Annotated in this window: 37 protein-coding genes and 2 tRNA genes; 28 read left to right on the top strand and 11 right to left on the bottom strand. The window is 54.2% G+C overall.

Translation table 11 applies throughout. The features are described 5' to 3' along the window. A partial coding sequence (locus ACQY36_RS04025; protein WP_428077907.1) for a hypothetical protein occupies nt 1-261 on the top strand: 261 nt, incomplete at its 5' end. Nucleotides 262-382: 121 nt separating this feature from the next. Then, a complete protein-coding gene (locus ACQY36_RS04020) occupies nt 383-739 on the top strand; it encodes an MGMT family protein (protein ID WP_428077905.1) in 357 nt (118 codons plus the stop codon). A gap of 72 nt (nt 740-811) precedes the next feature. On the opposite strand, the gene alaS is transcribed toward ACQY36_RS04020, so the two are convergent. Further along, nucleotides 812-3,424, bottom strand: coding sequence for an alanine--tRNA ligase (gene alaS, locus ACQY36_RS04015; RefSeq protein ID WP_428077903.1), 2,613 nt, complete (start codon nt 3,422-3,424; stop codon nt 812-814). 85 nt (nt 3,425-3,509) lie between these two features. Here alaS and ACQY36_RS04010 point away from each other — a divergent pair, with 85 nt between their 5' ends. The 4 genes from ACQY36_RS04010 to ACQY36_RS03995 are packed head-to-tail and all read left to right on the top strand — an operon-like array spanning nt 3,510 to nt 5,971. Then, nucleotides 3,510-4,211 carry an HAD family hydrolase gene (locus ACQY36_RS04010; RefSeq protein ID WP_428077901.1) on the top strand — a complete coding sequence of 234 codons (702 nt, stop codon included), beginning with the start codon at nt 3,510-3,512 and terminating at the stop codon, nt 4,209-4,211. Between the two features lie 17 nt (nt 4,212-4,228). Further along, nucleotides 4,229-4,576 carry a hypothetical protein gene (locus tag ACQY36_RS04005; protein WP_428077900.1) on the top strand — a complete coding sequence of 116 codons (348 nt, stop codon included), beginning with the start codon at nt 4,229-4,231 and terminating at the stop codon, nt 4,574-4,576. Then, entirely contained in the window at nt 4,573-5,460 is an 888-nt protein-coding gene (locus ACQY36_RS04000) for a diacylglycerol/lipid kinase family protein (RefSeq protein WP_428077898.1), read from the top strand. Before ACQY36_RS04005 ends, ACQY36_RS04000 begins: the two co-directional genes overlap by 4 nt. 1 nt (nt 5,461) lies before the next feature. Further along, nucleotides 5,462-5,971, top strand: coding sequence for a thermonuclease family protein (locus ACQY36_RS03995; protein WP_428077896.1), 510 nt, complete (start codon nt 5,462-5,464; stop codon nt 5,969-5,971). Nucleotides 5,972-5,985: 14 nt separating this feature from the next. On the opposite strand, the gene ACQY36_RS03990 is transcribed toward ACQY36_RS03995, so the two are convergent. Together ACQY36_RS03990 and ACQY36_RS03985 are read right to left on the bottom strand one after the other, a co-directional pair. Beyond that, a complete protein-coding gene (locus ACQY36_RS03990) occupies nt 5,986-6,522 on the bottom strand; it encodes a type IV pilin protein (protein ID WP_428071735.1) in 537 nt (178 codons plus the stop codon). Between the two features lie 336 nt (nt 6,523-6,858). Next, nucleotides 6,859-7,398: an NUDIX domain-containing protein gene (locus ACQY36_RS03985; protein WP_428055951.1), complete on the bottom strand. Its 540-nt coding sequence runs from the start codon at nt 7,396-7,398 to the stop codon at nt 6,859-6,861. A 92-nt stretch (nt 7,399-7,490) separates the two neighbouring features. Between ACQY36_RS03985 and dnaE the strand changes: the two genes are divergently transcribed. The 5 genes from dnaE to ACQY36_RS03960 all read left to right on the top strand — a co-directional run bounded on the left by dnaE (nt 7,491) and on the right by ACQY36_RS03960 (nt 13,956). Next, nucleotides 7,491-10,982 carry a DNA polymerase III subunit alpha gene (gene dnaE / locus ACQY36_RS03980; RefSeq protein ID WP_428077894.1) on the top strand — a complete coding sequence of 1,164 codons (3,492 nt, stop codon included), beginning with the start codon at nt 7,491-7,493 and terminating at the stop codon, nt 10,980-10,982. Between the two features lie 294 nt (nt 10,983-11,276). Continuing rightward, a tRNA-Val gene (locus ACQY36_RS03975) sits at nt 11,277-11,351 on the top strand. A gap of 321 nt (nt 11,352-11,672) precedes the next feature. Continuing rightward, the gene (locus ACQY36_RS03970) at nt 11,673-11,984 is read left to right on the top strand and encodes a hypothetical protein (protein ID WP_428057312.1); all 312 of its coding nucleotides are present in this window, start codon (nt 11,673-11,675) and stop codon (nt 11,982-11,984) included. 95 nt (nt 11,985-12,079) lie between these two features. Beyond that, a complete protein-coding gene (locus tag ACQY36_RS03965; protein ID WP_428077892.1) occupies nt 12,080-13,123 on the top strand; it encodes a threonine aldolase family protein in 1,044 nt (347 codons plus the stop codon). 2 nt (nt 13,124-13,125) lie between these two features. Beyond that, nucleotides 13,126-13,956: a deoxyribonuclease IV gene (locus ACQY36_RS03960; protein WP_428077890.1), complete on the top strand. Its 831-nt coding sequence runs from the start codon at nt 13,126-13,128 to the stop codon at nt 13,954-13,956. 2 nt (nt 13,957-13,958) lie between these two features. Here ACQY36_RS03960 and ACQY36_RS03955 read toward each other — a convergent pair whose 3' ends face one another. Continuing rightward, nucleotides 13,959-14,672, bottom strand: coding sequence for a class I SAM-dependent methyltransferase (locus tag ACQY36_RS03955; RefSeq protein ID WP_428071143.1), 714 nt, complete (start codon nt 14,670-14,672; stop codon nt 13,959-13,961). Nucleotides 14,673-14,766: 94 nt separating this feature from the next. Here ACQY36_RS03955 and ACQY36_RS03950 point away from each other — a divergent pair, with 94 nt between their 5' ends. From ACQY36_RS03950 to ACQY36_RS03935, 4 genes are all read left to right on the top strand, one after another. Continuing rightward, nucleotides 14,767-15,465 (top strand): hypothetical protein, encoded by a 699-nt coding sequence (locus tag ACQY36_RS03950; RefSeq protein ID WP_428071145.1) that lies wholly within the window; start codon nt 14,767-14,769, stop codon nt 15,463-15,465. A 200-nt stretch (nt 15,466-15,665) separates the two neighbouring features. Then, on the top strand, nt 15,666-18,626 hold the full coding sequence (locus ACQY36_RS03945) for an autotransporter domain-containing protein (RefSeq protein ID WP_428077888.1): 2,961 nt from the start codon (nt 15,666-15,668) through the stop codon (nt 18,624-18,626). Nucleotides 18,627-18,761: 135 nt separating this feature from the next. Beyond that, nucleotides 18,762-18,837, top strand: a tRNA-Ala gene (locus ACQY36_RS03940). Nucleotides 18,838-19,082: 245 nt separating this feature from the next. Further along, nucleotides 19,083-20,423: an ArnT family glycosyltransferase gene (locus ACQY36_RS03935; protein WP_428077886.1), complete on the top strand. Its 1,341-nt coding sequence runs from the start codon at nt 19,083-19,085 to the stop codon at nt 20,421-20,423. A 63-nt stretch (nt 20,424-20,486) separates the two neighbouring features. On the opposite strand, the gene ACQY36_RS03930 is transcribed toward ACQY36_RS03935, so the two are convergent. Both ACQY36_RS03930 and smc read right to left on the bottom strand, forming a co-directional pair. Then, complete coding sequence (locus ACQY36_RS03930) at nt 20,487-21,224, bottom strand: metallophosphoesterase family protein (protein ID WP_428071149.1); 738 nt, start codon at nt 21,222-21,224, stop codon at nt 20,487-20,489. Next, entirely contained in the window at nt 21,224-24,706 is a 3,483-nt protein-coding gene (gene smc / locus ACQY36_RS03925) for a chromosome segregation protein SMC (RefSeq protein WP_428077884.1), read from the bottom strand. The genes ACQY36_RS03930 and smc overlap by 1 nt, the downstream gene beginning before the upstream one ends. Nucleotides 24,707-24,916: 210 nt before the next feature. On the opposite strand from smc, the gene ACQY36_RS03920 reads away from it, so the two are divergent. Beyond that, entirely contained in the window at nt 24,917-25,141 is a 225-nt protein-coding gene (locus ACQY36_RS03920) for a hypothetical protein (protein WP_428077882.1), read from the top strand. A 178-nt stretch (nt 25,142-25,319) separates the two neighbouring features. Here ACQY36_RS03920 and ACQY36_RS03915 read toward each other — a convergent pair whose 3' ends face one another. Both ACQY36_RS03915 and ACQY36_RS03910 read right to left on the bottom strand, forming a co-directional pair. Continuing rightward, entirely contained in the window at nt 25,320-26,162 is an 843-nt protein-coding gene (locus ACQY36_RS03915; RefSeq protein WP_428077880.1) for a hypothetical protein, read from the bottom strand. 282 nt (nt 26,163-26,444) lie between these two features. Beyond that, nucleotides 26,445-27,401 (bottom strand): glycosyltransferase family 8 protein, encoded by a 957-nt coding sequence (locus ACQY36_RS03910; RefSeq protein ID WP_428077878.1) that lies wholly within the window; start codon nt 27,399-27,401, stop codon nt 26,445-26,447. A 1,075-nt stretch (nt 27,402-28,476) separates the two neighbouring features. Here ACQY36_RS03910 and hpf point away from each other — a divergent pair. From hpf to lepA, 10 genes are read left to right on the top strand one after another with little or no spacing between them, the layout of a single operon-like run. Further along, nucleotides 28,477-29,028: a ribosome hibernation-promoting factor, HPF/YfiA family gene (gene hpf / locus ACQY36_RS03905; protein ID WP_428077876.1), complete on the top strand. Its 552-nt coding sequence runs from the start codon at nt 28,477-28,479 to the stop codon at nt 29,026-29,028. 17 nt (nt 29,029-29,045) lie between these two features. Further along, a complete protein-coding gene (gene hprK, locus ACQY36_RS03900; protein WP_428077875.1) occupies nt 29,046-29,996 on the top strand; it encodes an HPr(Ser) kinase/phosphatase in 951 nt (316 codons plus the stop codon). Then, a complete protein-coding gene (rapZ, locus tag ACQY36_RS03895; RefSeq protein ID WP_428057286.1) occupies nt 29,983-30,840 on the top strand; it encodes an RNase adapter RapZ in 858 nt (285 codons plus the stop codon). The genes hprK and rapZ overlap by 14 nt, the downstream gene beginning before the upstream one ends. 2 nt (nt 30,841-30,842) lie before the next feature. Continuing rightward, the gene (locus tag ACQY36_RS03890; protein WP_428071157.1) at nt 30,843-31,250 is read left to right on the top strand and encodes a PTS sugar transporter subunit IIA; all 408 of its coding nucleotides are present in this window, start codon (nt 30,843-30,845) and stop codon (nt 31,248-31,250) included. Next, on the top strand, nt 31,250-31,717 hold the full coding sequence (locus ACQY36_RS03885) for a PTS system mannose/fructose/N-acetylgalactosamine-transporter subunit IIB (protein WP_428057282.1): 468 nt from the start codon (nt 31,250-31,252) through the stop codon (nt 31,715-31,717). Before ACQY36_RS03890 ends, ACQY36_RS03885 begins: the two co-directional genes overlap by 1 nt. After that, nucleotides 31,714-32,319, top strand: coding sequence for a PTS sugar transporter subunit IIC (locus tag ACQY36_RS03880; protein WP_428071159.1), 606 nt, complete (start codon nt 31,714-31,716; stop codon nt 32,317-32,319). The genes ACQY36_RS03885 and ACQY36_RS03880 overlap by 4 nt, the downstream gene beginning before the upstream one ends. A gap of 3 nt (nt 32,320-32,322) precedes the next feature. After that, entirely contained in the window at nt 32,323-33,144 is an 822-nt protein-coding gene (locus ACQY36_RS03875; protein WP_428071161.1) for a PTS system mannose/fructose/sorbose family transporter subunit IID, read from the top strand. 12 nt (nt 33,145-33,156) lie between these two features. Then, nucleotides 33,157-33,426, top strand: coding sequence for an HPr family phosphocarrier protein (locus tag ACQY36_RS03870; RefSeq protein WP_428057276.1), 270 nt, complete (start codon nt 33,157-33,159; stop codon nt 33,424-33,426). Next, on the top strand, nt 33,401-35,182 hold the full coding sequence (ptsP, locus tag ACQY36_RS03865; RefSeq protein ID WP_428072719.1) for a phosphoenolpyruvate--protein phosphotransferase: 1,782 nt from the start codon (nt 33,401-33,403) through the stop codon (nt 35,180-35,182). The genes ACQY36_RS03870 and ptsP overlap by 26 nt, the downstream gene beginning before the upstream one ends. Next, entirely contained in the window at nt 35,169-36,998 is a 1,830-nt protein-coding gene (gene lepA, locus ACQY36_RS03860; RefSeq protein ID WP_428077873.1) for a translation elongation factor 4, read from the top strand. Before ptsP ends, lepA begins: the two co-directional genes overlap by 14 nt. A gap of 447 nt (nt 36,999-37,445) precedes the next feature. On the opposite strand, the gene ACQY36_RS03855 is transcribed toward lepA, so the two are convergent. Further along, nucleotides 37,446-37,925: a type IV pilin protein gene (locus ACQY36_RS03855; protein WP_428077872.1), complete on the bottom strand. Its 480-nt coding sequence runs from the start codon at nt 37,923-37,925 to the stop codon at nt 37,446-37,448. A 199-nt stretch (nt 37,926-38,124) separates the two neighbouring features. On the opposite strand from ACQY36_RS03855, the gene ACQY36_RS03850 reads away from it, so the two are divergent. After that, nucleotides 38,125-38,997, top strand: a complete 873-nt coding sequence (locus tag ACQY36_RS03850) for a bifunctional 5,10-methylenetetrahydrofolate dehydrogenase/5,10-methenyltetrahydrofolate cyclohydrolase (protein ID WP_428077870.1) — start codon at nt 38,125-38,127, stop codon at nt 38,995-38,997. Then, a complete protein-coding gene (locus tag ACQY36_RS03845) occupies nt 38,994-39,419 on the top strand; it encodes a hypothetical protein (RefSeq protein ID WP_428057266.1) in 426 nt (141 codons plus the stop codon). The genes ACQY36_RS03850 and ACQY36_RS03845 overlap by 4 nt, the downstream gene beginning before the upstream one ends. A gap of 59 nt (nt 39,420-39,478) precedes the next feature. On the opposite strand, the gene ACQY36_RS03840 is transcribed toward ACQY36_RS03845, so the two are convergent. Continuing rightward, on the bottom strand, nt 39,479-40,180 hold the full coding sequence (locus ACQY36_RS03840; protein WP_428077868.1) for a glycerophosphodiester phosphodiesterase: 702 nt from the start codon (nt 40,178-40,180) through the stop codon (nt 39,479-39,481). Between the two features lie 64 nt (nt 40,181-40,244). Further along, the coding region (locus ACQY36_RS03835) for a type IV pilin protein (RefSeq protein ID WP_428077866.1) at nt 40,245-40,741 on the bottom strand (497 nt) is incomplete at its 5' end.

Genomic DNA, 40,741 nt, shown 5'->3' with positions numbered 1-40,741 from the left:
AGATTTTACTTCCTTTTTCTGACAGCAGAAAAAGGAACAAAAAGACTGCCGGCCAGTGCCCATAAATCCAGTTTTACGCGGCGCGTTTTACAACTCGCTATCGCTCAAACAAATAAAACGCTTCTCCCGCGTAAAACGGATTTTATAGACGGGCTAAAGGCCGGAGCAACAACGGCAACAACACAGCCCAATAAGCCGCCCGCAGAGTGCGGGGGCAGGGCCCGGAGCCGGAGCCCCCTTCTCTGGCCTGACCAGGGCTAAAGCAATAAACGGTGCTATTAGTTAGATGGGAACAACAAGGGAGGTATGCGCCGCGGCAAACTTCAAATCCCCCGATATGAACAGTTGTTCCGCCGGGAGCAAAACGAAGTATAATACAATTATGGCGCCAAAAACTCCCACCTTTAATGCCCGCGTATACGATATTGTGCGGCTGATTCCGCGCGGCAAAGTGCTCAGTTACGGCAAAATTGCGCGGCTGACGGGCAATCCGCGCGCTTCGCGCGCCGTGGGGTACGCGGTGGCTTCGCCCTACGCGCCGAAACTGCCGTATCACCGCGTAGTATATAAGGACGGATCGCTCAGCCCGGCGTTTATCGTAAAAGGCCAAAACCGCCAGTATACGCTCCTGAAACAGGAAAATGTTTCTTTTACTAAAGACCGGCGCGTACAAATGAAAAAACACGAATGGCGCGCCGACGGCGTAAGCCTGAAACTTTTTAATAAATACGGTTTGTAACAATCACCCGATTCACCAAATGAAAAACCCCGGGACGGGAAACGTTCCGGGGTTTTGCAAAATACGTAAGCGTTACAGCGTATCTTTCAGGCCGCCAATCAGTTCCTGCCACGGACGTTTGGCCTCGCCGCCGCCCTGCGCAAAATCCGCGCGGCCTCCGGCACGGCCGTTTAAGTCCGCCGCGATTTGCTTGGCTACGGTTACCGCGTCCACATTGGGCAGTTTGCCCGCCATCTTGACGACGAACGAGCGTTTGCCGTCTTTGTCGCACGCCACAATAACCAGCGCCTGCTGGTGTTTTTGGGCCACGGTGTCGGCGATGGCGCGCAGTTCTTTGGGTTCCGCGCCGTCCGCATTGCGCAAGACCAGCGATACGCCGTTTTTCATCGTAAAAGTCATCTCGTCCATACCGCCCGCCGCCAGTGTTTTCTCGCGGAATTGGGTATAGCGTTTTTTGACTTCTTTGAGTTCGTCCATCACCGCGTTAACGCGGGCGAACACGTCTTTAGACGGCACTTCCAGCCGTTCGGCCAGCGCGTCCGCCTGGCGGTTCACGTCTTTTAAATAGTCCACCGCCGCGTAGCCCGCCACGCCTTCAATGCGGCGCACGCCGGCGGAAACGGAGCCTTCTTTCAGCACCAAAACGGTAATTACGTCCGCCGTGTTCTTGACATGCGTGCCGGCGCAAAGCTCCAGGCTGTATTTTTCTTCGGGGCGCTCAAAGCTCCCGCCCATCATCACAAAGCGGGCCGGGTCGGCGTACGTTTCGCCCAAAAGCGTTACCGCGCCGAGTTTTTCCGCATCCGCCAGCGGGCGGACTTCGCACGAAACGGGCAGTGCGGCTTCGGCCGCCTGATTGGCGATTTGCCAGGCCTTGTTTAATTCTTCGGCCGACGGGGTTTTGGAAAGCGTATAGTCAAAGCGGAAGCGGTCCGCCGACACGTAAGACCCGCTCTGATGCACGGACGGCCCAAACACCCGGCGCAGGGCCGCGTTGACCAGGTGAATCGCGCTGTGGTTGGCCATCAGGCGTTTGCGAAGCCCGGCGTCCACCGTCAGCGTTACCTTGTCGCCTTTTTTAAGCGTACCGCTGATTTTATGCAAATACACTTTGCCCAGCGGTTTTTGCACATCTTCCACGCGGGCGGTTTCTTGGCCGGCCAGCAAAATAAGGCCCTTGTCCCCCACCTGTCCGCCGGATTCGGCGTAGAAAGGGGTGCGGTTAAATACGGCAAAGCCGCCGCCGGACAGTTCGTCCGTCAGTTCAAATTTTTCGTTTAACAGCGCCAGCGTTTCGGCTTCGTCCGTCAGCGTTTCGTAGCCGGTAAATTCGGTGGCCGGATAGCCGTTTTCAATTTTCTGCATCATTACGGCTTTGCCTTTGGTAAATTCGTCCGCGTACGAGCGGCTCTTTTCCTGTGCGGCTTCTTTGGCTTTTTCGTAACCTTTTTCGTCCACCGTTACGCCTTTGGCGGCGGCGATTTCTTTGGTCAGCTCCAGCGGGAAACCAAATGTTTCGTGCAGGTGGAACGCCTCTTCGCCCGGCAGGGTTTTTCCGCACGAAGCCAGCAGGGCGGCCAGCTTTTCTTCGCCGGTTACCAGGGTTTTTAAGAAGGTGGTTTCTTCCAGCTTCAGCACGTCCTGGATGTGGGAAAGGTTCTTGTCAATTTCCGGGTACAGACCCGCAAAAATGGACTGCACCACCGGCGCCAGCGTATACAAATACGGTTTTTCGTTGCCCATCAGCTTGGCGTAGCGCGCGGCGCGGCGGATTAAGCGGCGCAGGATGTAACCGCGCCCTTCGTTGGAAGGCAAAATGCCTTCTGCAATCAAAAAGCTGGAGCTGCGCACATGGTCCGCAATAATGCGAAGGGCGGAAATTTCTTCTTTCGTGTCGCCCTTAATGCCCAGATCCCGTTTGGCGCGGGCGGTAAGCGGGGTGAACAAATCGGTTTCAAATACGTTTTTGGCGTTTTGCATCGCCATGCACAGGCGTTCAAGGCCCATGCCCGTATCAATGTTTTTATGCGGCAGAGGTTTAAAGGAGCCGTCTTCCTGGCGGTCAAACTGCGTAAACACCAGGTTCCAGATTTCCACATAGCGGCCGCAGTCGCACGTAATGTCGCAATGCGGGTTTTTGCATCCTTTATCGCCGAAATCGTAATAAATTTCCGAACACGGGCCGCACGGGCCGGTGGGGCCCATGGTCCAAAAATTGTCGGCTTCGCCCAGTTCAAAAATACGTTCTTTGGGCACATAGTTCAGCCACTCGTTATAGGCCTCTTCGTCGCGCGGCGCGAGGCCGCCTTTGTAGATGCTGACGGAGAGTTTTTCGGCCGGGATTTCCAGCGTTTTGGTCAGGTACTCCCACGCCCAGGCGATGGCCTGTTTTTTAAAATAATCGCCGAACGAAAAATTGCCCAGCATTTCAAAAAACGTCAGGTGGCGTTCGGTAAAGCCCACGCTGTCAATATCCGTGGTGCGCACGCATTTCTGGCAGGTAACGGCGTTTTTGAGGGATTTATCAATGCCCAAAAAATTGGCTTTAAACTGCACCATCCCGGCGGAGGTGAACATAAGGGTGGGGTCCGACTGGGGAATAAGCGAGCTTGACGCCACAACCGGAAGCCCTTTGGAGTGGAAAAATTGCAAATAACCGTTTCTGATTTCTGTGCTTGTTTTCATAAAACCTTCTTTATCTGACTTATAAAACATATATAATAAAGTATATCAAATACGGGGGACGCTCCGCGCGCCGCCCGCAGGGGAAATGATGACTTTACACACCGAACCCATCCGCTTCGTCTGCTTTGACGCGGACGATACGCTTTGGAAAAACGAAGAGTTTTACCGCGCCGCCGAACAGCGGTTTTACGCGTTGCTTTCTTCCAAACTGACCGAAGAACAGGCCGCCGACGCGCTGTTTCATACCGAAATGGCCAACCTCCGGGCCTTTGGCTACGGGGCCAAGAGTTTTACGCTGTCCATGATAGAGACGGCTCTTAACGCACTGGAAGGCGAAGCCGCCGCCCAAGCCGCGCGCGAAATTCTGCAAACCGGCAAAGAGCTTATCCTGCGCCCCGTGGAATTACTGCCGGGCGTAAAAGAAACGCTGGAAAAATTAAGCGGGAAATATCACCTGTCCGTCGTTACCAAAGGCGATTTATTGGACCAGGAACGCAAAATAAAAAATTCCGGGCTCCTGCCGCTTTTTGACAATGTGGAAATTTTAAGCGACAAAAATCCCGCCGTATACGCGGACCTGTTCACCCGCCTGGGCGCGCGCCCGGACGAAGTGCTGATGGTGGGCAATTCCCTGAAATCGGACGTATTCCCCGCGTTGGAAGCCAGCGCGCAGGCGGCCTATGTTCCGTGCCCGTTCACCTGGCGGCACGAAGCGCGCGAAGAGCCCGAAAACCCGCCGTATCTGCCAATCTCCGGCCTGCCGGATCTGCTGGACGTTTTGTTATAATTTTGAAAGGAGAAACCATGAACAAAATTTTTGGTTATTTGCTTATTTGCGCGGGACTGCTGTTTGTTTTCTTCTCGCTTATCGGGATGTATAAGGTGTTTGCCAGCGGCGGCTCCGTCGTTGCCGTGGTGCAGCTGGCGGACGTACAGCTAAACACGCAGTACGGCCCGGTGCAGATGCCGATGAAGGGCATTAACGCCATAGCCAACCTGGGGCTGTTTGCGGTGTTTATGTTCTTTGTGCTTTCGGCGGGCTCCAAGCTGGCGGGAATCGGCAGCGGAATGCTGAAAAACGAGCGGATTTACGACGCGCTCGCAGAAAACCCGCAGGCCTTGCAAAATCCGGACGGGGTAAAAAAATTATGAACATCCGTTTTATCTTAAATCCGCACAGCGGTAAATTAAAAGGCGATGCGGACAAAATCGCCTCTATGGCTTCCGCCATACAGCTCAATTTTCCGGGCGCCGATATGCGCCTGACCAAGGCCCCCGGCCACGCCACGGAGCTCGCGCAGGAGGCCGCCCGCGCGGGGTTTGACGCGGCGGTTGCCATCGGCGGGGACGGAACCATTAACGAAACGGCCCGCGGCCTGGCGGGGACGGACACCGCTTTGGGCGTTATTCCCAACGGCTCCGGCAACGGCTTTGCGCGCGAGCTGGGCATGCCGCTTTTGTTTGAAGAAGCCGTCGCGCGGCTCCAGCGCGCGCAAAAAATGAAATGCGACGCGGGACGCGCCAACGGCGAACTCTTTTTAAACCTGGCCGGCGTGGGCATTGAGGCGGACATCGCCTGGCAATTTATGGAACAGGGCAAAACCGGCCGGCGCGGGATGTGGCCGTACTTTAAAATCGGCGCGAAAACCGCTTTTACCTATAAACCGCACACGCTGGACGTGGACTTTGACGGCAGACGCGAAACCGTCGCCCCGCTGACGCTGGTGTTTGCCAACGGCCGCCAGTACGGAAGCAATTTTAAAATCGCGCCCGGAGCCAGCCTGACGGACGGCGAACTGGATATGGTGGCGGTGCAGGACGCACCCAAGTGGAAGCTGGCCCTGGCCGCGCCCGCCTTTTTTACGGATAACTGGCGCCCGTTCGGCATTACGCAAACCACGCGCGTCAAACACGCGCTCATCCGCCAGCCCGGGGAAATCGTCTACCACGTAGACGGCGAACCGCGCAAAACGCGGGATACGCTGGAAATCGCCGTAGAACCCGGCGCGCTGAACGTACTGCTTCCCTCCCGCTGATATGGCCAAACGAAAACGCTCTTCCGCCCGCCGCAAAAGTTCCTCCAACAAACAGATTAAGTTCTGGGCGTCCGTGCTGACGGCGGCGTTTTTGGCCATCGTCCAACAGCAGGGCAAACCGCTTACCAAGACCGGCCCGGCGGAAGACGGAGCGCTTTTCAGAAACGTGTCCGTGGCGTCGGTTTACGACGGGGACACGTTTAAAATCAACCTGAACTGTTCGCTGGCCGTGTATTGCGAAAAGGTCCCCGTGCGCGTGCGCGGGGTGGACTGCCCGGAAATAAAAGGCAAAACCGAAAAAGAAAAACGCCTGGCCCAACAGGCCAAGGCGTTTACCAAAGAATTTTTAGCCAAAAAGCCCGTTACGCTTACGGATTGCGGGCGGGACAAATACTTCCGCCTGCTCTGCGACGTGATGAACGGACAGGACGAAGACCTGGCCCAAGAACTCATCCGCCATAAGCTGGGCTACGCTTACGACGGCGGCAAAAAATCCAATCAATACCGCTAAATTCCCGCCGGCCGTTACGGCAGGACAAAACGCGTATGCAGGCCGGAATACCCCGGTATTGCCGGAGCGGGCGTACCGCCTAACCCTTTACAAAAACCTGTCGCCGCCGCCTTTTTAGCAGCCGTCGTTACACCATAAAAGCCGCAGTAACGCTCCCCGGCATACTGGGAATGGTCCAACATCATATAATACTGCAGCTCGCCAAAGGTCGGGTCCTCGGAAAAAAACATCTCCAGCATACCGCCTCCGGAACTGAAATACCACATCCCGCCAATTTGCTTGCCGCCTTCGTATATGTCAAAAATAGCGTGTCCTTTGCGCGGTTTTAAAGTAGGCACGTCTACATCCAAATCGTCAAAATTGGCCGGATAAGACCCATTGGCCAGATAGTACATTTCCAGCGCGTCTTTGACCGCCTTAGTCCATATCATTGCCTTGGTATAGCGTGCCTTCATCACCGCCCGCTCATACTGCGGCAAAGCCACCGCCGCCAAAATGCCGATAATCAGCACCACCACCAGTAATTCTATTAAAGTAAAACCTTTTTTCATAAAAACTCCTTAGCAAGTTGATTTAAAGGCTTATTGATAAGTATATGCCCAGTCAGCCAAAAATCAACCGCTCCCCCACTGTATCAAAAAAAAAAAACGAGTCAAGGCCCTCCGGGCCTTGGGGCTCTGGCCTGGCCAGGGCTAAAGCAATAAACGGTGCTTTTAGATACTTGGGAGAGAAACGTGCGGGGACGCAAAAGTTTTCCGGGGGGCGGTTCTTTATGCGGGCACATCCGACTAATGGAGCCACACCCGCAGGCAATTCCGTAACCTAACTAGACAAAAAACAACGGGCAAAAACGCTTGCCCGTTGTTCCAATCCATAACCCGCCGGATTTATTTGTGGTGCAACCGATACCATTGCAGGGTAATAATGGTTTTGGCGTCCGTGATTTCCCCTTTTTCCATCATTTTGTACGCTTTTTCCAGCGGAAATTTCTGCAGGTTCAAAAACTCGTCTTCGTCCGGCTGGTCTTTGCCGCGCGTCAGCCCCGTGGCCAGATACAAATGCTGTTCTTCGTTGGAAAACGCGTTGCACGGGTGAAACACCATAATTTCTTTAAGCGACTTGGCCGTCAGCCCCGTTTCCTGTTTAAGCTCGGCCCTGGCGCAGGCCGGAAAGCTTTGGCCCTTTTCGCGCTTGCCGGCCGGGATTTCCCAGGTGGCCCGGCGGATGGGGTAACGGTACTGCTGCACCAGGTACACGCAGCCGTCTTCCACCGGCAGAATGCCGCTGGCGCCGTGATGGTCAAAATACAGGCGCGTGGACGTGCGGCCGTTAAGCAGTTTCACTTCGTCCAGCTTCACGCCCAGGACCCCTTTGTAAAGCGTTTTGGAAGAGATTTTTGTCTCTTTTAATTTACTATAATGTTTCATATACATATCTTATAACATTTGGACCCGCCCGGTCCCGCGCGCAAGCTGACACCTTCGCCCGTCCGTCGTTTTTAGAAAGGAACTTCAATTTTATGGCCGAATTCGTACAACTGCACAACCACACGGAATACTCCCTTTTGGACGGTATGCTCCGCGTATCCGAAAACCACAAGCCCTCCCGCTTTTTGCAGGGGCTTGCGGCGCAGGGCATTCCCGCCATGGCCATTACGGACCACGGGAATATGTACGGCGCGCTGGATTTTTACGAATCGGCCAAAGCCGCGGGCATTAAACCCATCGTCGGGTGCGAGTTCTATATCACCGAAGGCAAATATAACGAAAAAGACAAATCCCGCACCGGCCACCTCACGCTTCTGGCGCGTAACCACGAAGGCTATTTAAACCTGATGAAACTCAATTCCATGGCCTGGGTGGACGGATTTTATTATCATCCCCGCATTGATAAAGAAATTTTAGCCAAACACAGCGGCGGCCTGTTGTGCCTGTCGGGCTGTTTAAAAGGCTTTATTTCCCAATACGTGCGTATGGAAGGCGGGTTTGAAAAAGCCTGCGCGCTGGCCAAAGAATACGAGGACATCTTCGGCAAAGGCAACTATTATATAGAGCTGATGGACCACGGCATCCGCGAAGAAGTGGAAGCCCTGCCGCTGTTAAAAGACCTGGCCAAAATGACGGGAATCCCCGTCGTGGCCACCAACGACTGCCACTACGAGAAAAAAGAAGACTGGGAAGCGCACGACATCCACGTCTGCATCGCCACGGGCAAAACCTTAAACGACCCGCACCGGATGCAAATGTCGCACGAACTGTATTTTAAATCGCCCGAAGAAATGTGCGAGCTCTTTTCCCACACGCCCGAAGCCTGCGCCAATACGCTCGCCATTGCGGAAAAATGCAACCTGGAGTTCCCCAAACACGGGTTCATCCTGCCCAATTTTGATATTCCGCCCGAATTTAAAAGCTCGGCCGAATACTTTAAAGATTTATGCCGCAAAGGCCTCACCAAAAAGATGGACGGCCACGTGCCCGACGAGTATTGGAAACAGCTGGAATTTGAATTTAACGTCATCATCACCATGGGGTTTGACTGCTACTTCCTCATCGTGCAGGATTTTATCAACTGGGCGCGCGCCAACGATATCCCGATAGGCCCCGGCCGCGGCTCGGGCGCCGGCTCGCTGGTGGCGTACAGCCTGGACATTACGCGCGTGGACCCCATCCAAAACAAACTGCTGTTTGAACGCTTTTTAAATCCGGACCGCGTCAGCATGCCCGACTTGGATATTGATATGTCCGACGCGGGACGCGAACGCGTGATTGACTATGTGCGCCAAAAATACGGGCACGACAAAGTGTCCCAAATCATCACGTTCGGAACGATGAAGGCCAAACTGGCGCTTAAAGACGTGGCGCGCGCCATGGAAATCCCGGTGGCCGAAGCCAACCGCATCGCCAAAATGATTCCCAACGACCCGAAGATGACGCTTGAAAAAGCGTTGGAAATCAACGAACTGCGAAACGAAATTGACAGAAATCCGCAAAGCAAACGCCTGTTTGAAATGGCGCGCAAAATTGAGGGCTTAAAACGCCATACGGGTATTCACGCGGCGGGCGTGCTGATTACCAAAGAAGCCGTATCCGAATACGTGCCGCTGGCGCGCGGCTCGCGCGAAGCCATCACCACCCAGTTTGAAGGAGAGCCCTGCTCCAACCTTGGCCTGTTAAAGATGGACTTTTTGGGCCTGCGCACGCTGACGGTTATTGATAACGCCGAAAAAATGATACGCGCCCGGCACGACCCCCATTTTGACATCAACAAAATCCCGTTGGACGACAAAAAAACCTACGATTTGCTCAGCGCCTGCAAAACGTTGGGCATCTTCCAGCTGGAAAGCGGCGGGATGAGAGACCTGATTAAAAAACTGCAGCCTTCCCAGTTCAGCGACGTATCCGCTTTGGTGGCGCTGTACCGCCCGGGCCCGATGGAGTCGGGCATGATGGATATGTTCGTGCGCCGCAAAAACGGTCAGGAAAAAATCGTTTACGAAACGCCTTTGTTGGAAGAAACCCTTAAAGACACTTACGGGTGTATGGTCTATCAGGAACAGATCATGCAAATCTCCAAAACGCTGGGCGGATTCACCCCCGGCGAAGCCGACACCCTGCGCAAAGCCATGGGTAAGAAAAAACTGGATGTAATGGAAAAGTTCGGTAAAAAATTTGTGGAAGGCTGCCGCGAAAAACATATTTCCGAAAAAGTGGCCACGCACATTTACGAACAGATGAAAGCGTTTGCCGGGTACGGTTTTAACAAATCCCACTCGTTTGCGTACGGTTTGGTGTCTTACCAAACGGCTTATTTAAAGGCCAACTATCCCATTGAATTTATGTGCGCCGCACTGACCAACGAAATCGGCCACAACGCCATCGGCGCGGACGACAAAGAAAACAAAATCGTTACGTATCTGGAAGAAGCGCGCAGCATGGGCTTTGAAATTCTGCCGCCGGACGTAAATAAATCCCAGCCGGAATTTTCCGTGGAAACGGTGGACGGCAAGGAATGCATCCGCTACGCGCTGGAAGCCATCAAAAACGCCGGGGCGGAAGGCTGTATTTCCATCGTTAAAGAACGCGAAAAAGACGGCCCTTATAAATCGCTGGAAGATTTATGCAGCCGGGTGGATTTGTTTCAGGTCAACAAAAAAACGATTGAAAGCTTAACCAAGGCCGGCGCGTTTGACAGCACGGCCCCGGGCCAGGACCCCAAAACTACCCGCGCCAACATTCTGGCCGGCATTGACAACGCCGTTGACCTGGCCCACATGGTAGCCAAAGAAAAAGAAAAGAATACGGGCAATTTGTTCGGGGATGATTTTTCCGCCGTGCTCAGCGTCAAACAAAAAGCGCCCGTGGACGCCAAACCGCTGACGCAAAATGAGCTGTTAAGCTATGAAAAAGAAGTATTGGGGCTGTATTTCAGCGGGCATCCGATGGCGCGCTACCAAAACAATTTAAAACAGCTGCACTGTACGCCGATTGCGGATATTTTGGAAGGGCGCGCCAGCGGCCGTTTAAGCGTGCTGGGCATTATCACCCTGTTTAAAAAACGCCAAAACAAACGCAAAGAAGAATGGGCGCAGATGATGATTGAGGACTGCACGGGTTCCATTTTGGTCAACGCGTTTTCGCGCGCGTATGCGAATATGTCGCACAAGCTGGCGCCCAACGCGATTCTGCACTTCTCGGGAGACATCCGCGTAGACGACGAAAGCGCGCGCACCGAACTGAACCTGCAGGACGTAAGCAACGTAACGGATTTAATCGCCGGAGTGGCGAAAGAATTTACCGTGCGCCTTCCCGCGGATTACCCGAAAAACAGCCTGCAGAAACTGAAAACCTATTTGGATATGACCCGCGGCACGACGACGGTGTACCTGGAAGTGCCGTCTAAAGAAAACCCGGGGAAAATACACCGCATCCGCACCAATAAACGGATTTTACTGCACAAAGGACTGCTGGAATATATTGAAAATACAATCGGCAACGCCTGGAGCTTTAAATAAATTCCGCGGATGTTGCGGCCCGACGGAGCGGCGGGCGGCTCTTTCCCAACGCCGCACGATTATGCTATAATAGAAAAGTAGTAATTAGTCATCCAGATAAATGATTTTTAGCCCAGTTGGCGCAGCGCTAGTAACATAAAGTCCGTTCCCGCTCAAGGGAACGCGCCCGCTGGAAATAAGCAGTAACAGTAAACAAATTTAAGCCCAGTTGGCGCAGCGCTGGTAACATAAAGTCCGTTCCCGCTCAAGGGAACGCGCCCGCTGGAAATAAGCAGTAACAGTAAACAAATTTAAGCCCAGTTGGCGCAGCGGTAGCGCGTTCCCTTGACATGGGAAAGGTCATAGGTTCAATCCCTATACTGGGCACCATTTTACGACGATAGCGTAGTAAAAACCGTAGTAAAAATAAAAATCCTCAGCCCACAAGCTGGGGATTTTTATTGTCTAAATTCTTGCACAATTTACACATACTACCCGGCACGGCAATCTAGTTTTGCGGCAAATTACCTCCCCAAAATAGCTGGATAAATTCCGCGCCCTGCGCGCCCAGGCGCGCCAAAAACGCTTCCAACAGCAAATCCCCCAAAAAACCGCCTGACCGCCTTTTCCGCCCGGCGCCAAAAGAGGTAAAATATAAGTAACGGCGCCCAGAACCGCTGGCCGGCTCCGCCGCCGCGCGGGAGGAAATATATGAGTATTTTTGAGGCTCTTATGATGTTGGGTTTCGGGCTGGCCTGGCCGTTTAACATCAGCCGTTCGCTGCGCACCAAAACCGCCGCAGGAAAAAGCTTCCTGTTTATGATTACCATAGAGTTCGCCTACGTCTGCGGGATGATTCACAAAATCCTGCATAATTTTGACTGGGTTTTCTGGCTCTATGTGCTCAACTTTGTAATGGTGCTGATTGATACGGTATTAATGATCCGCTATACAAAACTGGACATTTTCCGCAAACGCCGCGCCGAACTGCGCGCCCGGAAGCACCGCCAAGCCGCCCATTAAGCCGATTCTCCCAACGCCCCATTGTGCGCGGGCGCGGGATTTGCTAAAAATATAATAAGAGCACCTTATTTTCGGCACTTTTATACGAGGCCCCTATGATCAGATTTAACTGCGACTACAGCGAAGGCGCCCACCCGGGCATTTTGGAAAAACTCACGCTGACCAATTTGGAACAGCTGCCCGGCTACGGGCAGGATATTTACTGCCGCCAGGCGGCCGATTTAATCAAATCCCTGTGCAACACGCCGGAGGCGGACGTCCACTTTTTAGCCGGCGGAACGCAAACCAATTTAACCGTCATCGCCGCGTGCCTGCGCCCGTACCAGGGCGTGATATCGGCGGATTCGGGCCACATCAACGTACACGAAACGGGCGCGATTGAAGCCACCGGGCACCGCGTAATTACCGCCGCGGAAAAAGACGGCAAAATCACCGCCGAACAAATCTCCCGCTGCTGCAAAGAACACTGGCAGGACGACAACCCGGAGTTCGCCCCCCAGCCCAAGCTGGTATACATTTCCTTCCCCACCGAATACGGCACCTTATATTCCAAAGAGGAACTCTCCGCCATCCGCCGCGCGTGCGACGAAAACAATCTGTACCTGTTTATGGACGGCGCCCGCCTGGGCTACGGCCTGGAAGCCCCGGGCAACGACCTGACGCTTGCGGACATCGCCGCCTGCTGCGACGTGTTCTATATCGGCGGCACGAAAGTGGGCGCTCTGCTGGGCGAAGCGGTGGTAATCGTGAACCCGAAACTCCAAAAAGATTTCCGCTATTTTATGAAGCAAAAAGGCGCTATGCTCGCCAAAGGACGCATTCTGGGCCTGCAGTTTTTGGCCTTGTTTGAAAACGGCCTGTATTTTAAACTCGCCAAGCATGCCGACGATATGGCCCAAATCATCCGCCGGGCGTGCGCGGACGCGGGATATACGTTTCTCTACGATTCGCCCACCAACCAGCAATTTCCCGTTATGCCCAACGATATAGTCAAACGCCTGGAAGAAGACTACGCCTTCGCCCACATCAAACGCCTGGACCGCAGCCGCACCGCCATCCGCATTTGCACCAGCTGGGCCACGCGCGAAGAAGACGTACGCCAGCTCGCGGCGGATATCCGCAAATACGCGGCCAAATAACCATGCTGCATATCGGCTGTCATCTCTCGTCCTCCAAAGGCTTTGAAGCCATGGGAAAAACCGCTTTGTCCATCGGCGCGGACACCTTCCAGTTCTTCACGCGCAACCCGCGCGGCAGCCGCGCCAAGGAGATAGACCCGCAGGACGCGCAGCGTTTGCGGGAACTGCTTGCCGAACACGGTTTTGCGCCCGTTATCGCCCATGCGCCGTACACGCTGAACCCCGCCTCCGCCGACCCCAAAACGCGCGAGTTCGCCCTGCAAACCCTGGCGGACGACCTTGAGCGCATGGAATACCTGCCCGGCAACCTGTATAATTTTCATCCCGGGAGCCACGTGGGGCAGGGGGAAGAAGCCGGCATCCGGCTGATTATCCAAACGCTGAACGAAATTTTAACGCCCGGCCTGCACACGACCGTCCTGTTGGAAACGATGGCCGGAAAAGGAAGCGAAATCGGGCGGAGTTTTGACGAGCTTAAACGGATTTTGGACGGGGTGAAATTAAACGGGCAGACGGGCGTCTGTCTGGACACGTGCCATGTGCACGACGCGGGCTATTCGCTGGCGGCGCTGGACGGCACTTTAAACGAGTTTGACAAACAAATCGGCCTCCAACACCTAAAAGCCGTGCATTTAAACGACAGTTTAAACCCGCGTGGCGCCCATAAAGACCGCCACGCCCCCATCGGGGCCGGCGAAATCGGAACGGACACATTCGCGCGCCTCATCAATCATCCGGCGTTAAAACAACTGCCTTTCTGCTTAGAAACGCCAAACGACCTCGCGGGCTACGCACGGGAAATCAAACTGCTTCGCCAACTGTATCGGGAATAAGTTTAGGACTTGCGCGGCCGCGCCACCAGCATCACGCTGTACCCGCCCACGAGAAACGCCGCCCAGGCGCGCGGCATACAATAGTGCGCCGCCCGGCGGATACACATCCCCAGACGGCTCCTGGCGGAGGCCAGCTCCGGCGGGCGTTCCACATATTTATTGGTATAGTGCCAGCTGAGCAGTTCGTAACCGCGCGCGGCCAGCAAACGTTTTAAATAAGCGGCCGTATAAAAATGGATGTGCCCCACGGTGCGGCGTTCTTCTTCCAAAATTTCGGGTTTTACCACGCTGCGAAAAGACAAGTCCAGCGGCACGTGCAGCACCAGCAAATCGGCATACGCTTCCAGCGTGCTTAAAAAAGAATCCGTATCCGGCACATGCTCCAGCACGTCTACGGCTAAAATAGCGTCAAAATGTTCGCCCTGTACCTGGCCGCCGTGCACAAAATGCGCGTTTTCCGGCGCGTCTTTTAAACACAGCGCGTGCGCCTGGGGCGAAATATCACACCCCGTAAAACGCATATCCGGCCTAAGGCGCGCCCATTCTTTAACCAGCTCCCCCGCGCCGCAGCCTACGTCGCACACGGTTTTTACACGGTCCGCCGCGCCCGCGCGTTCCAACGCCAGCAAGACGTGCATCAGTTTCCAATGCGCGTCCTGCCCGTGCCAGCCGGGATTGCTTTGCAAATACGAACCGTCGGTATATATGGATTCCATACGCCTATTATACTTAAATTTTCCAATAAGGCCCAAGTTTCGCTGGGCCTTTTGGCCCTTGCGGCGTATGCCCGTAAACCGCTACAGTACATATATGAAGAAAACCACTCTTTTTATCTGGCTGGCGTTTATGCTGGCCGCCGGCAGCTGTCCTTTGCGGGCGGAGCCTTTTTTTACAGGACGGTTTGAACGCCCCGTCACCCAGGCCGCGCTGGCGGCCCAAACGCCGCTTTTTTCCCTGCACTTTAACGACACCTCCCGCCAGGACGCGTTCAACACCGCGCTGGGCCTGGCCGCACTGGTGCCGCCGCCCGGGCAAAAATCGTTCGCCCAAATCCGCAAGGCCGAATATCCGGGCGTGCGGGACGTACACGTCATTGTGGCCGTCCGGGCCGATGTGGCGCGCCAGCTGCAGGCCAACGGCATACCGGTCTCGTCTCTTCGGAATGCGGATGCGTACACCACTTCTTTCGTGGGAAAAGACGGCAAACGCGTCATTCACATTTTTTTAATCAGCGACGTACTGGCCGCCGGCCGCACATCCGAACAGCTGCTGGCCGCCGCCGCGGTAGCCGCCGCGCATGAAATTTACGGGCACGCTTATTATAAAATGACGCACCCCATAGACACTTCGGATATGCAGAAGGAAGAACCCCTGGCCTATGGCCGCAGTGTGGCGTTTGTGGAAAATCTGCTGGCCTCCCATCTGGCCGAAAAACTCTCCCCCGCCCAAAAGAAAGCGTTTGAAGAGGCGCTGGCGCGGGAGAAAAAGCTGCAATCCCGCTATAAATAACCGCTTTTGTTCGGCCGGGCCGGGTTCGCCCGGCCTTTTTTATTCCCCAAGCGGAGCCGGTTTTTATTCCGCTGTTCAGTTTAAAGCCGGCTTACGCGTTGCGGCGCCCCGGAAAACAACGCCGAAAAGTGCTTTCCTTTTCTCATAAATTCTGTATAATAGGATTATATTGATTTTTTAATTATACAATCGGAGGATAAATGAAGAAATTTCTGACGGCTTTATGCTGCCTGGGATTGTTTGGCAGTGCGTCCGCCCAGTTTAACATTGACGGGCGGGTGCGGACCATCAATAACCCGAGTAATTTATCGGGCAGCAGAGACAACTCTTCCCCGAACGGATCGGTTACCAACAGTTCGGTCAATATCAACGGCGGAAGCCTGAACAATTTTTCCGCTACCGGCGGAGCCACCATCGGCCAAAACGCCACGGGCAACTCCGTCAGCGTAACGGGCACTACGGGAACGAACGTTTCCCTCGTCGGCGGAGACAGCGACTCGCCGGACACCATCCTTCCCTCCGGCGTGGCCTCCAACAACTCCGTAAATATCACGGACGCCACGATTACCAACCTGACTTCCGGCAGCAACACCAAAGACATCATCGGCGGACGCGCGGACGGCAACCAGGCCAACGGCAACTCGGTCAACATTCACAACAGCAGCGTTACCTCCGGCACCGTTTACGGCGCTTATTCCGAACTGGGCAAAAACTTCGGCTTCCCGGCCGACGAAGAAGACCCCCTTGCCGAAACGTTTGACAGCACCTATAACTACAACGCCGCCAGCAACAACAGCATTAACGTAACGGACTCCACCGTCAACGCGCAGTTAATCGGCGGCTTTGCCACCGACCAAAGCGAAGTGAAGACCGAAGGCGTAGCGAATGCGGTCGTGTCCACGGCGGAAAACAACCGCGTCAGCCTGATTAACTCCACCGTTGCCAGCACCAGCAAGATTCCGTTTTATAACAGCGCGTCGGACTCGGCCGACGCGGTGGCCGCCATCGGCGGCAACGGCGGCGTATACTCCAACAACAACAGCGTATACGTGGAAAACTCTTCCGTTACCGGCCAGCTTATCGGCGCCACGACGCGCAGCGGCTGGGTGCGCTCCGAAAATTCGGACACCATTAAATCCACCGCCAACAACAACTCCGTTACGGTAAAAGGTGCCTCTTCCGCCGTAAACGGCAGCGTGTTCGGCGCAAATTCTTTCCGCACCAACGCCAGCCAGAACCAGGTGGTTATTACCGACGGCGCGCAAGTGACGGGCAATATCGCCGGCGCGAAAAGTGTCTACGACGTCATTTTGGACGGCACCAGCACCGAAGACCCCAAACCCGAAGTACTGCGCGGCGTGGCCACGAGCCACTCCAACAACACCGTTATCATCAGCGGTACGGCGGACCAGAAGGTTACCGTTACCACCGCCACCAATACGGAGCCGACCTATCAGCTTACCAACGGCTTTATTGCGGGTTCGTGGAACGAAGCGGGCAACACCGAAGGCAACAAAGTTGCCATTTCCAACGCCGTCATTAACGGCAGCGGCCACATTATGGGCGGATTTGTGGTAAACGAAGCCCAGTCCCCGGCCGAGGGTGATACCGACAGCGAAGTCGCCCTGAAATCCATCGGTCATACGGCGCAGAACAATACCGTCGCAATCGCCGACTCCACCGTCAACGCCAGCATCTACGGCGGCTATGTGATGTTCAAAGCCGACGCAAACCCGGATCCGGAAAACGGCCCGGCGGAAGAAGAACGCGGCGTGGACCGCGCCTCCGGCAATACCATTGCCCTGCACAACACGCAGGTTACCGGCGACATTTACGGCGGCTATACCGAACGCCCCCAAGTGTATACGGATGCGGACGGCAACAAAACCTTTGAATCCTGGGCCAACAACAACACGGTTATTTTAAGCGGCAACACCACCGTAACCGGCACGATTTACGGCGGTTATGTGGGCGATAATAATGACGAAACCATCTACCGCGGCAACAAGCTGGTCCTGAGCCATTACCAGGGCACGCTGGGCGAGTACAAAAACTTCCAGGAAACGTCCATCATCGGCAATGATTCCAATATCACTTTTGCCCCTTCCCAGCAGGTATTTGCCACCTTTGAACTTAACGGCAAGCCGCAGGTGGAAACGACCGTCATCGCCAATACTTCGGCCGATTCCCAGATTGTAATGGAACAGAGTTCTTTGGGCGCCTACGAATATACGCTTAAAGAAGAAGTGAACGGCTCCGGATTGGACTGGGTGCTGACGGGCGGTTTCTCGCAGACCAACGCCAAACCCTATGCGCAGGCCGCGCTGGCGGGCCTGGCGCTCACCACGGCGGGCGATGACAGTCTGTCCGAAGTGATCTCCACCGCGTTTGAAGCAAACGACGAAAACAACACCTTCCTCACCGGTGAATACGGAGACACGAAATACAAAACCGGCAGCGGGTTTAATATGTACACCGCCGTCGCTCAGGCAGGTATGTACCATAAATTTACCGACTCCACCCTCGCGGGTTTCTTCGGCCAATACGCCTACGGCGATTACGACACCTTCCCCAAACGCGCGGACGGTAAAGTAAACTCTTACGCCGGCGGCCTGTTTGCGGCGTGGAACTACAGCGAAACCGGCCGCCTGGAAGTGCAGGGCCGCTTCGGTACGCAGGAAACGAAGTTTAATTCCAGCGCGCTGCAGTCCAACTTTAAATATGATGCGCTGTACTGGGGCATCGGCGGCGGATTCGTGGAAGATTTCGGCTGGCTGGACGTCTACGGCAGACTTTCTTACGCCCGCAAAGACAAAGAAAGCAAAACCGACAACCTCGGCCAGGACCTGACCTTTGACGCGATGCAAAGCCTCGTGGGCAAATTCGGCGCCGACTACGAGCTGCCTTTTATGCTCTGGCACTTCCAGCCCATCGTGGGTGCGGCCGGCATTTATGAATTTGACGGCGAGAGCAAAACCTCGCTGGACGGCCACAAGATTGACGATGCATCCTTAAAAGGGCTGACGGGCGAAGGGAAAATATCCTTCACCTACGACGCGTCGGACTCTATGGTCCCGGTAAAAACCGCCCTGTCCGTATTCGGCCTGGTAGGCCAGATGCAGGGCTGGGGAGCGAGCGTAAAAATTATGGGCCGCTTCTAAGCGTTTTAAATAAAAAGCCCCGCTCTTAACCGGGCGGGGTTTTTACGCCCGGGCCGCACGGGGCGGAGCAAAAAAATCAGTTGCGGCAGTTGCAGATTTTTAGAAAAACTGTTATAATATTGATGTAGCAATTAAGGGCCTGTAGCTCAGCTGGGAGAGCGCCTGCATGGCATGCAGGAGGTCGCAAGTTCGATCCTTGTCAGGTCCACCATTTTAAAAATATAGAACCCGCCGAAAGGCGGGTTTTTTGATGGCAGAAAAATGTCGCAGGCGCGTTTCGCTCCGATAAAGCGCGGAGGGCGCACCAAGCCGAAACGAAACAGCAAATTATTCCCCGCCTTTCGGCGGGTTTTTTGATGGCGGAAAAATGCTGCGGGCGCATTTTATTTCCCCGCACAATTCCCGCTCCCCGCATTCGGGATAGCGGCGCGCACGGGCATTTCATATAATAAACATATGCCTTTTTATAAAGACCGTGTTTTCTGGTACATTTTTTCCGCGCTCGCTTTTGTCAAAGCCGCGGCATTTATATGCATTTGTTTCTTCCACCCGCTGGGCGAAGCCGTGCTGGCGTTTCCCGACTCGCTGACGTATGTCTACCCCGCGCAGACTTTTCTGCAGTACGGCTCTATGTGGGAGGCGGTCTCCGCCGCGCCCATGCTCCTGCGCACGCCCGGATATCCGTTCTTTTTGGCCCTCATACAGCTGGTATTTCATAACCTTACCTGGGCGGTTGCGCTGGCGCAGAACCTGCTGTCGCTCGCGCTTCTTATTCCGGTCTATTTGACGGCCCGCCAGCTTTCCGGCCGCACCGCCGCGCGCTGGGCCGCCGGATTTTGCGCCGTCAGCGTACTGTATTTTTCCCTTTCGTTTGCGGTATTGACCGAAGTCTTATGCGCGTTTTTGCTCGCGTGGTTTGTGTATTTTATCATCCGTTTTTTTGCCGCGCCGCGCACGCAGGACCTTTTCTGCTCCGCTTTGTTTTTAGCGGCCGCGGTATATGTGCGCCCGGCGGCGTATTATTTTATGTTTGCGGCCGTCATCACGCTGGCGTGTTTCTGCGCTTCGGGGATGGTCCGTTTTTCCGCCAAAAAACTGCTGTTGGCGTTTGTTCTGCCGCTTGCCGTACTCGCGGGAGCCTGGCAGGCACGCAACGCGCTTACAACCGGTTTCAGCGGTTTTACCACGGTGGGAGCGTACAACCTGTATATTTGGAACGAAGATTACCTGGCCCGGAAATTCAACCTGACCGTGCCGCAGGCGCACGATATGCTGCAGCGAGCCCTGCCGCCGGGGTTTGACGCCCTGCCGCCCGCGCACCAGGCCCGCATTTACAAAGCGATGGCCGCCCCCTTACTGCGCGAAAGCTTTTTATATAAACTTTCCCGCGCCCCGCTCTGGGCGGGCAAAACGCTGTTCGGCGCCAACTTTGTACATTTCTCGCGCCTGCTCGGCGCCGGGCCTGCCGAAGAGCCAGACGGCCAAATGCTTAACCACACCTCCGCCGTACACACGGACCGGCTGAACGGCTTATTTTCCAAAAGCCTGTTTGCGCTGGCGGCGGGGCAGGTGTTTATCGTGGTCTTATTGGGTATAGGCGGATTTTTCCCGCTGTGGAAAATGCGCCGCGCGGAAACGTTTTTCCTCGCCCTCTACTGCCTATATTTTTGGGGAATCGGCTCCACGTTCTTTGGGGCCTACGCGCGTTTCCGCGCGCCGTTTGAATTTGTGCTGTGCATTACCGCCGGCACAGGGTTGGCCGCCCGGCGGGCGAAACGCAAAAACAAAGCGGGCTGATGGTACGCTCTCCCATATACAAAAACCGCGCCCGAAAGCGCGGTTTTTTACGGTGCTTAAAACTTATAAACCCAGTGAAAGGCTGTCTATTAAAAAGGACGGGAATTTCCGCTCCGCCATTTTTTCCTGCGTCGGGCGGAAATCGTACGGCTGGCGGATAAAGCGGAAGGTTTTGGCTTCCGTGTCCCAAATGCCAAACGACGCGCGCGGATTATTGTCGCGCGGTTTACCGACGGAGCCGGGATTAATGATGTAGCGCGCTTTGTCGTTTAAGCGGATGGCCGCGTCTTCTTTTTTATTTAAGTAAATGGCGCAGGCGCGCGGCGTGCCCTTGATGTAAAAAGGCAGATGCGTATGGCCCACAAAGCACACGTGCCCCTGCCACAAATCGTAATTGGAGCGGAACTGGGCGCAGCTGGAAAAGTATTCTTTAATGGGGTCCGCGGGGGTGCCGTGCACGACGGTAAAATCCGTTCCGTGCGCCGCCGCCGGCAAGGAAGACAAATACCGCACGGATTTTTCGCTCATCATTTCTTTGCTGGCGTCCAGCGCCACTTTGGCGTCGTAATTAAAGAAAGCTTCCAGCTCCGGCTGGACGAACACCGCGTCGTGATTGCCGAGCACGCAGGCCGCTAAATTTAACGAAGCGATTTTGCGCACGCATTTTTCCGGGTCCGGCCCGTAGCCAATCATATCCCCGCAGTAAATAAACGAGGATACGCCCTCCCGTTTAAACCGCTCCAGGCACGCATCCAGCGCTTCCAGATTGCCGTGTACGTCGGAAAATACGCCGATAAGCATTAAGCCTCCGCCAGCGCCTCAATGGCTTCTTTCTTTTTGACGTCTTCGGGGCTGGCGCGTTCGGCCAGGTTGACGGACATCACTTTAGAAACGCCGCTTTCTTCCATCGTTATGCCGTAAAGCATCCGCGCGGCTTCCATCGTACGTTTATTGTGGGTAACCACGATAAACTGCGTGGTTTTGGCAAATTCTTTAATCAGGTTGACGTAGCGCTCCACGTTGGCTTCGTCCAGCGCGGCGTCGGCTTCGTCCATAATGCAGAACGGGGCCGGGTTGTGCGTAAAGAACGCAAACAGCAAAGACATGGCCGTAAGCGTTTTTTCGCCGCCGGACATAGAAGTGATGTTAAGCAGTTTTTTGCCCGGGGGCTGCGCGTAAATTTCAATGCCGGTTTCCAGCAGGTTTTCCGGCTGGGTGAGCACCAGGTCGCACTCGCCGCCGCGGAAAAGCGTCTGGTAAATGTTTTTAAAATGCAGGCGCACCTGTTCAAAGGTGTATTTGAAATTTTCGCGCGTGGTTTGGTTGATTTTACTAATGGCGGATTTTAAATCTTTCTTCGCGCTTTCCAGGTCCGCTATCTGCGTGCGCAGGAAAGTGTTTCGCTGGGTCAGCGCGTCGTACTCTTCGGGCGCGGTCATATTCACGGCGCCCATATTTTCAATGCGCTTTCGCATCATTTTGACGCGTTCGTAATCCACCGTCTTGTCGCCGTAATTCATCTGCGCTTCTTCGGGCGTGATGTTCCAGCTTTCAAACAAATTGTTCGTTACCGTGGTGCGCTGGCGGCGCGCGTTGGACAGGGCGTTTTCCAAATCGTTCTTTTTAATCGTCAGCTCCGACGATTCCTTTTTGCACGCGTTTAAAGCGGCGGTTTTCTCGTCAAATTCCTTTTTCAGGGCTTCCAGGTCCGCGCGCATTTTGTGTTCGTCCACTTCCAGCTTGGCCAGGTTGTCGCGCTCGGCGGACAGTTTGGCCTCGGTGGACAGTTTTTCCTCGGCCAGGCTTTTTAAACGCAGGTTGGAAGAGGCGATTTTTTCATTGCGTTTGCCTTCGCTGTCGGTCAGGCTGTTAAATTCGTACTCCGTGGATTTAAGGTCCAGCTCCACATTGTTCTTTTTGATTTTTACTTCGTACAGGGCCGCGCTCATCGCGTTAATTTCGCCTTTTAATTTTTCGGCGTCTTCGCGCAGCGTCAGCTGGGATTTTTTCAATTCTTCCCCCTGCGCCGACGCTTCCGCGTGGCGTTTTTTCAGCTCTTCTAAATTCTGTTTAAGCGTTTCGGCGTTTTTGCGGCGGCTGTCTACGCGCAGGGTGATTTCCCGCTTGCGCGCGGCCGCGCGTTCCAGCGCTTCCTGCGTGGAGCGCAGTTCGCGTTCTTTGTTGGCGCGTTCGTTCTGCACCGAGTTTAACGCCAGCACCGCTTCCTGCGACTGGGCGCGCAACTGCTTCAACGCTTCATCCGCCTTGGTCAGCGCGTCGTAATTGGCGATAATTTCGTTGGAAATCGTTTCTTCTTCGGCGGCTTTGGCGTCCAGCTCCCCGCGCACGGTTTCTTCTTCGCCCCAATAGGCTTCGGGCGCGCGCACGTCCTCCGCGCCGCCTCCCACAAAGAAGCCGCCCTTTACCGCGCCTTCTTTATACGAATACCCGCCGATAATAAAATTGACCAGATTTTCCAGCTCCGGCTTGTACGAAAGCTGTTTTTTAAGCGCGTCTTCCGCGCCGGCGGCCGCGGTTTGCGGCACTTCGGAAAGAATGATAAATTTGGCGCGCGCTTTGCCGTGTTGTTTTAAGAGGGCAAGCGCCTGCTCCACGGTGGAAGCGTTGTCGCAAAGGACGGCGTCCAAGTATTTGCCGAAAGCTTCTTCCACCGCCACGCCCAGCGCGGCGGGATATTTAAGGGATTTTCTCAGCGTGCCTTTCACGCCGGCAAGGCCGCTCTCGCTGACGGTTTTTGCGCCCACCCAATACGGGTCGTTCTTGCCCTGGGTTTGAATCATTTCCAGCTTGGCCGCCAAACCCGCGCGGGCGGATTTAACGGCGGAAAGTTTTTCGTTTAACGCGGTGCGCCCGGCCTGGAGTTTTTTTACTTCTTCTTCGCCCGCCGCGATAGCCTGGCGCGCGTTGTCCGCCTCCGTCCGCTTGGCCTGCACGCGGGCCGTGATTTCTTCCAGGCTTTTTTGAATCCCCGCAAGCCCGGCGGCCTGCGCCTGGCTGGTTTTTTCGGCGGCGATTAAATCTTCGTTTTCGCGCTGGGCGGAAGATTCTTCCAGCGAGATGCGGTTGGAAACTTCCATCTGTTTTTGCACCAGCGTCATCAGCTCGCCCGACGCGCGCTGCAGCTGCGCTTCGGCGGAGCGCAAATCGTTTTCCAGTTTTTGCGCGGCGGCGGTTTTGGCGTTGTAATTTTCCTGAAGCGGCGTCAGCTCCGCCGATACGGCGGCCAGCTGTTCTTTGAGTTTGGCAATCGCGGGCGCCAGCTCCTGCAGGCGGCTCTGGCCGCGCTGCGCTTCCGCGCCGGAGGACGCAATCTGCGCGGTGAGTTCCGCGCTCAGATTGTCGCAGTTTTTAATGGCGCCTTCCAACAGCCCCACCTGGTATTTGCTGGCGGAAATTTTTTCGTTAAATTCGGCGGCTTCTTTTTGTTTATGCGTTAAATTTAAATCCAGGGCCGCCGCCGCGCCTTCCTGCGCGGAGATGCGGGCTTCCAAATCTTCCAGCTTGCGCACCACGGGGTCCAGCTCGCCGGTGTGTTTGGCGATTAACGCGTCAGCTTCTTTAATGGAGCAGACCGAAATGGCGATTTCGCTCTCTTTGAGTTCTTCGCGGTACTTTTGGTACAGGCGGGCTTTTTTGGCTTCGCTGTCCAGCTTTTTGATTTGCTCGTCAATTAACGCCACGGTGTCGGCCAGGCGGGCCAGATCCAGGTCCACGCGTTCCAAGCGTTTGATGCATTCTTCGCGTTTGGCCTTATACTTGGAAACGCCGGCCACTTCTTCAAACATTTCGCGGCGCTGTTCCGGCGAGGCGGAAAGCACGCTTTCCACGCCGCCCTGGTCAATAATGGCGTAACCTTCGCCGCCGATGCCGGTGTCTAAAAACAAATCGCGGATGTCGCGCAGGCGGCACTGCACCTTATTTAAAAAGTATTCGCTTTCGCCGGAGCGGAAAATTTTGCGGCTGACGGTGATTTCATTAAAATCCAGCGGGAGCTGGCGGGAGGCGTTGTCAAACACCATACTGACCTGCGCCATATTTAAAGGGGCGCGGCGCGCGGTGCCGTTAAAAATAATATCTACCATGGAAGCGGAGCGGAGGGACTTCCAGCTCATCTCGCCGATGGCCCAGCGAACGGAATCAATCACGTTGGATTTACCGCACCCGTTCGGCCCCACCACGCAGGTGATGCCGGGCTCAAAGTCCAGGCGGGATTTTTCCGCAAAGGATTTAAAACCGATGATTTCAATAGCTTTTAAGTACATAAGGTCCCCTTAGGCAGATATATTTTGATTATACCATTTCCCTATACAATATAGGGAAGAAAGGGGTTTTCTCCTCGGAGGGGCCCGGTACGCGTACGGCCCGCGGGGCCCTCCGAGGGAGCCCCGACGAAAGAAACCTCTTGCAAAGTGCGGCAATTTTTATTAGACTTTTGTCGTAAGACTGTTTTCCTTAAAAGGAGGATTATCCACATGGCAGAAAAAGTACTTAAAGTTGGGATGGACCGCGAAGACGGCTTCCTCTACTACATTGATAAAGACGGCGACATCGCCCGCGTTCAAATGGCCAGAGGCGGCAAAAAAGGCGGCAAACCGAAAAAAATAGAAAAATGCGGTATCAAAAAAGAAAAAGGATATCTCTACTTCTTGGACAAGAAGGGTGATATTTCCAGAGCTAAAATGGTAAACGCTAAATAAACCAAGGATTTAAAACACCCCGCGTAAGCGCGGGGTGTTTTATCGGAACGCGGTCCCGCGCGCATACATCTCAATTTTTTGCGCGGGCCAACCGCTCGACGCAAAAGGGGCGCATCTCGCATTGTACGACATCACGCAGTGCCTCAGCGTTTTGCGCCTCTTGTCGTTTTTTTATTTTTCATTTCCCGCCAAAAATTATCCGTTCGTATTTTTCCAGTTCCGTTTGCAGGGCGCAGGATTGATTAATCTCCCGCGCCAGCAGGAAGCGTGCTGTGTTGCCGGAACGCACTTGCCGCAAGTCTTCCCGCACGCGCCGGATATCCGCGGCAAATAAACGGATATGTTCTTCAAAAAATGGAGCGCAGTTGCATCCGCATAATTTGCGAAAACGGTCCCGCCGCGCAAAAAAAGCAAATCCGCTCCCGCGCACGCTGCACACCAAACACGGGTATCCCAGCTGCCCCGCTTCCAAAATCACCTGGCCCACGCCGCCCGCAAACAAATACCGCTTGGCCCGACGCGTTAAAAATTCCTGCGTGTCCACTTCGCCGATGAAAACTTTATCGGCCAACGCGTATTGTTGCTGAAGAGCGCGTTTGACCGCGCGCGCTTCTTTCCCGGCCAGTCCGCCCGCCAGTTCAAACGGGATGTTCCCTTTCCGGCACAGCTCAATAAACGCTTCAAAAGACGGCACTTTGTCCGCCGCCAAACGCGAAATAAAAACAGCCGTTTGCTGTCCGCCGAATTTCCACACGGCGGGTTTATAGGCAAGCGCGTTCGGCAGTACCGGCGCAAACTGAAGCAGCGGCACCCGCCGCCCGTGCACGGCGCTCGCGCACAGCACATAACCTGCCTGACGCAGATAATCAAAATTCCACCCGGCGCGCGAAGCGTGCACCGCAACGCCAAAACGCACGCCGTATTTTTTTAAATGCGCCGGGTCAAACGGCGGACCGCCGCAGCCGCCCGCCTGCCACTCCACCGCGCGGATATTTTTCTTTTTTATAAACCATAAAAGCAAACGCTCGTTATAGCGCAAAGACGCCGTCAGAAGCAAATCTATCTCGGACAGGCTACCCCCCCCCCCGACGGGCGGCAATATATGTTTTATAGCCGCGTTTACGCCACACCGGGGCGTACTGACGCACGCGCTTTTCCACTCCGCCTTTACTTAAAAAGGCATATGAAACAAACAACACCCCGGGAGTATGTTCCCGGCGGGCAAAACATAAACGGCATGAAGAATAAATCATTGCCGCGCGTTTTGCGATACTGTTCATAAGCCGCTGGGCCATACGGGAAATTACCGCAGGGCGCATATGCCCTCCCAATACAAGTTTTGATAAAACCCCGGCTTCAGCCAGCAGAGCGGATGAATTTTGAGGTAGCGAAACAGACGCCCCAGCACCTCCGCCGCGCCGACGGGCTGCATATTCCCCGCCCAGGGGGACTTTTCCATCATCCGCCGGTATTCTTTGCTGTTCTTATGCCAGCCGCTTTTTGCAAACCACGGCTTGGCCGGGGAAGCAAAATGCACCACCGGGCAGGTAAGCAACACCCGGCGCAAGCGGCCAATATCCGGGTGGCGGTTCCAGGCCCGGCACCCCCAAAACATCTGTCCGTTCCAGCGGGGCGAAAGCGTTTTAATTCTGCCGCGCAGCGCAAAATTCAGCACATCCTGATCCTCGTACTGCAGCGCATATTCCGGCGCGCGCATATAGGCAATTAATTTTTGCTCGGCCTCTTCCGCGCGCCAGCGCGCCAAATCAATCAGCAGTACGCCGGAATTGATATATGTTTGCTTGTCATACGGCCAGGGGTGCAGCCCCGCGCGGGCTTTTTCCATTACGCCCAAATCCGCCACACCGCCCGCCAGCGCCCGGCCCAAATCCAGCCGCGCCAGTGCTGTAAGTGGCGCCCGGACAAAGACATCGCAATCCAAATAAATGACGCGCCGCACAAAGCGCGGCAGAAGCCGCCCCGCAAATAAGCGCGCGTATGCCGTGCGGCTTAAATGAGAATTAACCACAGGCAGGCCCTCTAATAATGCCGCATCCACCGGATAATACGCCGCAGAAAATGCCGGGTAACGGCCGCGCAAGGCGGCGATGCGCTGTTTATTCAGCGCACTGATACCGTTATCTAAAATATGAAGCCGCATAAAATCCTGCGGCGCGGCATGCGCCAGCACGGATTGTATCGCCACTCCCATAAAAGGGGCGTAAGCGTCATCGGACGCAAAACAAATATCTATCATCATATGCGTATTCTTCCCGTATGTTCTTCAGTTTCCGCGCGCCCGGAAGGACGCGCGGAAACGTCCGCGGAGCGACGCCACCTCTTGGCGGAGGAAAATGACGCAGCGCCCCGACGAAAAACTTCCGCCGTCAAGCGGATACAAACCAAAGAAGCTATCGGAGAAATAATAAGCGGGAAGCGGGCTTCTTGTAACGCCCGCGAAGGACAAGAAAGGACAAAAAACGGCTATTTGTCCCGAGCCAAGTCACGCACCCAGAAACAAACAGCCGTAGCTCGCTTGCCATATAAAAATATGGCAAGGAGCATTCAACGCAACACAAGCGGGTAATTAGGCCGTTTGTATTGCGTTTAAAAACGGCTGTTTTTGGAGTGACTTGTGCTGCGAACTGCAGCGCAACCCGTCCTTACATACGGGCTTCCAAAAACAGCATCAAATTGTGGAACCTTGCGGCCCCGGGCGGAAAAACAGCCGGCGTTCTTCCGCTTATGTATATAGTAACAAATTTTATTTTTGTGCGCTAAACCGCCAAGGGGTTGAATTTTGTCCAAACGCGCTTACACTAACAATATCCGACGTACCCGGAGGCGCATCAAATAATCCTTCAACATGGCGGCGCGGCCGGCGGCCGTATCCGCCTTCCAATCCCAGAAGTTTCTTTTTTCCCGCCGCGCCGTGCGCGCGGCTTACATTAATCATCCTGCCGGCGGCAGAAACGGCTTTGGCCGTTTGCAAACGTGTTCTTTCCTTATCGGTGCGGCGCAACGCCCCCTGCGGGCGGCTTATCGCTATACAGGGACTTTGCTTTAGCAATGTGGCTCTCTTAATCAAAAGAATGTCCACAAGAAGGGAGACGCGGCTCAGAAGCCCCGCGGCCTGGGCCCTGCGGGCGGCTTATACGCCGTGCAGGAACTTTGCTTTAGCAATGTGGCTCTCTTAATCAAAAGAATGTCCACAAGAAGGGAGGCGCGGCTCGCGCCCGTACGCGCGGGCGCGCGGGTTTCATTGACAGGGAACCTGATTAATGGTTTAATAACACTACGGGGGATTCTCTCGTAACAGACTTCACGGAGGAAATATGGATATTAAAATTACGGCCAAGAACATTAAACTGACTCCGGCCATCAAAGAATTTATCAATACGCGCGTGGGCAAAATTGAAAACTTTTTTGACCACATCATTTCTGCCCAGGTGCTCATCTCGGTAGAAAAGAAAATCAACCAGCGCGCGGAAATCATCCTGCACACGGGCGCCAAAACCACCATCAGCGCCACCGCGGTGGAAGACAACCTGTACAAAGCCATTGACGCCGCGGCCCTGAAAGCCGAAGCGCAGGCCAAAAAAATCAAAAACAAAGCCAAAGCCCGCAAAGTGAGCAAAAAATCCGTCAAAGAAGTGGACGTCAACCCGTTTGCCGAGCACGTGCTTCTGCCGCAGAACGACGTGAAGTTCTCCGTCATCAAGCAGGTGGAAGTCTCGCCGATGAACCCGGAAGACGCCGCCTACGAAATGGAACGCCTGGGCTACTCCTTCTGGATGTTCCTGGACGAAGATTCCAAGCAAATCAACCTGATTTTTAAACGCTTGGACGGCACCTACGGCTTAATCAAACCGATTAAGAAGAAATAAGGTTTTCGGGGGCGGTTTTGGAATTTACAAAATCTATCACCGTCGCGGAACTGCTCCAGGTTAAACGTCTTAACCTGGAGCTGGTCTGCGGCAAGCGTTATATTCACCGCGAAATTACGCTGGGCAGCGTCAACCGCCCCGGCCTGGCGTTATGCGGCCATTTGGAAAGCTTCCGCGCGGGTTCCGTGCAGGTATTCGGCCGCGGCGAACACGCGTTCTGTTTAAAAGAAAACAAAACGCGTCTGCGCGCCAACATCGCCAAAATGCTCAGCGAGGGCGCGGTGCCGTGCATCATCATGGCGGCGGGGATGGACCCGCTGCCCGCCATCCGCAAAGCCTGTTTAAGCGCGGACGTGCCGGTGCTGAAAACGGATATGGAATCCACGGCGTTCGTGGCGGAATTCTCGCGCTTTTTGGACGAAAAACTTTCGCCGGTTACGCATATGCACGGCGTGCTGGTGGACGTAAGCGGCATCGGCGTGCTGATCCGCGGGGACGCGGGCATCGGCAAGAGCGAATGCGCGCTGGAGCTTATCAAACGCGGCCACATTCTGGTGGCCGACGATGTAGTGGAAGTACAAAAAAGATGGGGACGTTTTCTGGTCGGTTCCTGCCCTACGATGCTGAAGCATTATATGGAAGTGCGGGGCCTGGGTATTTTGGACGTACCGCTTCTGTTTGGCGTAGGCTCTACGCTAGACGAAACCAACATCGATATGGAAGTGGTGCTCACTTCGCCCAGCAAACAGCCGATTGACCGCCTGGGAGTCGAGCAGAAAACGACCAACATTCTGGGGGTGGAAATCCCGTCGCTGGGGCTTCCGGTTACGCCGGGGCGCAACCTGGCGGTGCTGATTGAAGTGGCTGCGCTGAACCAGCAGTTAAAGAGCCAGGGCATTTTTTCCGCCAAAGAGTTCAGCAAAAAAATCTTGGATAAAATGAAAAAGGGGAACAATGGGAAACAATAAACGCCGTATTTTCATTATTACCGGCCTGAGCGGGGCGGGCAAATCCCAGGCGCTGAAAATCTTCGGCGACTTTGGTTTCTACTGCGTGGACAATTTGCCGCTGGCGCTGTTTAAAAACTTTACCGATTACGTCAAACAAAGCGGCGAACGCAAAGACATCGCCCTCGGCATTGACGTGCGCGAAGGCGGCCGCCTGAAAGATATGCCCAAAATCCTGCGTTCCATGGCCGAAGACGACTTTGTGGTGAAAGTGGTGTTTTTGGATGCGTCCGAAGAGTGCCTGATCCGCCGTTTTTCGGAAACCAAACACCGCCACCCCATCCACAAAAAACTGGCCGCCGCCATCAAACACGAGCGCGAAGTGATGAGCCCCATCCGCACCATGGCGGATAAAGTGATTGACACGTCCGACCTAAAACTCGGCGAACTCAAGGAAAAGCTCTCCGCGCTGATGGGCCTTACGCGCGAAGACGATATGCAGATTTCCGTCGTTTCGTTCGGCTTTAAAAACGGCATTTTAAAAGACTGCGACATCGTAATGGACGTACGCTTTCTGCCCAATCCGTACTACCTCCCCGAACTGCGGGAAAAAACCGGGCTGGACAAAGAAGTGCAGGATTATATTATGTCGTTTAAGGAATCCAAAGAATTTTCTGAAAAATTTGCGGACCTGATTAAATATTTGATACCAAAGTATATTAAGGAAGGCAAAAGCTATCTGACCATCGCCATGGGCTGCACCGGCGGCAAACACCGCAGCGTATTTATGGCGCACGCGCTCGCGCAGTATTTAAGCAAACAGGGGTTGAGCGCAACGGAATTTCACAGGGATATAGGACTTTAATTATGGTAAAAATCATTTTAGTAACGCACGGGCAGCTTGCCCAACAAATGCTGGAAACGGCGGCGCAGATTATCGGCAAACCGGCCGACGACGGCTTTGCCGCGTTTTCCGTAACTGCGGCCTCTTCGGTGGAAAAAGAAGCGGCCAAACTGCACGACCTGCTTAAAAACTGCGAAGAGGGCGCCGTTATCTTAACCGATATTTTCGGCGGCAGCGCCACGAACATCTCCCTCACCGCCAGCAAAGACCTGGCCAAATGCCACGTGATTACGGGGCTGAATTTAAGCATGCTGCTCACCGCCATCAACAGCCGCAAGAAACTTTCGGCCAAAGAATTGGCGGAAAAAATTGAAGCGGACGGCAAACGCGCCGTCATCAACGCGACGGAACTGTTAATTAAGGGGCTTTAATGCCGATTATCTTTGCACGGGTGGACGACCGCCTGATTCACGGCCAAATCGTACAGGCCTGGCTGCCGGAGCTGAACGTTGACGAGATTTTAATTCCCTGCTCCAAGGGAAAAGAAACCTGCCTCAACCGCGGCCTTCTGCGCCTGAGCCTGCCGTATGAATATGAACTGACGATTTTGGACTCCCGCTCCTGTGCAAGATACGCCGCCGATTCCAAACGGCGCATTTTCCTTTTAATGGGTTCCTTGCAGGAATTTACCGAACTGATTGAAGACGGCCTGCAAATCAAAACCTTAAACATCGGCGGAATGCATTTTAAAGAAGGCGCGCAGAAACTGGATGAAAACGTGTTTCTGGACCAGGACGACAAACGCTTTTTAAAACTCATACGGGACCTGGGCATTCAGATAGAAACCCGCGCCGTGCCCAACTCGCAGTCTATTTCCATAAGCGAGGCCATTCCATGACGCCCGAAGTATTTATGCTGTGCGTATTCGCCGCGCTATTAGAGCTGGATACGACGTACGCCTTCCAGCTTACGTTCTCGCGCGGCATTATCGCGGCGCCGCTGATGTCGCTCATCACCGGCGACGTGATGGCCGGCATTCAAATCGGCGTATTTACCGAACTTATTTTTGCGGACGTCAGCCCGCTGGGCGGTATTCTTCCGCCGAGCGCGGTGGTGTGTTCGGCCGTGTCGCTTGCGCTTAACGCTATGGGGATAGACCTTTACTTTGCGTTCTTCTTCGGGGTAACGGGCTCCATTTTATTTTCCGTGGCCGAAAAGTTTATGCGCAAAAACCGCTTTAAATGGCTGGTGTTCTGGGAACGCAAAATTCTGCAAAAACCCAATACGGTCAACCGTACGGTGGCGCTCGCGCTCGCGACGTCGTTTTTAATGAATTTTATTCTTATTTTTATCTTTACCTGGCTGTGCGGCAAGCTGATGCTGACGCTTTTGCCGTATATTCCAATGAAGGCGCATTTTGCGTGCAAGTTTGCGTACATGGCCGTGCCGTGGATCGGCCTGGCGACGCTGGTGCCCGCTTTCCGCCTCAAGGCAAGGTAGCGTATGACTTTTTCCATGCGGATGCAATTGTTCCTCCGCTCGTTTTTCCTGCAGACGGGCTGGAACTATATGAAATACCAAAATATCGGGCTGACCTTTGTGATGCTGCCGTTTTTAAAGCAGGCGTACAAAGACGACAAAGACGCGCTTCCGTCCGTCCTGCAGCGCTACCTGGAAAATTTTAACACCCAGCCGGTTATGGCCTCGTTCTGCTTCGGCGCGCTGGCGAGGCAGGAAGAAGCCGTCGCCAAAGCCAAATCCCTGACGGATTTTAAAGAAAAAGTAACCGAATGGACCGGCATCAAGCGCGGGCTGTCCATCACCACGGCCTCCATCGGCGACCGCTTGTTCTGGGGTACGCTTAAACCGCTGACGCTTTTAATGGCCCTGTTTATTTGGCTGATGCTGGGCGTAAACTTTTTTGAAATTGAGCTGCCGGCCAACACCCCCCTGCTCTACGCGGCCTGTGCGGGCGGAGCGGCGTTCTTCGCGTTTAACGCGGTGGCGCTGTTCGTCAAATGGGAAGGCCTTAAAATCAGTTACGACGCGCGGGAAAACACCTGCTTCGGCCTTACGCGTTTTGACTGGAACAAAACCATCTACAACGCCAAGCGCATCGGCATCGTGCTGGCGGTGGGGATGATTTTGTTCGGCGTATACCATTATTTAAAAGGGTTTGAAGACGTGGACGTGCATTTCGTTACGCGCGCGGCCATCGTGTTGTTTTTCGTCATGATCAGCTTCGTTACCCGCAAACTGCGTATACCGAATATGTACTTATATCTGGCGGCGGTGGTTATTTTCAACCTCGTCTGCTACTTATAACCGGGGGATTGTGTGATACAACAAGATATTAAAATTATCAACCGCCTGGGCATACACGCCCGGCCCGCCGCGCTTATCGCGCAGACGGCCGCCGGATTTGCCTGCGATATCCAGCTCGTTAAAGACAAGGTAAGCGTCAACGCCAAAAGCATTATGGGGGTAATGATGTTGGCGGCCGAGTTTGGTTCGCACGTGCGGCTGAGCACAAACGGTTCGGATGAAAAAGAAGCGTTTGAGGCGATTAAAAAACTTTTTGATGACAAATTTAACGAAGAATTCTGATAAGGAGCGCAGCATGTTGGTGTTAAAAGGCGTAGCCGCCAGCCCCGGAGTGGCCATCGGCCCGGCCGTACTCTTGCCGGGGGAGAGCTTTGCCGTTACGCGGCAGTATATTGAGCCTTCCGAAGTAAAGGCTGAACTGCAAAAAATACGCAGCGCCATGCAAAAAACGCTGGACGAGCTGGACGCCTGCGAACAAAAAGTGCTCGTTACGCTGGGCGCGGAATACGCGCACCTGATGTCCACCCATAAACTGATTTTGCAGGACCCTTCCTTAAAAGATTCCGTTTCCAAAAAAATCCGCACGGAGCATTTATCCGCGCAGGCCGCTCTTTTCCTGACGCTGCAGGAACTGGCCGCCAGCTTTGATAAAATTGAAGACCCGTTTTTTAAAGAACGCCGCAACGATATTTTTGACGTAGGCAAGCGTCTGGTCAATAACCTGGAAGGCGACAAGCGCGAGTTTCTGGCTTCCATCAACAAGCCGTCCCTGCTGGTGGCCCACAACCTCTACCCGTCCGACACCATCAACCTGCAGGAAAACCAGGTGATGGGTTTTTGCACGGACGTAGGCGGCAAAACCAGCCACACCGCGCTCCTGGCGCAGAGCTTAAACATCCCGGCGGTGGTCGGCCTGTCCACCGCGTCCAAAGAAGTGCAGGACGGAGACACGCTGATTATTGACGGCGAAAACGGCCTGCTCGTCATCCGGCCGGACCGGTATACCCTTTCCAATTACCGCAAAATACAACGGGAAATAAAAAAGACCGACGCGCTTTTAAAAACCATCAACCACCTGCCGGTCGTAACCGAGGACGGGCACTCCGTCAAGCTTCTGGTAAATTACGACCCGCGCACCGACACCAAGGAAAACAAACGCTTAATCACCGACGGGCTGGGCCTGCTGCGCACGGAGTTTTTGTATATGAACACGCCCGTGCCGCCGTCCGAAGACGACCAGTACCACATGTACCTGGCCGTAGCCAAACGTTTTGATATGCGCCCCGTTACCATCCGCCTGGCGGACCTGGGGGCGGACAAGCTGCCCGATTTCCCGCTGGACGAATTTGACCAGGACGCCAACCCCTTTATGGGCTGCCGCGGCATCCGGCTGTTCTTAAAAAACCCGGACCTGATGTACACGCAGCTGCGCGCCATCGTGCGCACGGCGTGCGAGGTGCCCGCGCAGGTAAAAATTATGATTCCGATGGTCTCCTCGGTGGAAGAAGTGCGCCACGTGCGCGCGGCGTTTAACAAGGTGCTGGCGGAGTTTGAAGCCGAAGGAAAAAAGCCCGTCAACCGCATTGCGCTGGGCGCCATGATTGAGGTGCCGGCGGCCGCCATCGCATTGGACGGCATGATCAGCCAACTGGATTTTATTTCCATTGGCACCAATGACTTGATACAATATTTAGTAGCGGTGGACCGCGTCAACCAAGAAGTCGCCCATATGTACGACCCCTGCCACCCGGCGGTGGGACGCACCATCAACCAAATCATCCAGACCGCGCACAAGCGCGGCAAACGGGTAAGCATTTGCGGGGAAATCGCCTCGGACGCGAAAATGCTGCCGCTTTTGCTGGGGCTGGAAGTGGACGCGCTTTCCGTTACCCCGCGTATGTACTTGCGCGTAAAAAACAATATAAGGAATTTGAACTTTGAGAACTGCTCCGACGTCGCCCAGGCCGCTCTGTTGATGGGAAGTTCGGAAGAAATAAGAAGTTTGATTGAACAGAACAATAAAAATGAAGATTCGTAATTTTTCCATCGTGGCGCATATTGACCACGGCAAAACCACCCTTTCCGACCGTATCCTGGAAGACACCGGCACCGTACCCCACCGCAAAATGCAGGCCCAGCTTTTAGACGGGATGGACCTGGAACGCGAGCGCGGCATTACCATTAAAGCCAAGGCCGTGCGCATCCAGTACAAAGATTATATTTTAAACCTGATTGACACCCCCGGCCACGTGGATTTTTCCTACGAAGTGGCCCGCTCGCTGCGTGCGTGCGAAGGGGTGCTCCTCCTGGTGGACGCTTCGCAGGGCGTGGAAGCGCAGACCGTCGCCCACGCGCATCTGGCGCAGAGCCTGGGGCTTAAAATTATTCCCGTCATGAACAAGGTGGATCTTTCCCAGTCGGACGCGGACGCTTCCGAAGAACAGCTGTGGGACATTTTAAAAGACCCGCTGGAAGCCGAACGCGTCAGCGCGAAAACCGGCATGGGTATTGAACATCTGCTGGACCGTATTATTACCGACGTTCCCCCGCCGCAGGGCAACCCGGACGCCCCCCTGCGCGCGTTGATTTTTGACTCGTATTACGACCCGTTCCGCGGCGTGATTATGTACATCCGCATTGTGGACGGATGTGTAAAACCCGGCCAGACCATTCAGTTTATGTCGTCGGGCTCCACGTACAAAACCGAAGAAATCGGATTTATGACCCCCAAACAGCTCCATAAGGCGCAGTCGCTTTCCGCCGGCGAAGTGGGCTATCTGGTGGCCGGCATTAAAGACATCCACCAAGTAAAAGTGGGCGACACCGTTACCCTGGCCGAACGCCCCGCCAAAGAAGCGCTGCCGGGTTACGAAGACGCCAAACCCGTCGTATTCGCCAGCATTTTCCCGGTGGAAACGACCGATTTCCCGCTGCTTAGAAAAGCGCTTGAAAAACTCAATTTGTCGGATTCGTCTTTCCACTACCAAAGCGAAACCTCCAAAGCCCTGGGCTTTGGCTTCCGCCTGGGGTTTATGGGAATTCTGCACATTGAAATTGTGAAAGAACGCCTGGAACGCGAGTTTAATCTTTCCCTTATCGCCACCAGCCCCAACGTGGTGTATCACGTTAAATTTACGCCGCGCAAGTCCCACTCGCAGGAGCTGGCCGCACTGCCCGAAGCGCCGGACGACCCGGGGTATAAGATTATTGATAACCCGGCCAACTTCCCGCCGCACGGCGATATTATTGACATTAAAGAGCCCGTCATCCACATCACCATCGTTACCCCGGTGGAATTTATGGACGGCGTGATGACGCTGTTAAAAGACAAACGCGGCGTATTTATGAATATGGACCATTTGTCCAACCAGCGCGTGATTATCAAGTACGAAATGCCGATGGGCGAAATGGTGATTGATTTCTACAATAAATTAAAATCCGTCTCTAAGGGGTACGCTTCCTTTGACTATGAAGTGGCGGGTTTTAGAAGCTCCGACGTGGTGCTGATGGAAATCCTGCTGCACGGAACGCCCGTGGACGCGCTGTCCGTCGTCGTGCACAAAGAAAAAGCCCAAACCATGGGGCGCGCGCTGTGCGCCAAGCTCAAAGAATTAATCGGACGCCAGCAGTTTGAGGTGGCCGTACAGGCCGCCGTCAACGGCAAAGTGATTGCGCGCGAGACCATCCCGGCGTTTCGCAAAGACGTTATCGCCAAATGCTACGGCGGCGATATCACACGCAAACGCAAACTGCTTGAAAAACAGAAAGAAGGTAAAAAACGTATGAAGTCCATCGGCAGCCTGAACATTCCGCAGGAAGCCTTTGTGGCCATGCTGAAAATTGACGAAGAATAGGCGAGAGCCTCGCCCCCCCTTCTTATTCGCGCCAATTTGATTACTTGAGCGACACCGCTTTTGTGAGTGTCGCTCTTTTCTTAGAAAAGGCCACCGCTTCCGGGTCATGGCGTTCTGCCTCGGACAGGGTGGCGCAATAAATGCAACTTTCTGCACGAGGGAACTTTTTTCTTCCCTCGCGTTTTTTAGGCCTCGCCGCCCTTCTTGTCCGCGCCAATTTGATTACTTGAGCGACACCGCTTTTATGAGTGTCGCTCTTTTTAGAAAAGGCCACCGCTTCCGGGTCATGGCGTTCTGCCTCGGACAGGGCCTAGTAATATACGGTACTGCAGATATTTGGAAGAAAAGCGTTTGTGAATGTCTCCGCCCGGCATATACTAAACCTATACGGATAGCTCTAATACAAAAAACCCGGACAACAGTCCGGGTTTTTTACGCTTGCTTGATTTATTTATTCAGATTATAAGTCCGGCACGCTTCCGCACATCCCACCGCCGTCCCGCCGCAGACAATCTCGCCGGGTTTGCTGGAATGGTCAAAATACAGCCGCAAAAAACAGCTGTTCGTATTTCCGCCGCTGCACGCACTGCCCACGCCGCCAAACACCTCCCAGCCCGACGGACTGGAAGGACTGGAGATATTATCCAGGCACGTGCCGTTGGAGTAATCCTCCTGTCCGACCGAGGAAGCGGAGCGTTTGTCCCCTTTTGGAACGACTACGTCCAAATCGTTCAAATTATCCGTATAGGCGCCGTTCGCCATATAATACACTTCCTGCGCGTCTTTAATACTTTTTAAAAGCGGCCACAAACCGCTCATGCGGCTTTTCATCACCGCTTTTTGGTACTGCGGCAAAGCCACCGCCGCCAAAATACCGATAATAAGCACAACTACCAGCAGTTCTATCAAAGTAAAACCTTTTTTCATAAAAAACTCCTTAGCAAGCTGATTTAAAGGCTTGCTGTTAATTTAGCAGTTCTGAACCCGAAACGCAATACCAGAACCAGTGTATCAAAAAAAAAAAACAATACAACCCCGGCGGGCAAGGCCGCACAAACAACCGGCTTGCTTCCGCCGCTTTCCGCGCGGCGGGAGCAAGCGCCATTAATTTGCTAAAATAGTACATATGATTTTAGAAGGACGCACCCTGGCCGCACAAATCCGCGAACCCCTGCACCAAAGGGCGGATGCCGTTTGCCAAAAATTGGGCCGCCCCATTAAGCTGTGCGCCATCGGCTCCACGGAGGATTACGGTGCGTACGTATATTTAAAAAAAGAAGTGGAAGCCGCCGAAAAACTGGGCGTGCAAACCCGGGTGTTTGAAGTGGACAACCAAACCCCGGCGCAGGAGTTTCTCTCGCTGGTGGAAAAACTGTCGGACGATCCGTCCGTAGACGCCATTTTAATCCCGCGCCCGCTGCCCGCGCATTTGGCCGCCACCCACTTTGCCGATTTACTGGCCCCGCAAAAAGATATTGACGGTATGTCCATCATCAACACGGGCCATCTGTTTTTGTGTAAAACCTGGGCGGAAATCCAGGCGCTGAAAGGATTTGTGTCCTGCACGGCTATGGCCGTCATCCGGCTACTGGAATACCACCGCGTGCAGCTGGAAGGCGCGGAAGCCGCCGTCATCGGCCGCTCCAGCACGGTGGGCCGTCCGCTGGCGCATTTGCTGACCTGCAAAAACGCCACCGTAAAAATCTGCCATACCAAAACCGATTTGCCGCGTGCCGTCAAAGAGGCCGACATTATTTGCACCGCCGCCGGAAAACCCGGCCTGCTGGACGCCTCCTGGCTGCGCCCCGGCGCGACGGTAGCGGATATTTCCACCAACTGGAACAACAACCGCCTGTGCGGCGACGCGGACCCCGAAGCGCTTGAAAAACGCGGGGTATCCTACTCCCCCGTGCCCGGCGGAGTGGGCCCGGTAACGCTTGCAGTTCTGCTTGAAAACATTATACTATCTGGTGAAAGGAAAATTAAGGAGACCAAATGAAAACACTCTCTAAACTCTTAGTATTTTTGTTATGCGCCGGCGTGCTTGCCGCCTGCAACACGAACGAAAAGAAAAAAGAAAAATACAACCGCAAAATCTACCTGACGGAAGAAGATTATATGGAAGACCTTTCCAAAGACGCGGTAAAAGAACGGCGCGAAACGCCGCCCAATGTGGAATCCGAATATATTTTTAACGTCGGGCCCGAAGAAGAAAAAACCATTTATTTCTTTGACGAACGCCAACAGCCCAAAGTACCCGGCCAGCCCAGCGACTCCGATTATAAAAAGGAAAAACGGCTGTGGACCAAACCCAAACGCTACACGCCCGAAGAATACTACGGCATGCAGGGCGGCGCGGACGCGGGCGGGACGGAAGACACCTCTTCTTCCGAAACCGCTTACTCCGGTTACGACTATTAATTATTCGTCTTATAAAAAACCCCGCTCAGTTTGAGCGGGGTTTTTTATTTTTAAGCGCGTTATTTTTTACAGAACAAATCTATCCGGTCGGTAAAAATCCCGTCCGCGCCTTCGGCTTCCAGCTTACGCGCCAGAGCGGTATCATTCACCGTGTACAAATACACTTTTAAACCGTTTTCATGGCAGACGCGCGCAATTTCCGGCGTAAAACGCGTATAATTTAAATGAACACTCTCCGCCCCCAGGCTAAGCGCCTGAGAAACGTCAAAAGAGCGGGTTAACAGGCCGATGCGCGCGTTTTTATTTAAAGTACGCAGCCGCGCCAGGGTATCGTAATCAAAGCTGGAAAACAGCGTTTTCGGCAAAACTTCGGGGCTGTACCAATTCATCATCCGCAGGGTGTGGGCTTCCAGGCCCGGGTAGCGGTTGCCATCGTTTTTGAGTTCAATATTAAGCAGCTGCATCTCTTCTTCAATCACCGGCAGTACGTCTTTAAGCGCCGGCACGAATACGGGTGCGCCGTTAAAAGGATTTTTAAGCGGATATTTTTTTAAATCCGCCAGCGTCAAATCCGCCAGAGGCGCGTCCGCCCCCGCGGTGTTCGCCAGCGTATAATCGTGGTGGACGACTAAAAAGCCGTCTTTCGTCAGATGAACGTCCAGCTCGTAATGCGTCGCGCCTTCTTCGCGCGCCAGCGCAAAAGCGGGAAGCGTATTCTGGACCATTTGCGCGGACGCGCCGCGGTGAGCAAAATAAATCATACTCCTAGTGTAAAAAATAATCCGCACCCGCGCAAGGGCCCGGTTCCCCGTCCGCATCACCCGGCTATATGGCGTAACAGTTGAATCCCGTTTCCGGACACGGTTCCGATACCGGGTTAAACGAGCGGCAGAAACGGTTGGCCGCCGCGTCCGAAGCCGGGGCGACGCAGTCCGGCTTGTCCCGTTGGATATAAAAAATGATGTACCACAGGCCCGTGGCGTTCCGGTCTGAACGCATCGCCTGGATATGCATAGAGGATGCATTTACATCATGTAAACAGACAGAAAAATTTTTGGTGTTAAAGCAGCTTCCGGAAGGATTGCCCGGAAAGGTAAAATCCAGGTCGGAAAAATCGGCCGTATATTTGCCGTTAGCCAAATAAAAGGCTTTTTGCGCCTGGGCCGCCGCACGCACAAGCGTAATACCTTCCGACGCGCGGGATTTTTCCACCGCTTTGGTGTATTGCGGCAGGGCCACAGCGGACAAAATACCGATGATTAAAACTACCACCAACAGCTCTATAAGCGTAAATCCGAGGTTTTTCTGCACGGGATATATCC

The organism is Candidatus Avelusimicrobium alvi, assembly GCF_958451995.1.
In the GTDB taxonomy this organism is placed as follows: Bacteria; Elusimicrobiota; Elusimicrobia; order Elusimicrobiales; family Elusimicrobiaceae; genus Avelusimicrobium; species Avelusimicrobium alvi.
This window is presented reverse-complemented; position numbering and strand designations above follow the sequence as displayed.

What these genes read in the sequence shown, in the direction of transcription:
- ACQY36_RS03875 (WP_428071161.1), top strand. Translation starts at nt 32,323, where the DNA reads ATGACTTTTTCCATGCGGATGCAATTGTTCCTCCGCTCGTTTTTCCTG.
- ACQY36_RS03890 (WP_428071157.1), top strand. Translation starts at nt 30,843, where the DNA reads ATGGTAAAAATCATTTTAGTAACGCACGGGCAGCTTGCCCAACAAATG.
- ACQY36_RS03845 (WP_428057266.1), top strand. Translation starts at nt 38,994, where the DNA reads ATGAAAACACTCTCTAAACTCTTAGTATTTTTGTTATGCGCCGGCGTG.
- ACQY36_RS03945 (WP_428077888.1), top strand. Translation starts at nt 15,666, where the DNA reads ATGAAGAAATTTCTGACGGCTTTATGCTGCCTGGGATTGTTTGGCAGT.
- smc (WP_428077884.1), bottom strand. Translation starts at nt 24,706, where the DNA reads ATGTACTTAAAAGCTATTGAAATCATCGGTTTTAAATCCTTTGCGGAA.
- ACQY36_RS04010 (WP_428077901.1), top strand. Translation starts at nt 3,510, where the DNA reads ATGATGACTTTACACACCGAACCCATCCGCTTCGTCTGCTTTGACGCG.
- alaS (WP_428077903.1), bottom strand. Translation starts at nt 3,424, where the DNA reads ATGAAAACAAGCACAGAAATCAGAAACGGTTATTTGCAATTTTTCCAC.
- ACQY36_RS03840 (WP_428077868.1), bottom strand. Translation starts at nt 40,180, where the DNA reads ATGATTTATTTTGCTCACCGCGGCGCGTCCGCGCAAATGGTCCAGAAT.
- ACQY36_RS03950 (WP_428071145.1), top strand. Translation starts at nt 14,767, where the DNA reads ATGAAGAAAACCACTCTTTTTATCTGGCTGGCGTTTATGCTGGCCGCC.
- hpf (WP_428077876.1), top strand. Translation starts at nt 28,477, where the DNA reads ATGGATATTAAAATTACGGCCAAGAACATTAAACTGACTCCGGCCATC.
- ACQY36_RS03910 (WP_428077878.1), bottom strand. Translation starts at nt 27,401, where the DNA reads ATGATGATAGATATTTGTTTTGCGTCCGATGACGCTTACGCCCCTTTT.
- ACQY36_RS03920 (WP_428077882.1), top strand. Translation starts at nt 24,917, where the DNA reads ATGGCAGAAAAAGTACTTAAAGTTGGGATGGACCGCGAAGACGGCTTC.
- ACQY36_RS03930 (WP_428071149.1), bottom strand. Translation starts at nt 21,224, where the DNA reads ATGCTTATCGGCGTATTTTCCGACGTACACGGCAATCTGGAAGCGCTG.
- ACQY36_RS03885 (WP_428057282.1), top strand. Translation starts at nt 31,250, where the DNA reads ATGCCGATTATCTTTGCACGGGTGGACGACCGCCTGATTCACGGCCAA.
- ACQY36_RS04020 (WP_428077905.1), top strand. Translation starts at nt 383, where the DNA reads ATGGCGCCAAAAACTCCCACCTTTAATGCCCGCGTATACGATATTGTG.
- ACQY36_RS03970 (WP_428057312.1), top strand. Translation starts at nt 11,673, where the DNA reads ATGAGTATTTTTGAGGCTCTTATGATGTTGGGTTTCGGGCTGGCCTGG.
- ACQY36_RS03990 (WP_428071735.1), bottom strand. Translation starts at nt 6,522, where the DNA reads ATGAAAAAAGGTTTTACTTTAATAGAATTACTGGTGGTGGTGCTGATT.
- ACQY36_RS03965 (WP_428077892.1), top strand. Translation starts at nt 12,080, where the DNA reads ATGATCAGATTTAACTGCGACTACAGCGAAGGCGCCCACCCGGGCATT.
- dnaE (WP_428077894.1), top strand. Translation starts at nt 7,491, where the DNA reads ATGGCCGAATTCGTACAACTGCACAACCACACGGAATACTCCCTTTTG.
- ACQY36_RS03935 (WP_428077886.1), top strand. Translation starts at nt 19,083, where the DNA reads ATGCCTTTTTATAAAGACCGTGTTTTCTGGTACATTTTTTCCGCGCTC.
- ACQY36_RS03850 (WP_428077870.1), top strand. Translation starts at nt 38,125, where the DNA reads ATGATTTTAGAAGGACGCACCCTGGCCGCACAAATCCGCGAACCCCTG.
- ptsP (WP_428072719.1), top strand. Translation starts at nt 33,401, where the DNA reads ATGACAAATTTAACGAAGAATTCTGATAAGGAGCGCAGCATGTTGGTG.
- ACQY36_RS03960 (WP_428077890.1), top strand. Translation starts at nt 13,126, where the DNA reads ATGCTGCATATCGGCTGTCATCTCTCGTCCTCCAAAGGCTTTGAAGCC.
- ACQY36_RS03880 (WP_428071159.1), top strand. Translation starts at nt 31,714, where the DNA reads ATGACGCCCGAAGTATTTATGCTGTGCGTATTCGCCGCGCTATTAGAG.
- ACQY36_RS03955 (WP_428071143.1), bottom strand. Translation starts at nt 14,672, where the DNA reads ATGGAATCCATATATACCGACGGTTCGTATTTGCAAAGCAATCCCGGC.
- lepA (WP_428077873.1), top strand. Translation starts at nt 35,169, where the DNA reads ATGAAGATTCGTAATTTTTCCATCGTGGCGCATATTGACCACGGCAAA.
- ACQY36_RS03995 (WP_428077896.1), top strand. Translation starts at nt 5,462, where the DNA reads ATGGCCAAACGAAAACGCTCTTCCGCCCGCCGCAAAAGTTCCTCCAAC.
- rapZ (WP_428057286.1), top strand. Translation starts at nt 29,983, where the DNA reads ATGGGAAACAATAAACGCCGTATTTTCATTATTACCGGCCTGAGCGGG.
- ACQY36_RS04005 (WP_428077900.1), top strand. Translation starts at nt 4,229, where the DNA reads ATGAACAAAATTTTTGGTTATTTGCTTATTTGCGCGGGACTGCTGTTT.
- ACQY36_RS03985 (WP_428055951.1), bottom strand. Translation starts at nt 7,398, where the DNA reads ATGAAACATTATAGTAAATTAAAAGAGACAAAAATCTCTTCCAAAACG.
- ACQY36_RS03855 (WP_428077872.1), bottom strand. Translation starts at nt 37,925, where the DNA reads ATGAAAAAAGGTTTTACTTTGATAGAACTGCTGGTAGTTGTGCTTATT.
- ACQY36_RS04000 (WP_428077898.1), top strand. Translation starts at nt 4,573, where the DNA reads ATGAACATCCGTTTTATCTTAAATCCGCACAGCGGTAAATTAAAAGGC.